Below are 57,671 nucleotides of genomic sequence, written 5' to 3' on the forward strand. Positions count from 1 at the left end.
ACGACCGTCCACACTTTCAGTCTCAAGTCAGACAGAAAGAAGCTACTCCCTAATACTCATTCAGTCTACTGGAATTTCTTTCCTTTCACAAGAGGCGATGATTCATTAATCAATCTCTTAACGTGGATTTAACTTTCAACGATGGCATTAGGCTTTGCAGCACCAGAATCCAGATAAAAAGTTCCAATATACTGGGGAAATGTTTCAGTTTATGATAAAATAAAAGAAAATTCTCACATTTCAGCAAAAGGCAGGTGCAATGAATGAAACTGGAAGGTAAAGTGGTGGTCGCTCAAGGAGGCGGACCTACCGCAGTCATCAATGAATCCCTTGTGGGGGTTGTTCTGGAGTCCAGAAAATTTCCACAGATCACAAAAGTCTATGGCGCTGTCAATGGTGTTCGAGGAATCATCAACGAGGATTTTCTTGATCTTACCCAGGAAACCACCAACAATCTGGAACGGGTGGCCGTGACTCCCTCTTCCGCCCTTTTCTCCACAAGAGACAAGCCGGACAAAGCGTACTGTCAAGAGATTTTTAAAGTATTCAAAGCCCATGATGTGCGGTATTTTTTCTACATCGGAGGCAATGATTCAGCAGATACCGTCCGCATTGTAAATGAAGAAGCAGAGCGCTCCAATTACGAATTCAGAGCCATCCATATCCCAAAGACCATCGACAACGATCTCATGGTCAACGATCATACACCAGGCTATGGTTCTGCAGCAAAATTTGTTGCTCAAAGCTTCATAGGACTGAATCTCGACAACCGTGCCCTTCCCGGAGTCCACATCGGAGTAGTCATGGGCAGACACTCAGGCTTTCTCACGGCCGCTTCCTCCATCGCCCAGAAGTATCCGGACGATGGACCACACCTCATTTATGTGCCTGAAAAAGCCTTCCGAATGGATCATTTTCTCACGGATGTGAAAAAGATCTACGACCGTCACGGCAGATGCATCGTCGCAGTTTCCGAAGGGGTTGCTGATGAAAACGGAGTTCCGGTTCTAGAGAAACTGGGCAGCCGTGAAAAAGACTCCCATGGAAATGTTTCCCTTTCTGGCACCGGTGCTTTGGGTGACCTCCTTGTAAAAGAAGTGAAAGAGAAGCTCAGCATCGGAAGAGTCCGTTCCGATACCTTCGGTTATCTCCAGCGCTCCTTTATGGGTTGTGTCTCGGATGTGGATCAGCGTGAAGCAAGAGAAGTAGGTGAAAAAGCAGCTCAGTTTGCCATCTGGCAGAATGTGGACGGGTCCATCACCATCCATAGAACCGGATACTACTCCGTAGACTACAAGCTCAGCAGCCTGAAAGAAGTAGCCGCAAAAACAAAACTGATGCCGGAAGAGTTCCTGAACAAGGAAGGAAATAATGTCACCGATGCCTTCAAGTATTATCTGACACCGCTTCTTGGCTCCAACATGCCTTCAGCTTCCATGCTTCGGGCACCTAGGGCTGACAAGATTCTGAACTTAAGAAAATAACAAGAAAAACTCCACTATCCTCGCGCTGCATGGGCGTAAGATAGTGGAGTTCTTTATCTCTTTGGATTTAGGAAAACCACTGGGACACAAAATTAAAAATCTGCGGAAAAATGGAGATGGCTCCGATGAGCCTCGCGATCTGGATCATAGCTACATCTGAACCTGAAACCCCAAGATCTGAGGCGATCAGCGCCATGTCAGAAGCTCCTGCAGGGGAGGAGGATAAGATGGCTTGGGATAGAGGAATCGCGAACTTCACCGAAATATAATGTCCAAGAAGATAACAGGCAAGAAGATTGAATCCAACCAGAATCAGAGCGGGAATCAGTAGAAACTTCAGCTCGAGAAAATCCTGATATCCGAAATGACTGCCAATGTAGGCCCCAGAAAAAAGCTGTGCCAGCCGTTTAAACCAAATGGGAAACGTCACTTCGACATGAAGCATTTTTAGAAGGAGAATGGAGATCATGGCAAATAGAAGGGTGCCTGCAGGAATGCCCAGGTTTTTCCCGAGCAGTCCGCCCAAGAGCGCAACTGCCAAGGAGATCCAAAGCTTTGGTGTCCCAAAGGGCGGCTCTTTTTTCTCAATAAGCTCTTGCTGCCCGGACGGCTGGGAAGCTCCTCTGCCCTTTTCTCTTTTTACAAGAAGAGGAATCATACCAATACCTGAAATCAGCCTCACGAACTGAAGCACGGTGACCTTTGTGGCATCGGCCCCTAAATCTGCAGCAATCAGCGGCGTATCGCTGATTCCCCCAGGAATGCCACACAAAAAAGAAGTGAGCAGATCCAAAGGGCTGACCAGATAAATAAGGATTCCCACAAGCACATTGGTGGCGAATAAACCACCAAGAAGCACCAAAATAGGACGCACAAGATCTTTAAGTCTTCCAAAGTTCTCCCTTTTCACCGTCATCCCTATATAGGCGCCCGCAATACACTGGGCAAGAAATCTGAATTCAGGCGGGATATCCACCAAGGACGTGTTGATATTAAGAAGTGCCACTGTCAGCACACTGCCCAGCATCATCCCTCCAGGAACCCTCAGTTTCTGAAGGAGAAATCCTCCTAAGAATGCTGCAGCAATGGTTATTAGCAAATTTTCCATACTATAATCCTCATCTTTTATACATATTTCTATCTTTATTATAGTACTTGCCATGCGGCTTCGAAGACGTTATCAAATAATATACAGTAAAAAAACAGTAAAACCTGCTTTCTGATGGTTCGAACAGAAAGCAGGTTTTTCCTTATAAGTGTTCCGTTTTCATGACTCTCATGGCATTGAGGACCGCGATGACCGTGACACCCACATCCGCGAACACAGCCTCCCACATACTGGCAACACCTAAGGCGCCAAGAAGAAGGAAGATGCCTTTCACACCAAGTGCAAAGACGATGTTCTGCCATACAATGCTGCGGGTTCTTCTAGCAACCTTCAGGGCTGTGACGATCCTCATGGGCTCATCGGTCATCAGAACCACATCTGAAGCTTCTATGGCCGCATCGGAGCCAAGAGACCCCATAGAGATGCCAATATCCGCCTGAGCCAGAACGGGTGCATCATTGATGCCATCTCCCACAAACACAATCTTTCCTGAGGTTTCTTTTTTCAGCTTTTCAAAGACTGATACTTTATCTTGTGGAAGAAGCTCTGTGTAGACTTCATCAAGGCCCAAAGCAGTTCCAATTTCCTCTCCCACCCGCTTCAAATCTCCAGTGAGCATAACAGTTTTCCTGATACCCATTTCTTTCAGCGCTTGGATGGTTTCCATGGCACCCTTCTTGATGGTATCAGAGATCACGAGTGCTCCAATGTACTGGCCACCTTCGGAGAGATACACTAAAGTTCCTCCAAAAGACAGCTGGGGTACGGTGACTCCTTCTTTTTCCATCAACCTTCTGTTACCTGCAAATATGGTTTTCCCATCAAGTGCAGCTTTGATGCCGTGGCCGGCTATCTCCTCATAAGAGGAGATTCTTCCTCTATCCAGTTCTTTTCCATAGGCGCTGACGATGGAGAGAGAAATGGGATGACTGGAGAACGACTCCACATAGGAAGCTTTTTCAAGAAGTGCTGACTCAGATAGGTTTCCTTCAGGCAGAATTCTCGTCACTGTGAACCTACCTTCTGTAAGAGTTCCTGTCTTGTCAAAGACCACAGTCTCCACTTCGTTCAGCGCTTCCAGATAGTTTCCACCTTTCACCAGAACCCCTCTTCTGGACGCGCCTCCGATGCCGCCAAAAAATCCCAAAGGAATGGATACGACCAGTGCACATGGACAGCTGATCACAAGAAACACCAGAGCTCTATACGCCCACATGGAGAAGGAGTCTCCAAGAAGCATAGGTGGAATCACCGCCAGCAGCAGTGCGGAAACTACAACAAACGGTGTGTAGTATCTGGCAAACTTTGAGATGAAACTCTCCGTCGGCGCTTTTTTTCCAGAAGCATTCTCCACAAGCTCCAAAATCTTAGAGACAGCCGAGGCTCCAAACTCTTTTGTCACTTCTACTTTTAGAAGACCATTTTGGTTGATGAATCCACTGAGGATCTCACTTCCCGATTCCACATCCCTTGGCATCGACTCCCCAGTGAGTGCAGAGGTGTTCAGGGAAGAGGCTCCTTCAACGACCACGCCGTCCAGTGGTACCTTCTCTCCTGGCTTCACCAGGATCACATCTCCAGGTTTCACTTCTTCTGGTGATACCTTCACTGCAGCACCCTCTTTGATCAGATTGGCATACTCCGGACGGATATCCATAAGATCTGCAATGGATCTTCTCGATCTTTCCACCGCCATGGACTGAAACAGTTCTCCCACCTGATAAAAGAGCATCACGGCCACGCCTTCTGCATATTCTCCAATGATAAAAGCGCCAATGGTTGCTATAGCCATGAGAAAATTCTCATCAAAAACCTGTCCTCTTACAAGATTTCTGACTGCACGAAGCACAATCTCCCCGCCCACAAGAAGGTAAGACAAGAGGAAAAGAAGCAGCCTTAAGGTGCCACTGACGGGAATCAAAGCACCTGCCAAAAGGAGAAGTCCACTGAGGACAATCATGGACAGGTCTTTTCCATGGACACGGAGGATTCTCTGATACTCTCCTTCTATCTGTTTTTCTTCCGTACCAACCAAGATCAGCTTAGTATCTTTCTCAATGGTTTCTATGATTCCTGACATTCTGTTTTTGTCTTCCATAGAAAGAGCTCCTTCTTTAGGCAGCACTTTTAGCTTTCTTGTGGCAAAATCAATGGAAACAGACTCCACAGCTGGAAGCTTCGAAATCTCCTCTTCCATTTTCATGGCACAGTTTGCACAGCCAAGACCTTCTAGAAGAAAGATTTCCTCTACAGTTTTATTCTTCTTTTTTTCCTTTACCACCACATCCGGTTCATGACGATGCACAATATGTTCGGCCTTCTTCATAAGATCTTCATCTTCATGAGCGCCATAGGTAAGGGTAAGGGTTTTTGTCGCAAAGTTCACCTCTGCTTTTACACCATCCAGAGCATTCATCTCATTCTCTATTTTTAAGGAACAGTTTGCACAGTCCAGACCTTCTAATATCAGTTCTTTTTTCTTCATTTCCACTGCATCACACCCCGCTTCCTTCTGATACATGTTCCATAGCCTGATCAAAAATGGTGCGCACATGCTCGTCCGCCAGGCTGTAATAAACGATTTTCCCTTCTCTTCGATTCTTCACAAGCTTTGCCTGTTTCAGCACACGAAGCTGATGGGAAATCGCAGATTGGGTCATATTGAGGGCATACGCCAGATCACAGGTGCACATTTCATGAGCATCCAGTGCCCACAGAATTCTCACCCTGGTGGAATCCCCAAAGACCTTAAACAGTTCTGCAAGATCGTAAAGACTTTCCTCCGCTGGCATTTTATCAAGTACTATATTTAGAACATCTTCATGGATGACATCACAGTCACATCTCTCCGCTCTCATGAAATCAGCCTCCATTTTATTTCAATTTAACGATTGAATGATTGTTCAATCGTTAAATTGAGTATACGCTGCGGAAGATGCTCTGTCAATATGGAACTGACTCTAGAAAGCTGTAGATCCTATGATATAATGACAGTAAGAATAGAAAATGGAGTGATCACCTTGGAAAAAGAAGGACGAGTTAAGGTACCCAGATATAAGCAAATTGCACTAGATATCGCTTCCAGAATCGCAAACGGGGAGTTTCCGGAAGGCTCCAAGATTTTTGGCCGTTCCTCCATGGCCGGTGAGTACAATGTTTCCCCTGAAACCATCCGACGCGCCATCATTCTTCTGGAAGATATGGATGTGGTTCAGGCAACCTTAGGCAGCGGAGTCCAGATCCGCTCCAAAGAAAATGCCCACCGTTATATGGAGAGCAGTCAGAGCAAAGAGAGCATCTCCTCCTTGAGAGAAGAAGTCATCTCCCTTCTGGAGCAGAAAAAAAATATTGAAAATGAGATTATGGAGATCATCGACAAAATCATTGATTACTCAGAACGTCTGAAGAACACCAACCCTATGAATCCAGTGGAAATGGGACTTCAGGAAGATTCCCATCTCATCGGTAAAACCATCTCAGAAAGCAAGTTCTTTCAGAAAACAGGAGCCACCATCATCGGTATACGACGGGACAAAGAGCTCATTCTCACACCAGGCCCTCAGCTGCAGTTCCATAAAAATGACAAGCTTCTTTTGGTCGGTTCTTCTGAAATCATTGAGATCGCGAAAAAATATCTGAAAAATGAAATATAGCCCATAAAAAACGCAGTTCAGATTTCCTGAACTGCATTTTTTATGGGACTTATTCACTGCTTACTTTTTTATAAAATGAAGCAGCATCCCTGATCGCTTTTTCTGAATCCTTCATCATCCTGCTGTAATGCAGGAATCCATGGAGAACTCCATCATACTCCACATACTCTGCCTGTAGGCCATGCTCTTTCAGTATTTCAAATAAAAGAGAGGAATCATCCGCTAAAGGGTCCAATGTGCAGGAGAGGATGAATGCAGGAGGGAGTCCATAGGTGAGATCACTCAAAAACAGGTTCCTTAATGGATGTTCCCGATCCTTCTCATCACAAAACAGTGTGCTGTAGGAATGAAGAGCGCTCAGCGTCAGACCATCATACTCATTTCCATAAAGCCTCATAGACCTGGAATCCTGTAGACCGTAGCTGCCATAAAAGAGAAGGAGCGACCGTATCGCATCGGTTTCTCCTCTGTCCCGAAGATAAACAGCCGTGGCAAGAGATAGGTACGCTCCTGCAGAGTCTCCGGCAAGCGAAATGTTTCCAGAATCGATCCCATAGCGTGCACCGTGGTCCTTGAGATGCTGAAGCACCGCTGCACATTCATGAATCTGCACTGGAAATTTCACTTCAGGCGCTAAGGAATAATCCATGCTGAGAACCACAGCTTTTGTCAGATGTGCCAGTCTTCTCTGTATACCATCATGGGTCTTCAGACTGCCCACTACAAAACCACCGCCATGAATGAATAAAATAGCCTTGTTATGAGGTCGATTCACGGGATCGTATAATGTGCAGGAAATGCGTCTCCCTTCATAGTCCACAAAAATCTCTTCCACCCTCTCCATGACAGGTCCCCCTTCATTGAAGAAGCTTCTTGAAGCCTCATAGGCTTCCCGGTCTGTGAGATTCTCCTCTCCAGAACGGATTCTGTCTTTTCTTTGTCTCTCCTCGAAGTCCATGACCTTCTTCATCTCAGGAGAAACCCTGCTGAGAATGTTTGCTTTGTTTTTCTCCATGATCGCCCTACTTCAGAAGGCCTTTCTCCACAAGAAACGTCTTGGCTACATCCTTAGGCTCTGCACCTTCCGCATCCACCTGGAAATTCATGGCAATCATTTCCTCGTTGCTGATCTGTCCTTCCAGCATCAGAAGCACCTCTTTCAGATTTGGCGCCGCCTCTTCATACTCTTCAAAAAGACTCTCTCTATGGAAGAAAGCTGCATAGTACTGGGGGAAAAACTTCAGATCATCCGTGAGAATCCTAAGATTCGATTTCTGATTCAGTCCATCTGTAGAATATACCATGGTCACATCAATGTTCTCATTGTCAATGGCCGCATACTTCAGCCCGATGTCCAGTGACACACCATCTTCCCAGCTGATGCCATAGTGTTCATTGAAAGGATTGAATCTCATGGTACCTTCCTCATCAAAAAATTCATGTTCTGCACCAAAAACAAGGTCCTCCGTAAAAGGCTTCAGGTCACTGATGGATTCAATCCCATTCTCCATTGCAAACTCTTCCTTCACGCCAAGGGCATAGGTATTTTCAAACCCGAACTTTGATGTCAGCGTAAGACCTCTATCCTCCACACCCTTTGCAATGGCAAAATCATAAAGATCTTCCCCTTCAGGAACATCACTGGGATCATATCCCAGAAGCGTTGTGAGAAGAGTTCCATCATAGCTCACATAAAGATCCACTTCTTTGCCCACCATGGCATTTCCGGCTGCCACGGTATTCATAGAATCATGAAACTTGACCTCAAGGTCTGTATTCTCTTCAATAAGCATTCCTGCCATTTCGGCGATGATATCAATCTCCGCAAACTGCCCACGTAGAATGGTGATGGATTTTCCATCCTCTTTCTGTCCACAACCCGCTAAAACACCAAGGGTTAAAATCATGGCTGCTGCCACTGCTGTAATTTTCTTTTTCATATCCTTCTCCTTCTTTCTTCAATGATGCGTCAGTTCTATACTATTTCTTTTCCTTGCAAAGTACTGTCTTCTTCCAGAACTGTCTGGGTTCTTCTGGCTTTGAGTCTTTTTTCCACATAACCCATACCAAAGTCAAACACCACAGCCATAACCATCAGTGCCAATGTAGCTTCCAGAAGTGTATCCATATCCTGGATGAGAATGGCTCTGTTGATGACTGAGCCTAGTCCTCCACCGCCAACCACTGCACCGAATACAGCTGTACCAATGGACGTCACGATGGCAATTCTGATTCCTGTGAAAATCATTGGAAATGCCAATTGAAGCTCTACACTGATGATTTTCTGAACCTTTGTCATCCCCATGCCCGTGGCTGCCTCTTTGATGGCAGGGTCCACACTGGTGAGCCCCACATAGGTGTTTCTCACCACTGGCAGAAGGGAATACAGGACAATTCCAATGATGACGGTGGTGCTGGAAGACCCCGCAACAATGCTTAGTACCCCCAAAAGCGCTAACACAGGAATGGTCTGAAGTATATCCACGGTCCATAGGACGAAAGGTCTCACGGGTTTATACAGATAGGTGAGAATCCCAAGCACAAGTCCAAAAATGATGGTAAACCCTGCGGCCATGCCCACCAGATACAGGTGCTGAAGCACTCTTTCCATGGTCATCAGCTCCGACCTCCTTTCAGTCCCCTAGGCGTTACCTTTGCCTGAATGAAGTCAATGAGAAATCCCAATAAAATCGCCAGCACCGCTGCAGGGATTGCTCCTCCGATGATGAGAGTATTGTTGTTCGTATCAATGCCTCTATAGATAAACTCTCCCAATCCACCAAGACCAATCATGGCTGCTAGAACTGCCCAGGACACGGTATAGATGGTGGACATTCTAAGACCGCTGAATATTGACGGCATTGCCAGAGGAAGCTCCAATTTGAATAGGATCTGCCAATTGCTCATACCGCATCCTCTTGCCGCTTCAATGAGCCCTTTGTCCACACTGAGTATTCCCGTATAAGTATTCTTCAGTATGGGAAAAAGAGCATAGATGGAAAGGGCAATGATCACCGTGGCTGGCTGTATGCCAATTCTGATGAACAGCACACCAATAAAAACCAGACCAGGAATGGTCTGAAAAATACTCACCACAGGGATGATGACACTGGAGAGCTTTGGCACCCTGGATAGGAGTATGCCAAGAATCAGGGCCACTACAAGTCCGATACCCACAGACACAAAGACATACTGCAGGTGCACCACAATCGCTTCCAGGAGTTTTTCTCCATAACGTTCTAAAAAATCTGCCATCAGCTCTCCTCACCTCCCCATATGACACTGGCCAGAGCCTTGGTCATACTGGTTCTTGTGATGATTCCGGCAACAGTGGAATCTCTATTCAGCACCACTATGTAGTTGTACTTGGATGCAATGAGCAGCTCGAAGGCTTCCTTTGCGTTGGTGGATGTGCGTACAGAGGGAACCTTCGGATCCACCAGATGTTTTATGCTCTGCCCTGGCTTACCTTCTTTGGCCAGTTTCTCTATGGTCACAACCCCGCGGTACTTATTGTCCTCTTCGCCGATGACCACTGCAGAATCCAGCTCCCTCTGCTTCATGAGTTCCACAGACTCCAGCATCTTCTTCTCTTCGCTGACAGTAAGGACTCTCCTTTTCATGACATCCTTACAAGTGAGATCATCTCCTGAAACGGTGTAGGAAAGTTTACCCATGAAGTTTGCAATCATTGGATCAGCAGGGTTTCGGAGCATTTCTTCAGGACTTGCAGCTTGCAGAATTTTTCCATCTTTCATAAAAACAATTTTATCTGCGAGCTTCACGGCTTCATCCATATCATGAGTGACAAAGATGATGGTCTTTTTCAGTTTCTTCTGAAGCACCTTCAGCTCATCCTGAAGATTCTCACGGGTCATGGGATCCAGAGCCCCAAAAGGCTCATCCATGAGAATGACCGGCGGCTCTGCTGCCAAAGCCCGGAGAACGCCGATTCTCTGCTGCTGGCCTCCACTCAGTTCATTGGGATACTTATTGATGTTCTCCCGGTAAGGCATTCCCACCATCTCAAGAAGCTCTTTAGCTCTCCGGTTTCTTTTCTCTTTGCTCCATTTGAGAAGCTTAGGGACCACCGTAATATTTTCCCCAATGGTCATATTGGGAAAAAGTGCAATCTGCTGAATCACATATCCAATATTTCTTCTCATCTCCACTGCATCCATCTCATTGATGTTCTTACCATCCAGATAAATACTGCCGCTGTTCAATTTAATGAGCCTGTTGATCATTTTGAGAGACGTTGTTTTTCCACATCCCGATGGTCCGATAAAAACCACAAACTCTCCCTCATTGATGGTGAGATTGAGGTTATCCACCACAGTAACATCATTATATTTTTTTGTTACATTCTCGTAAATTATCAAAATGACACCTCCACGCATTATTATTTAATAAATCCATATTCATTATAGTACGATAATCACCATGATGCAACCTCATTAAGTTTTTGGAGTTGTCACTTAGAGAAACCAAAGAAAAAAAGACAGAACTCGCATCCAGAATCTGTCTCTTTTCTTTCCCATTATTCTATGATATTTTATTCTCTTTTTGCTTCCATGGCTTTTTGAAACTTCCTGATTTTACGAAAAGCCAGATCATAGACGCTTCCAGGGAGAAACTCACCATTCTGATACCCGGCAGGGCGGCCCATGAGGATCTCCACCCCTTCATGGATATGTTTTACGGCATAAATGCTGAACAGTCCCTTACTCACCGCTTCTATGACCTCCTCCTTCAGCATCAGATGGCTGATGTTCTGTACCGGAATCAGGACACCTTCCTCACCTGTGAGCCCTCTTTCCCTACAGATGTCAAAAAATCCTTCGATCTTTTCTGTCACACCACCGATGGGCTGAATCTCTCCTTTCTGGTCCACAGATCCTGTCACCGCAATGGATTGGCGGATTGGAACACCAGAAAGACTGGATAAGATGGCATACAGCTCCGTGCTGGAGGCGCTGTCTCCTTCTACGCCACCATAGGACTGTTCAAAAGTCACTTGTGCTGTGAGACTGAGGGGTGTATCCTGAGCAAAAAGCCCACCAAGATACCCGGATAAAGTCAATACGCCTTTGGTATGGATCTTGCCGCTCATTCTGGTCTCCCTTTCAATATTGATGACCCCTGCATCCCCCACATAGGTTCTTGCGGTGATTCTTGATGGCATACCAAAGCTGTATCCACCTGTGCTCAGCACAGATAGGCCATTGATCTGCCCGATCTCTTCCCCTTCTGTTTTTATATGGATCACATCTTTCAGAATCTCTTCTTTCATGCGGTCTTCAAAGAGGTTCTCTCGATGCCTCCTTTCTTTCAGTGCCTCCAGAACATGTTTCTCCTCTACCCTTTCCGTGCCATCTGCTCTCGCTGCGGCTTCCGATTCATAAATCACTTCTGTCACTTTATTGAATCTGGTGGTCAGTTTACTTTGATCTCCAGCAATTCTTGTGCCATACTCCACAATTTTGTCCATGGCTTCCAGACTGAAGGAACTCAGTCCTTCTCTCGTGCAGAGCTCTTCCACAAAGGCTGCGTATTTCAGCACATTCTCTGTTGTTCTTTCCATCTCCAGATCAAAATCCACCCGAACTTTAAACAGCCTTTCCAGGTCCTCATCCATTTGGTACAGATAATGATACAGCTCCGGATCGCAGATGATGATGACCTTCAGCTTCAGTGGAACAGGTTCCGGTCGAAGGGTTCCAGAAGGAATCAGCCTGTACTCTTCACCAATATTCTCCACCACCGCCTGGTCATGCTTCAGCGCTTTTTTCAGTGGCTCCCAGACATTGGGATCTCTTAGAATATCTCTCATCTGAAGTATAAGAAATCCACCATTGGCTCTATGTATAGAACCAGGCCGAAGCATCGTGAAATCTGTCTCCACGGAAAGCATATGGGACGTATACTCCAGTTTTCCGAAAAGATGGTAATAGGTTGGATGGCTTTCGTATACCACAGGTACTCCCTTACACTCTTCATTATTGACAAAAACATGCACCTGATATTTGAGAAGCGGATTCTTTTCCGGAGCTGAAAACATTCTCTGGGGCTTCTCTTCTTCTTTCTGCCGTGGTCCCCTGAAGGGAGCATAATTCTTCCCAAGATCCTCTGTGAGGTCAAGGAGATGGTTTTCTATCTTCTCATATCCGCGGTATCTTTCCTGAAGCCTGGCAATCCTCGGGCGGACGGCTTCCAGCACATAGGTTTCCTCGATTTTTCTCAGATATTCTCTGGCCTCATCTTCCAGACGCTGACTTTCCTTCAACGTATCATCCAGTGCTTTGGTCAGTTTTCTGCCTTTCTCATCGAGATTCTTTCTCTCCTCTGGACTGAGCTTTTCAAAACTGTCTGGTGCCATCTGCTTCCCGTCTTTCAGTGGAATAAATACAAATCTTGGTGGTACAGGCTTCATGAGAAACCCTTCCTTTTCAGCATCTCTTTTCATCCCGTCATACAGTGCATCCAGTTTCTCCTGAAGCTTCAGAACAATCTCATCTCTTCTCTTCTCATAAGCCCCATCTTCAAAAACCTTAGGAATGATGCTTTTCAAATCTTCTATGAACTCCTCCATCTCTCTTTGGAACTTCTTTCCTTCGCCCATGGGAAGCTCTACAATGATGGGTCTGTCTTCCGCTCTGAAGTTGTGAATGTAGCAGTAGTCCAGAGGTTTCTCCTTCTTTTTCTTGGAAAACTCTTTGACAATGGCTTCTGTATAGGAGGTTCTACCGGTTCCCGGTGGACCCACCACAAAAATATGATACCCTTTCGCTTCCATGTGAAGCCCAAACTCCATGGCTCTGGTGGCTCGTTCCTGCCCGATGACGCCCTTGGTCATTGGCAGCGTCTTCCTGTTTGACATGAGCTGAAGTTCCTCCAAGGAGCAGCGCCTTGTGAGTTTTTCCACTGGTACTTTGTACTGATCCATCTTCTTCTCTCCTCTCATAATGAAAGCAATTGAAAACACCCTAAAAGAATCTCTCCTTTAGGGTGCACCATTGTTGTTTCTCTTTCTTCTGTCTCCCAAAAGAGATGTTCGCAAGAAAGTATCGATTGAATATTATAACCAGTTTCTTTTTCTGAAGAACTCTTCTCTTGTCATGGAGTAGCAGACATCATCCACCACTTCACCGGCAGGAAGCACAGAGCACTTTCTTATGGTGCCTTCATAAACCAGTCCCGCTTTTTTCAGCACCTTTCCGGATTTCTCATTAAAGGGATAATGATAGGCAGACACAAGATCCATCCCCAGTGTGAGGAAAATATAGTCAAGAAGACCTTCCACCGCCTCAGACATGAGACCATTTCCCCAGTATGGACTGGAGAGCACATACCCAATCATCACGCCGCCCTTATACTCTCTCTTTCTGTCTACATGGCATCCTAAGGATCCGATGACTTTTCCGCTGCTTTTCAGTGCCATAGCAAAAATATCCTCGCTGCTGACAAAGCTCTTTAGGATCTCCAGTGACTCTTCTTTGGATTCATGGGGCTTCCATCCTGCAGGAGGTCCCACCAGGGGATCCTTTGCATATTCATGAAAGTCTTCCAGATCTTCCAGCGTAAACCTTCTTAAACACAATCTCTCCGTCTCAATCATTCTGTATCACTTCCCGCTTCTGTCTTGATTTCATCATATCACATAGAGACACAAAATAAACAGCCGATTATGATACCGGATGGATTTTCAGGCATATGCGTCCACCTCTCACTTTAGATAAACTGCCCCAAGGCAAGACAACAAAGTACACACATCTTTTTCTTCGCTAAAACCCGTCTTCTCCAACCAAAGATACAAAACGAACCCATTCTACGGCTTCCACATGAAGATATCCTTCCTTATCTTTCTCCACCAGAAAGAGCCTCTGAAGACCTTCTTCCCCCACCGGGATCACCATTTTACCTCCAGGTGCCAGCTGACTTGCCAGAGCTTTCGGCAGTCTTACCGCTGCTGCAGTCACCATGATCCGGTCAAAGGGTGCTTTTTCCTCCCAGCCATAGGTGCCATCTCCGATCTTATAGTGTATGTTTTTGAATCCAAGTCCATCCAGTCTCTTTTTCGCTTTGTGAGAAAGTTCCTCAATCCGTTCCACTGTATACACTTCTTTGGCGAACTGTGCAAGGATGGCTGTCTGATATCCGGAGCCAGTACCAATTTCAAGGACTTTATGACTTTTCTCAAGATCCAGAAGCTCTGTCATTTTCAGTACCAGGGTCGGTTGTGAGATGGTCTGTCCAAATCCGATGGGAAGGGGATGATCAAACGCTGCCTCCTGATGCTGAGACTCATCCAGAAAATATGCGCGGTCCAAAGAGAGAAAATACTTCTTTAGGGCTTCCTTATCCATAATTAACACCTTCCTATTACCCCGAAGATACTACAATAACAGTGAAACAGCAACAAAAAAAGAAGATACCGCTGTATCTTCCTCTCCTGTTCATGATCACTTATGTCTAGCGGCACCCGCCCTGACCATGACAGCCATGTTCTTCAGTGCCATGATCATGAGAATGATCATGATGTCCTTTACAGGCTTCTCCCCGGGACTGAAGGTTTCCAAGAAGATATTCGTTTACCGCAACAGCCGGTGGGCCTTCAGCTCCCCGTACTACTTCGATGCCCCCAGCTTCAAGCTTTTGCATCGCTCCTTCTCCAAGTCCACCCGTGATGAGGACCCCCACTTCCTCCTGGATGAGAAGCTGAGGCAGTGAACCTTTTCCATGACCTGGACTGTGAATGATCTTTGTCTCTTGGAAGGAATCCTTTGTTCCTTCAAACACCCTAAACACTTCGCTGTGTCCAAAGTGCATCGAAACTTCCTCTCCCATACAAGCAACCGCAATTTTCATAAAAGGACCTCCTGAAAAATTATTTTTTCGGACAGTCACAAGGAGGCTGATCTTCTCTCTGGCAGCAGGCTCTTCGCTTCCCCATTCTGGTGCTGCATCTTCTTTGATCCTCTTCAGAAATCTTCACTTCTCCTCCCTCAATCCGAAGCCTGACTCCAAAAACAAGAAGTTCTGAAAGCTTCTTTCTGGCACTGCTGTATATGCTTTGTACTGTAGTTCTGGCGACGCCCATGATTTTTGCACATTCTTCCTGAGTCATCCCTTCATAATCCATAAGTCTGATGGTTTCATATTCATCCAGTGTCATAATGACCACATCTTCCACCGTCCCCTCCTCCTGGATGGGACCGAACTCTTTCAGGTCAGGCACACAGCACACGTTTCTCCATTTCATTGGTCTTGGCATTGACTTTCTCCTCTCCCTGGACCTCACGAGTCCATTTTACTCCATTTATGACATATGTCAATAATAATTTTATTCTTAAATCAGCATCTGGTTACGGTCATTATAAAGGGTTCTGTATCCGAAATAAAGCGCTGAAAACACCGTCAGGCACACCACCGTCGTGATGGCAATCATGATGGCAATCTGATAAAGAATCGCCGTCATAGGCAGTGTTCCCGAAAGAATCTGCCCCGTCATCATCCCTGGAAGCGAAATGATACCCATGCCCAGCATAGAGTTCAGTGTAGGCAAAAGCGCAGTTTCCAGCGCACTGTTCACAAAGGGCAAAAGGATTTTCCTCGGGGTTACCCCTACATAGAGGAGAGATTCTATCCGGTTTCTCTGGGCAGAAAGATTCTCATTGAAGGATTTCAGTGCCAGGGTCAGACCTGTCATGGCATTGCCAAAAATCATGCCACTGAGAGGAATGGTGTATTGAGGATTGAAAAAATCCATTCTCACCACAGCCACCACAAAGAAGAACACCACTGCTGTACCTGCCCCGGATAAAGACAAGGCAATGGCAGTTTTAAACCTTTTATTGAGATGCCTGTTCTTTCCAAGAACACGTAAGGTGGCAAAGGTCGTCATGGCCAGGATATAAGCCACCGTGAACAGCGGATGCGGATTCTTCAGAATATACGTAAGAACAAGCCCCGCAAGAACCAGCTGAACTGTCATTCGCACACTGGCCCAAATAAGCAGTTTTGTTTTCTGGATTTTTGCTTTCTTCATGATGGCAAGAACCACAAGTAAAAGCACATATATCAGGGCAAACTGCCCTAAGGTCATTTCTACTATGCCCATATCTACGCCTCCTCTCTCGTGATGCTGACAAGATGATCTGAGAATTCTTCAGCCAAGGCATCATCATGGCTTACTACAATCATCGTCATCTCTTTTTCTGCAGCGAATTCTTTCAGGTTCTTTAACAGCATCCTGGCCGTCTTAAGATCCAGTGCTGACGTAGGCTCATCCAGAAGAAGCACCTTTGGAAGGAAAGAAAGACAGATGGCGATATAGACCCTTTGACGCTCTCCTCCGGACAGAGATACACAGGATTTGAGAAGGCCAAAATCCGCTTCACATAATCTTAAGTAACGGAGCATGGTTTCTTCATCCGGTGCTGGAAGATCCCGATAACTGTAATAAAGCCTGAAATTCTCTTCAATGGACTCATCAAAGAGATACACACTCTGTCCTATGAGAATCACTTCTTTTCTCAGCTCCACCGTATCAAAGCTCTCCAGCTCTTTTCCCTCATAATAGATGGAGCCGCTGCTTGGACTGGCACTGGCGTTAAGAAGCTTTAAAAGGCTGCTCTTGCCTGCACCGCTGGGTCCTTTGATAAAAGTCATGCCTGTTCTTGGGATGGCAATGTCTTTATAGGACAGCATATTTAAAAAACGAAGATTTTCTGTTTTGAAGATTTCTTTCATCATACTCTCCTTTGTATACTTCTTGTTGGATAGTCTCATTATACCAAAAGAATCAGGCCGTGTGCTCCTTGAGGGAGCTGCCCGATTCTTTTAAAACCTATATGTAGTTCTGTTTGGTTCTTTGTATCTGTCCCCAGGAAGTTCTTTTTCTCTTATAGCCTATGAACGCCGTAGCTCTGACAAAAGAAAGCACATAGCGGTAAAGCGCCGTTTCCAGCGTAACCATGAAGAGTGCCTTGATGATATCAGAGAAGTGAAGCTTTATCCCTTGGCTGTATACTCTTTGGAAAAAAGCTGTAATGGACAGTATTACATTATAAACCGTATAAATGATGAAAAGCCTGATCATAAAGGGCACAAAGAGGAGATTCAGCTGCCAGGCTAGGACAATATTGATGAGGCCAATGATCTCGATAAACGGTGAAAGAAGTTCAAACAGAACATAATAAAGATAAGAAAACATCCTGGGAAATCCCGCTTTAAAGGGATTGATCATGGCTCTGTACTGCCACAGAGACTGGAAAAGACCGAGATACCACCTCTTTCTCTGCTTGATGATATCTTTCAGCGAAGAAGGGGACTGACTCCAGCAGATGGCTCTTGGTTCATAGGCGAGCCTGCATTTCTTCTGGTTGTTGATACAGAAATTATTGATTTTCATCACAAGCTCCATATCCTCTCCCAAGGTATCTGTGCTGTAGCCCCCCACAGCAATGAGCACTTCTTTTTTAAACAGCCCGAAGGCACCGGATATGATGAGGTTCGCATTGAACTGATCCAGGAAAATCCTGGAAGCAAGGAATGAGCGGTCATACTCCACCACCTGCATCCCCACAATGGGATTCCAGGGCACATGGTAATCGATGACTTTTCCTTTATCCATGAGGACAGTTTGCGCAATTCTGATCATTCCGCCCACGGCAACAATTCGTTCATCTCTTAGGATCGGCTGGATGATTTTCTCCAGTGAATCCCTTTGCAAAAGAGAATCCGCATCAATAGAGACCACATAGGGATACCGGGAAAGATTCGCAGCAGCATTGAGCGCGTCTCCCTTTCCCCCATTCTCTTTGATGACAAGGGTGATCTGGATATTGTTATAGGTTGTTTCATAGACCTCCAGCACCTTCTTGCACGGAATGCGCATCTGGATGGGACGCCTGGTTCTCTTCATCTGAAAAGCTTGGATGAGCGTCTCTGACGTTTTATCTTTAGATCCATCATCCACAATGACCAGTTCATAAAGCTTATACTCAAGATTCAAAAGACTGCTGACACTGTCCACGATGGTGATTTCCTCATTGTAGGCTGGAACCAGCAGGGAGATGGGAACGTAGTAGCCGTGTTTCAGTTCATTTCTATACCGGACCATCCGGTCTTGAGTATACAGCTGAACTGCACCGAATAAAACCGTGACGATGAGATACGTCGTATAAATCAGCATATAGACGAGAAAAAAATACCCAATGGTCTGTACCAGATTTTCAAGAAAAAGCACTTATTTCCCCCTCCTTTCACTGATCCGATAAAGCAGTATGTCTTTTGCGTACCGGTCTTCATCTAAAAAGATATCCTTCAAATCCACAAGATTCACCTTCAGTTCAATGAGAGACTCACTTACATTAAATCTCACATACCAGTTGGGATCATGGAGAGCTTCTTTCAGTACTTCCACGGTTTCTTTTGCCTTATAGCTGCCCAGAGTTCTTGCCGAAACCACGCGAAGCTGATAAAGATTTTCTCTGTTCAGCAGGTAGTTATACAGAAACGGTCTGGCCTTTTCATAGGGATACTTTTTTAGATACCGTAGTGCAGCAAGACGGATCTCGAGATTTTTCGACTCATCCACTGCGCACTGGAGCATTTCTTCCTGATACCATTCGCTGGTGAGAGATATAAACTGAATGATTCCCTGCTGAATAAAATCACTGTAAGTATCTCTTTTCTCGCATAAGGCCTTTGCGAGATTTTCCCTGTCTCCTGTAAAAAGAACCAGACCATCCCCAAGAAGCTTTGGATGGTGGAACCAGTTTTCTTCCGTGAGAATAGAGAAAAAGCGAAGTACCCACTCCTCATGTCCGCAGCTGTAGATCGCCTTCAGCACACTTTCTCTGACATAAACCGTAGATGGCTTCAGATACTCTAAAAATACATAGAGTAGTTTTTCTTGTGACCACTGTCCCTTGTTGAAGGCAGAGAAGAACTGACAAAAATACGACTTTTCCATGACACCTTTGGTTCCATAATGCATCGCAAGTTTTACGATAGAATCCTCAATATCATGAAGAAACATCCTGAAAGGCTCCTCCTTGCTATTGAAGCTTTCCAGTGCCAGATGAAAATTCATGAGATTGCCCGGCTTTTTCAGGTCTCTTTCCATCCGTTTTCTGAAACTACTATCCGTTGTACCTGTTTTACTCTGCCTCTGAATCTGCTGTGAAACGAAAACTTTCCACTTATTCTCCAATCTTCGATTTACAAACTTACGATAATAATTGTAAAAAATATAAAACACGGTATAGGAGAGTATGAGCATACAGATGAAAAAATAACTATAAAGAATCACATTGACGATCATCTGCTCCCCTCCCAATAAGACTTCAGAATGCCATAGGACTCTTTCAGCCTGAAATTGACCTCTGCACTTCTCTGAAGAGGTGAGAGCTGGATTGTATCCATCTGAATCTCCTCATTTAAAGAGCCAATACCGATATTGAACTTTCTTATTTTTAGTGGCTCAACACCGAAATTGTCATAATAGTCCTCATGGATCATTCCGTCCAGAGGATTGTAAAAATTAAGAAGTCCATAGGGAATGCGGATCTCCACGCTCTCTTCTCCAAAGTAGAAATCTGAGGTGGACACGTAATCCTTTGCATCTGGGTCCCCCTGACCATAGGTGAATGCGCCAACTGTGAAGCTTGTGTAGTAACTCAGCGGACGTTCGTTAAGAAGATCAATCTCCTCTTCGGTATATCTTCGGACCATCTGGATGGGCACCATTTTACTGCTGTCCTTACGGGGCTTCAGCACATAAGGGTTGACAGATTTCAGCCTTTCCAGAAACTGAGGACGTATGCTGCTGTAGCGCTCCTGAACAAGGAGTTCTGTATTCTCCTTACCATCCATAACCAGAAGAAAATCAGCACCCTGATCAAAGGTCATACCATATCCTGCAGGGCTCTTCGTGCCCACATCTTCGAGGAAATCAAACCCGATGACCATCTTCTCCTTCTCAAAGGATTTTCCTTCCATGAACAGGTACAGGTAATTATGGTCTCGGGTCACTGCGTAGCGGAACCCCTCCTTTTCAATGAAATCAATGTCTTCGAAGTCTTCTTTCTTGCCATCCACCCTCATAAGGGTTTCTCCGCGGTAGGGTTCAAAAACAGCAAGCCCATAGTGCTCTGTTTCTGTTAGACTGTTCTGCCAGAGACTTTCCATCTGAGCATCCAAGCCATAAGCCGTATTCCAGGTTCTTAGATACCAGGTGTCCTGCCAGGAGTGGAGCACAGCATGGTCTATCCCAGATGCTTCAAATCTTTCAAGAAGAGAAACAATCTCTTCCCCTTGGAGTCTTTCCGTGACTCCTTCAGGATGATCCACGGTATTTCTGGCGCTGGATACATTAAAGTTTACAATCATCAGGGGTTTTTCATGATGATTCTTCAGAAGACTCAAATAGCTCTTTACATCTCCGCTTTGAAGAAGAGTGCGGTTCATCTCGTTATTTGCCAAGTGCTGCAGTCTTGTATCGGAGACTCCATCATACTGGTAGGCTGCAAAGAGTCCTGCTTCATTCCGGGACGTGGCATTAAGATGCTCTATATTCAGTCTGTTATATTTTCCAATGAGCTCTGCAAAGGATTCCTCGTAGACAAAAGGGTCATAGATCGAGGAACTCACAAAGCTTATGGGCCTTTGATTCCCATATTTTCTGGTTTCATAGCCCATCATATCGTCCATGATTTTCGCCAGCAGTGCCTCAAAGGCATTGGCTCCATCTGTTTTGATATAAGCACCTGTAAACTCATCTGGATTGCCTTCATTTTCATTGGTGTAGGCCATAAGATCAAGATTCCATTCATCTCCCACCAAAAACCCGAGCACCCAAGGAGAAACATCTTTCATAAAAAGACCATTTCCTGTTCGCGTGTCATTTAGGGCAATCTTTCTTCCATGAATGACATCTACAGCTTTTCTTCCATCCCGTTTCAGGCGATCCAGAAATTCTGGATGATATCCGTCTTTATCCCAAAGTGCATCACTTTCTGAAGGTCTGATTCCCTGCAGAAGATAAAGGGGTGATTCGCTGTTTATATTGAACTCATAGAGCGCATCATAAAAAGCCTGGTGATACACTGTATTGATTTTTATTGTATTGGCTCCAAGTCTTTGAATGTCCTGAAACCATCTAAGAAACGTCTCTTTTTCCGTGGAGAAGTCCAGTGCATTGTGGAAGGCTTCAGCCTGCCCCACATGAATTCCTTTTACATGGATCGGTTCATAAACACCATGATTCTCCACATAATATAGACCATTCTCCGCCTTAAAGGATACAGAAACCTTTTCCCCTTCATTCATTGGAATAAAAAGCCCCTGCATAAAGTACAGAAACAGAAAACCAGCTGTCACAAGTAAAACAGCAAGCACTGAAAATAAAAACTTCTTCAACCGGTTCCCTCCTAACGTATCATTTCAAAAGCATTTCGCGATGGATGACTGTATTGTTTCAAAGTCACCATATGTTCATCCAGCCATCTGCCGCGCTCCAGAAGATATTCTTTCATTTGCGCCACAGCTTCCTCGTGACTTGTGACATTTCTTTCCAATCGCTCCAGATATTCATAGACATTATAGTTTGACAGATCATAGATACTGCCCCATCTTTCATCATTTCTCTCCACTGCTGTGCCAAGATAATCCACTGTTTCATCGATGAGATTCACCAGTCTTTCTTCCTTCAGCACCGTTTCTCTTAAGTACTCATATCGATTGAGGAGCCCTTCCACAAAATCTTCATCTTTTAATAGGGTCTCAAAAAACACGGCCCCCGTTAAAGAGAAGCCATGGACAGGATGGGAGATCTCCTGATAATTATCCAGTGAGTTGTTGAAATCCCATACAACTGGTGTTAAAAGTCCTCTGACATCTTTATAGAGAAATGTGGAGTAGAATCCGGCATCGACATTTCTGAACAGTTCATTGATGATAAAATAATCCTGGAATGCCTGAATGTCAAAAACCTTGGCTATCTCCTCTGTGGAATCCTCTAAAGGCCGTTCATAGAGGAACTTACTGATATTTGAAAAGTCCTGCTCCACATATCGGATCCGGTCCTCTGTAAACTGATTGGCCCCTGGATAGACCACTTCAAAGCCCTTTCCTTGTGTACGGAAAGTATAGGTCAAAAAGTCATAAAGTGTAAACTCAGGTTTCATTTTGAGCGGCCTGTCCATCTCCAGAATATAGCTCGTCAGTCTGCTGTTCCTGGACGGTGTGGATATCTCCACACGTCCCTCTCCCTTGGTGATGGTTTCCATAAGAAGATATACTCCCTCATAGGAGCCATCCACAAAGAGCTCCACATAACGGACATCTGGCGCGAAAGACATGATTTCCCCTGATAAATTCATAGCCAAGTAGTTTCTCAAAAGGCTTCTGTCCAAATAGGGTCCATGAAGAACCCACTCGTCATGTTTCTCCATCCCCAGAAGCGGTTCCTTTCTTTCTTCATCTTTCTCATTGACAAGACGCACAGCATAGGATTTTTTCGAAAAATATCTGGACGAGTTTCCTCTGTAGCGGACTCTTACAAGAAGGTCCAAAGGATCGCTCTCCTCTGCTGTATAAATCTTCATTTCCGTTACGATGGAGTTTTCTCCATTGGGCGCCAGCTCATAGACATTCTCCTGGTTCTCCACTGGCGTCCCTGGAATTTTCTGGTCCTCTGTATGGATTGAAACAACGGGAAGGTGCGTGGTGATCCCTTCTGCTGTATGGCTTATCTCACTTTCACTAAACTCATGCTGATAGCTTCTTGCATGAAAGGCGTATTCTTCCACTGTAAACACCCCAAGCGCCATCAGCGCTACGGCAATGATCATCAGAACATAAATAACTCTATATCTCATAAGTCATCAGCTGATTTCATCATTCTGAGTGATGATGTTCACATAGTCCACTTCACCAATCTCATAAATCCGTTCCGAAATGGTTTTGTTGTTCTTTGTGGAAGTCTGATACACTTTTCTGCTCAGTTCATAAATCAGCTCTATACTGTCTTGGGTGGTGTTTTTGACTCTTAAAAAGGCTTTGTGCTGGAAATAGGTGTATACTGCACTTTCAATCTCTAATTCCTTTACCCGATTGCCCCGGATGATGAGAAGAATTCGATTCTCATTTTTCACTCTGCCAAGGAAGAGAAGCACCACAAAAACCACTGCGCTGCCAAAGCTTGCCACCAGATAATCCCCTGCACCCGTACTGATACCAATGATGATGGCCCAGAAAATATAGGTGGTATCCCTGGAATCTTTAATTGCAGTTCTGAATCTGACAATAGAAAGAGCACCGACCATACCCAGAGACAGGGCGATATTATTGCCGATGACGGTCATAACCGTTGAAGTAAGGATGGTCAGTGTCACGAGAGACACATTGAATTTTTTACTGTAGGCTGTCCCCACATGGGTATACCAATAGGAAACATAAACGGCTAAAGATAGGAACGTGGCAAAAGAAATGTTTGTCATGATGTCTCTCACCGTCAGAGAACCAGACTGCTCAATCATTTGTAGTAGAATTTCCCTCAAAATGTGCACCTCACTTAAAATAAATAATGTTTACTGACAACACGGCTTAAACTGTATTTCCCTATGGAAAGTTCCTGTTTTTCAACTCCATCGAGAAAATCCTTGATATATCCGAGAAGAAATCCGTTGTATTTTACTTCCAGAATCACCAGATACGGATCCAGAATGGGATTTTCATTGAAGTGTTCGGAAAAAATATCATAATTGCTTTCTGTCCCCCGGATGTGGTGATCGAAGGTGATTCGGATTTTATTCTCTTTCGCCATAAAGGCTTTCCGTTCATAGGTCACCACAGATTTCGGTCTGTATGCATGCATACTCATGATGCTGTAGCAATCCAGGGCAAAAGGAGTCTGATACTTCAAAAGAACACCAAAGTCCCCTGAAATGAGTTTCCTGCAGTCCTCTACCGGTAATCTCATAGAAGACTTCTTCTGTCTTTCTCCTTGCTTCTTTTTCATTTCCAGAAGACCAAAGTCTGGGGATGTCTGATAAGTTCTTAACCTTATTTTTCTTCTCACTTCAATCCCATCTTCTTTTTCATGGAAATCCCGGTCGTCGATGGAGTCAAAATAAAGAGACCGTATGGTATAGCCTTCCCCCTCACTGTTTTGATCCCGAATCATCATCTTATCCAGGTAGTGGGAGAGCTCATAGTATTGCCTCTGCTCAATGAGGTATTTCTTCTCCACCCGATACACTTCATTCACCCGAAAGCACCTCCTTCAATGCGTTATATTCGTGATAAGCCATGGACACAGTCTGATCTCCATAATGTGCCTGAAGCTTTAAAAAATTCTGTTCTACCTTCGCAAGTCCAAGGCCATGATAGGTGTTCCTTTCCGTAAGGCCATATGTCCCAGGGGCTTGCAGCTCATAAATCGTCATGATCTCTTTCTGATATTTACGGGCCAGCTCAGCTTCAAAAGACATGTGCTCGATTTCTTTATCCCGGTAATAGTTCATCACAAGCATAAAATCAGAAGCTTTTGCTATCCTGTCCAGTTCATCCTGAAGATCCCAGTGATCATAAAAATATGGAATACAAACACCAAACCGCAGGTTCTGCTCCTTCGCCTTCCCGTAAGCCGCCTCAAGTCCCAGGATAAAGGATTCCATGATCTCCGTTTCATTGCCTTTAAATTCATCCAGAAGATACGGCTCCACATCCATAATGACGCCTTGAACTCTATCGCTCTCTGCTGCTTTCTCATTCAAGGCTAAGATCCGGTCGACCCTTTCTACCATGCTGCTTCCATTTTTATCCAAAGCCCACTCCGGACTTCCTGTAAGTGCATAGACAGTAAACTTTTCTGCAGCGGCTTCTTCTAGAAATGCAATGCTATTCTTATCATTATCGGCTGAAAAGCTTTGAAATAAAGTATTGAGATCTGCTTTTTTCATGGTCTCCAAGAGAGTTTTGTCTTCTACAGCCGATGAGGACCAGGAAAATAAAGCCCTGGTACTATGAACTTCAGGGACTGCTTTCTTATCCTCAGAAAACCATACTGCAGCTGCAATGCAAGCTATAGTTGCAAGAGCCAGTAAAACAGCAGCCAAGATTATTTTCTTCATTCTTACCGCCCCACTTTCTGCATAAAGATAGCCAGTAAACCATCCGGAAACCAAAACTGTTTACTGGCTTAATTATATTCTAAAGGAAAACTCTCACAATTACACTAGTATATGAAATACATTTAACGAATACTGAGTTTATTCTTCTTCAGGTAGAATTCCCTTCAGAGTGTCTTCGATCTCTTCATCCATTTCAGCATCATAGGCTTCCACTTTGGGCATCCTTCTCTTATCTCTATAGATCACTGGCGATGTCGCAAAAAACACCTCTTCCTCAAAAGCGGTCCTTTCCATGAGCAGAAGCTCTTTGGCGATGGTTGTGACATTACGCCTGAAATCAGGTGAATTGATTCCCTCCACTTCCTGACCTTTGGTTTTTCTATAGTACGAGTAGTTTTTCCAAAGGCTGTGGGTGATTTTCTTTACAGTGGATGGCTTCCGGAGGGTCTCAAGAATCTCCTTCCGGATGGACTTCATGGTATCCTCCTCTATATTTTTCGGAAGATCTGCAAGCTTTCTGCCAAGATCCCGCGCAAAGGTGTCATCAATCTCCTGACATAAGAATTTCAGCACATACCAGGCCTTATAGAGATCATCTTTGCTCTCTAAAGGAAGAGATCTGAACCAATGGAACGCCAAGAGTCTTCTTCTCCAGTCCCACCACTTGATAGGGCTCTGCACATCCGTTGCTGGAATGAGAAACATTTCCTCATTAAGAAGCATCGCACCAAAAATCCCTGGAGGATTTCCCCGCTTCTGCTTTTTTAGTGAGGTTCTGTATACACCACAAGTAGGACTTCCATCCATGTAGATATATGCTGTGGCATTGGCTCTCTTTAATGTCTCCATACAGGATCCGCATCCCAAAAGAACTTCTTCTGTCACATCCCTGCCTCTACGGTTTTTGACTCTGGCTTCTCCACTGAGCACCATGAGTCCGTCTCCTCCAGAAAGGTGTATGGGATCTCTTGGCACCCCTAATCCAGACATGGTTTCTGGACAGACCGGACACCACATGAAATCCTGCTTCTCCCTCCCCAGGGTCGCCAGCATATCCCACCCCTTGTTGTTGTAGCGTACAGGTGACCCCATACAGCAGGCACTGATCCCGATGGTAATTTTGTCATGAATGACCACATTCTTTTTTTCCATGATTACATCCCCCTTTTCCATTTAATATAATCTATATTCAAGCAAAATGGCAGATAGATATTTCTATATTTCAGATGGTGATATTTTTTATTGTATTATGCAAATTTTATTGGTTTACCCGTCTATTTTCAAGTCTCAGGCGTATGCCTTGTATTTCATTTTGAAAATAAAACTGATCCTCTTTTTCCCAGTGTAGACTCACCAGAACTTTTTCAGTGTAAACCAGAAAATTCTCTAAATCCGGCTGATTTCCTGCCGAGATGTTTTCAGTGATGTGTCCCAAGGCTTTCATAAGAGACATCATCACGAAAAAGTCGCCCTTCCCATAATAGATGATCTGATGAAAGACATCCCGAAGGAGTGTTCCAAAATCCAATCCTTCCCTGTACACTTCTCCACCTGCATCTTCCATCTTGCGGAAACCTGGCTCCAGGACGGCCAGTTCTCTCATAAGCAGACCCAAGTCCTGAATGCACAGGATCGCGGTATTGGGATCGTTGATTCCTGGTGATAGAGCTTTAAGCGAAACCTCTACCAGCTTCTTCAATGCAAAACCCAGATCATCCTCTTCATTTCTTCTCTCTCCGATGACAATACAAGAAGAGATGTCCTTCAGCGTATTCTGATCCATATCACTGTCCCCGCTATAACAGATGTGCAGTACTATATCCTCTTCTGTGACGAACTGCCCATGTACTTTTTCCGCTACAATCTGAATGTTCTTGTCCTTTGATATTTTCAGAAGTCCCAGATAGTCCATATTCAGCAAATATCCATTTTTGGGTGCTTTGATCTGAAGTTTACTTTCTACCTTCTCTACCTCCTCTTTCAGAGCAAGGGAATACTGTTCCATTACTTTGCAGTACTTCAGAATGCTCTGTGAAGCCTGATGAAATAGACGGTCTATGAGATTGGATGCCTGAGTGTATGTGCCAACGTTATGAATGAAGATAATAAAGTTAAATATGCCAATCACGATATAAACCACACCGATGGTTCCTGCGATGATCCGGTAATCTGATAGAATATCCCGGATGAACAGGAGGGATATGATGGCATAGAGGAACCCTGAAACGAAAATCCCAAAGGCTTTCATCGTCCTTTTTTCCTCAAGAAAGTTCTCAACAACCCTCGGTGAAAACTGAGATGTATACATGGTCAGCACCACCATGGTGGTTGAAAAAGTAAAGGTCATGATGGTGATAAATGCACTGGCAATGATCCCTAACACATTTTTCGCAAGTTCGGTGCTGGTGAGAAAAACTGATGGGATATACCCAGATGCATCAAAGAACACTCTCGCATCAATAAGGATCACACAAAATGCCAGTACCACTGCAAAGATGCTGTATAATGCGGGATACAGCCAGATACTTCTTCTGATTCTCTTGAAAAATCTCTTCAGTTTCAACATGGAAGCTTCTCCTTTTCAGAAATGGTTCATAACCGGTACGTGAACAGATACTTCATGTTTTCGCTCTCTTCTTGGGGAGAACTTTCAAGCACCAAAAACTCGCCTTTCAAGTCATGTGCTATGGCTCCCAGATGGAAATGACAAGCAGCGATGCCTAGGTCCAGTCTCTGGATGTCATAAGGAAAAGCATCGCTGTATTTAGGCGTTTTTTTCTCATAGAAATGAACGCCTTGGTTCTTCACAAGAAGTCTCCAGGGCTGTTTGTTGGAAGCTGAAGGACCAAGACGGACCATTTCCAGAAGGTCTGAGAGAAGGTCATTGTCCTCTTTGGGATACGAGGTCTCAAAACTATCCTGAAAAAACAGCTCCTCAAAAGGCTTTCTCTGATTTCCTTTGGCAATGAATCTCACCAAACGATCTGTCAGGCTTTTCTCTTCTTTTTCGTACCCTACTGGGGTTATGGCTGGGAAAAGATATCCCTCCGGAACCACCATGGCTTCTTTGAAATCTTCTCTCTTGAAGGTTCCACCCAGCCAGCAGGTGCCGATATTTTTAGACACCAGAAACAGCATCAGTCTCTCCATCTCATAGCCCAGTGCTTCTAGTGCCAAAGGACCGTCCTTCACCATAGCTCCAAGATAACTGGTGGCTCCTTTAATCACTCCGTAAGTGCCTAGATTCGTGGTATTTTCAAGGGATTCCAGAAACCGGAACTCCACTTTCACACGAAATGGGTTCTCTGAAGATTTCAAAAAGTCTCTGATTTCTTTGCGGTCTTCCTCGGAGAGAGGACGCTGCTCATAGGTTCGTACGGATTTTCTTTGTTCAATCAGTTTCATGATCTCTTTATCTAACCACTTTTCAGTCATTTTATACCTCTTTTTCTGCAATATTTTTAGCCATAATGATATCCGGTTTGTTCCATCCATTGGCATTGGGTATGACACCCACAATCTGATATCCTAATTTTTCATAGAATTCATAGGGATGCTCCTTATAGTTTCTTACCTTTGCCATCTTCTCATACAAATTTTCAAAAAGATCCCCTTCAGAAAGGCTTGTGGCAAAACGCTCATCGTCGGTCCCCAAAAATATAGTCAGTACTCCTTTTTCTGAGAGTACCTTTTCCAGGGCTTCCACAAGCTTTTGGCCAATGCCCATCTTTCTTGCGTTATCAGCAACAACCAGTGGATGAAGTTCCCATCCATAGGGTTTATAAGCTTCCAGTGCAGAAACAAATCCTATAAACTCACCGTCTTTTGTGGCCTTGAACGCAACTCGGTCTTCAGAAAGACACTCCATGACCTCATCTATTCCACGCCCTTTATAGCTATCAGGAAAAGCACTTTCTAGAAGAAGGGCAGCTTTTTTCACATACTCTTTTTCATAAATAGAAAACGGGCTGATCTCCAACTCATTTTTCATTCTGACTGTCCTCCAAATACTTGCTGAAATCATTCAGAAGTTCTATTGTCACTGTTCTTTCACCATACCTTACTTCCTGATAAATCTTTCGGATTTCCACATGTTCCTTAGAAGAGACCTCTTCAGCCCTCTGTGCAATCTCCTCTGAGGTGTCATAGAGATGGATTTCCATTTCTTTCCTAAGCTTCAAAAGATAGTTTCGGTATCGGTATCTGAGCTTCTCATAAAGCCCATCAGGTTCCTTCTCCCGAACTGCTTTTCTTCTCTGCACTTTATGTTCTCTTAAAGATTCCCTCTGCTCCGTATATTCCAGTCCTTCCACAGGCTTTTCCCCTCTCTTTCTGAGAAAGCGGTACAAAAGATAGAGGAAGGATAGAATCAAAAGAAGGGACAACAAGGTCCTCAAGGCAGGGTACTCCCTTGCATTTTCCACAAAAGAGCTGAACTCTTCCTGAAAACCTTCACCAAGCTCTGCACCTTGTGAATCATCAAACTGAGGTGGCCTGAAGTATCCTTTGAGTCTCGAAAAAAGAGCATAAAAGACAAAGGCGAAAGGATATACGATATAAGAAAGTAAAGATAACAATACAAAACCAACTTGCTGCAACAAAGTATAAAGTAAGTCTCTGGCCTCCTCTGTGCCCAGTACTGCGGAAAAAAGAATGCTCACCAGAAGATACAGGAGGATTCTGTTTCTGCTCTTTTTCGGAGCAATCCCCGCCTCCTGATGCCTTAATGCAACACTCAAAAGGATGGTGGAAAAAAAGTACAAAAGCAAAAAGGGCAGGTTTATTAGAAGAATCCACCGGACTCCCTCAGTCATAGAGGCCGTCACACCCAAAAAGAGAAGAAGCCCATAGCTTATTTTAAACCGTTGTGAAAGATCTTTCGGATCCAGAATACCAAGCCTCACATCAAAGTACACATACAGCACGCCAGTATAGAGGATGGCAAAATATACTCTTTCCGCTGTTGAGGCAAGGAGCAGAGGAAGCAGCAAAAATAGTGGGACCAGCAATAGATTCCAAGGCCTTTTTCTCCATTTTCTCCACAGAAATAAAGAAGAAATCCCTAAAGAATAGAAGAGGATAAGAAATCCCTCCCAGGGATCAACCTCAAAGGGAATCATCAGAATGGACATGGTAAGGGAGAATACTCTTAGGAGTTCCAGTAAAAGCAGTGCCATCTAAAATCCCCCTTTATATACTTCCATTTCTTTTGGCAGCCGGTTCAGATTCTCTTCTCTTGCAGACAGTACAACACTTCTGCCAAAGGTTTTCGAAAATGATCTGAGCGGGCTAAGATACTCTTCCAGCACCCCGGGCGTCACCAGGACAAAGGTTTGGTAGGCGTGTCTATTCCTGGTGAACCCTTTTAAGGATTCCTCCAAGGGCATGGCGATGACTTTCCCCATTTTCCCAAGAATCTCGTTGTACTTCCTTAGGCTTTCTTTTGACAGTCCCGGTGGAAAGTAATAGCCTCTTTGCGATTCATGATCATTGTATGCATTGGATGCAAAACTGAAGGGAATGTTTTTACTCGTAAGCTCCTCCATGACAGCCCGCATGATGACAATGGCGTTTTCCATGGCCTCCAGATCCGGATTTTTCCAAAAGGGTTTTGCCGTTTCCAGATTTAGAAATAGAAGTACACTTTTTTCAGCCGTGAAGTCAAACTGCTTCACCATCAGCTGATCATATTTCAACGTAGAAGGCCAGTGAATGTATCTTTGAGACTCTGCACCAGTATACTCTCTGATGCCCCGAATCATCAGCGGATCGTCCATGATCCATCTTTTGACCGTGACCTCTCCTTGGAAACTGCGATAAGGGATCACGATCTTCTGAAGTTTCTTTTTTTCCGGCAGAATCACCACTGGAACCTTCAGCGGAATCTCCTGATAGGTTTCATAAAACCCCAAAAAATCTCCCAGTTTTAATGAGGCTGCCTCCACATGGTACAGCCCTCGTTTGGCAGCCTTCAGCTCATAGGTTCTTCTGACTCTCTGATATGGCATGAGGACGAGACTGTAGCTGTTCACTTCCACAGAAAACGAAGGATCATAATATTCATCCACCCGAAGAAAGGGCAGTGTCAATGGTTTTCTGTTCTCAATGACAGGCAGGACTTTAATGGTCTCCCCGATCTCATATACTTTTTTGTCTGTACTCGTTCTATATGTGAGAAATCTTCCACTGTACAGGAAAAGCACTCTGTTTATAAGAAGAATCACCAAAAGGAGCATTACAAAAAGTCCGGTCATATGTCCTCTCCAGCTTCTTCCAGCGGCACTGAAACTTTAGTCAGAAGATCTTCAATCTTACGCATTGCTGAAGCGACGCCATAGGCATCTTCACAAACGATTCTATGATTCAGCACATAGGGTGCCATCCTCTTCACATCTTCCGGCATCATAAAATCTCTTCCGTCAAAAGCAGCAGACACCTGGGAAGCTCTAAAAAGTGCAATACTTCCTCTGGGACTTACGCCCATGGTGATCTCCTCATCTTCTCTCGTGGCCCGTACCACCTGGAGCAGATAAGAGAGCACCTCATCTGTGCATTTCACTTCTTTTACTTCATCAATAAGAAGCTTCAGTTCTTCCTCACTTACCACTGAAGAGAGGGTTTCCAGGAGATTACCCAAGGTTTGGCGCAGGATCACCTTTTCTTCCTCCAGACTCGGATACCCCATGCTGATTCTCATGAGAAACCGGTCCATCTGAGCTTCCGGCAGCGGAAAAGTGCCGTAGGTCTCTACTGGGTTCTGCGTGGCGAGAACCATGAATGGCTCAGAAAGCTTTCTTGTCACTCCATCCACGGTAATCTGTCTTTCTTCCATGGCTTCCAATAGAGCTGCCTGAGTCCTGGGAGTCGCCCGGTTGATCTCATCTGCCAGGATCACATTGGCAAACAGAGGCCCTTTACGGAACTCAAACTCCTTTTCTTTCTGATTGTAGAAACTGATCCCGGTGATGTCTCCAGGAAGAAGGTCTGGGGTAAACTGTATTCTTTTGAACGGAAGATCCAGGGTCTTTGAAAAAGAACGTACCATCACGGTTTTCCCCATGCCAGGAAGATCCTCCAATAGGATGTGGCCCTGGGCAAGAAAAGCAGTAAGGAGAAGCTCAATCTCATCATTTTTTCCCACAATCACTTTAGATACATTTTCCAGAACCTTTTCTTTGAACTGTTTGATTTTTTCCATATGTCCTCACTTTCATACTGCTACTTTTTAGTTCTATCTTATCTTGGCCATGCGTAAGCCAGCGCGATGACAAAAGACATGGATGCCGCATAATAATACATCCAGTTACTTCTCTTCATTCTGAACATACCTAGGGTTAGGAGAAAAAAGAGCACCACAATGCTAAGGGCTAAAAACGGCGTTTCATAATACTTCAGAATCACCACAACCAATGCCATGGTAAAGGGCGAGATAAAAAGCAGAGATTTCAGCAGATCATTTTTCAGAAACCTGCTTACTAAAATATAAGCAATAAAAATACCTGCCATGGTATAGAATCTTGCTCTGTCCATTGGAAAAAGCTGTGGATTTCCACCTGAAATAAACCGTTCCCCAAGAAGCACTACTCCGTAATATGCCATAAAAGTCAGCCCCAGCAGCAGAACTCCACCCACTGTAAGAATCAGTACCGGCAACACTTTGTGTTTCAGATCCGGTTTCATCTTTTTCGCTTCCTTCCCCTCATTATTTCGCTGTGATTTTTATAGTCATCTGTACAGTATAATTATATCAGAATTGATGGAATCTTAGTAATATTCTCGAACTATACCTCAGGTAATTTGTCGAGATGCGAGTATCATTACAGCTCACAAAAAACCACCGAAAATGAATAGAAGCTTACCCATAATCTGGATAAGCTTCTGTATTCAGAGGATTTTTGGTTTGATTCCTTCTATTTGGGGTGTTTAGAAGTCGTAGTCGTCAATGTTGTCTATGGTAAATACAACTCTTTCTGGAAGATAGATGATACCACTGTCTTCTGCTTCGTAGTCATATCCCTGTGTCTTATTGGATTCTACAGTTACCTTTCCAACACCAGGCACATCCAGAGTATCTCCAACTTTCAGTTCGTTGCCTGCGCCCAGCCAGTATCCTACATAAGCACTGATTGCTCCCTGGATCTTCACATCCCAGAGACCATGAGCCTTTACAGTACCGTCTTTCACGAAATCTCTCATAGAGTTCGGGCTTGCAAAACCAGTAATGATAACTTCTCCGTCCTTGCCAAGATTCTTTGCTGCCTGAGCCATTGCTGGAAGAGCAGTGGAGTCTGGGCATAGGATGGCATCGATGTCTCCATAGGTCTGAAGAATAGACTGTCCAACCTGAAGAGACTTCTGAGCATCCTGCTCACCATATTGTGTTGTGACGAGTTCCCAACCTGGATACTTGTCAGCGATGTACGCTTTCGCAGCTTCCACCCATGCATTCTGGTCAGTAACAGTAGGGCTGGAGTAGAAGAATGCAAACTTTGCACTTTCTTTCTGTGCATCTGTCATCTGATCCGCAGCCATATCCACGAGCATATGTCCAAGATCTTCTGCAGTTCCCTGGTTTACGAAAATAGATCTGTGTGTTGGATCTACGTCTGAATCCCATGTGACAATCTTAATGCCCTTGTCTCTTGCGTTTTGAAGAGCCTGGTTCAGACCATCTGGTGAAAGAGAAGACACAACAATGGCATCTGCTCCCTGATTCACTGCACTGTTGATGATCTGTACCTGATTGGCAACTGCCGCTTCAGGGGAACCGTCATACTTTACATTGAATCCCACTTCTTTACCGATTTCCTGTGCGCCCATGTTCCCAGATTCAAAGAACATGTTTCCGGTCAGCTTAGGGATAAACACAACATTCACATCTTTAGGGTCTTTGATTTCACCTTCTCCAGCTGGTTCTTCCGCTCCAGGCGCAGGAGTTTCAGGTGTCTCTTCTGCTGGTGTAGTACATCCAGCAAGAATACCAAGTGTAAGTGACAATCCGAGAATTAAGGACAAAACTTTAGACTTTTTCATAATTACCCTCCATGAATTATATTGTTTATTAAATGACTTACGCCAATTCAACCAAAATTAGTTTTTTATGATATTTCTTTGTGGCAGCAGATGGTTCATCGCATTCCGAAGGTCTACCCCTCTCAAGGCCACAGCCGTGATCAGCAGGATTCCTTCTCCGATACTGATGTGCTGACTTGAAATACCAGCCATCTGAGAACCAAAACGGAAGAATCCTACGATGAGTGCAGCCAGCGCTGTACCAAACACACTTCCTCCTCCACCGGTGATCAGCGTTCCCCCAAGAACTACTGCGGTGATGATGGGCATCGTTAAGGTGGCCCCATGATCTGGTCTTGAACTTCCAAGATAGGAAGTCATAATGACACCTGCAATGGATGCAGCGACTCCAGAAAGCATATAGACACTCATAATGACAGGTTTCAGTTTGATTCCTGAATATTTTGCCGCATTGGGATTGATACCGATGAGGAAAATGTAACGCCCATATTTTGTTTTATGCAGCAACACATAAGATACAATAAACAAAGCAATGAGAATGAGCAGCGGGATTGGCAGATAAAGGATGCTTCCATTGGAAAGATTGATAAACGATCTTGGGAAGTTTCCAATCCCCTCATAGGTACTGGCCCCAGAAAGTCCCATGATAACCAGAGACAGTCCCGAGAAAAACAGGCTGGTACCAAGAGTTGTGACCATGGGCTGAACCCCTACATAGGACACGAGATACCCGTTCAGTGAACCCGCCAGAAGTCCTACCATCAAAGCAAAGGGCACGGTGAGCCAAATGTTGATGCCAAGAAGTTTCCACAGGAGCCCCATACTGATGGAAGTCAGCCCAATGATCGAGCCCGATGAAATGTCCATGCCACCGGTGATGATGACAAAAGTGACAAATAAAGACACAATCCCGATGGCGACAAAGTCATTGATGCTGTATAGCAGTGTCCGCAAGTTCAGAAACTTGGGATTTATGGCACCGAAGATCAGAATTTCAGCAAGAAGCAGTACAATCAGCATGGTTTCCCATCTCATAAATTTTCTGTATTTTTTCATGACAGTACCTCCTCCTCACTAAAAACTTCTTCAGTTTGAATTTTCTTTTTCAGCAGTTTTTCCTGCTTGGCTTTATTCTTCAAGTATCGGTTGATCAGTGCATCCGCTGTTACAATAAGGACCAGAAGAAGTCCTGAAATGGTGTTGTTCCAGAAAGCTGGAATCTTCAAAAACACCAGCGCACTGTTGATTGATGTCATAAGGAGAGCCCCTAAGGATGCGCCAAACACAGACCCGATTCCACCATTAAGACTCACACCACCAAGCACTGCTGCAGCGATGGTGATCATTTCCAAACCGTTTCCAGCCACATTGGCCACGAACCCAACCTGACTTGTATAAACAAGACCTGCCAAAGATGCGAAAACTCCAGAGAGCACAAAAGCGAAGATCTTATATCCATTTACAGGAATACCGATGAGGTTAGCACCATCTTTGTTGTCCCCAATCGCTGCGAAGTACTTTCCTTTTTTTGCATACTTCAGATATAAAGAGATCAGAAGCATAATAACCAGGACCACCAGCAAAAAAGTGCTTGTTCCCAGAATCTTATGCTGGGATGCTCTCTTGAAATAATCAGGCAGATTCTCTACCCATGCACCTTTTGTATACACGATCATCAAGCCTCTAACCAGGCCATTCATGCCCAAGGTCATAACAATAGAGGGGATTCTCAGTTTTACCACACCAAATCCATTGATGAGACCAATGAGGGCACCTACTGTTATTCCTGCAAGGATAACCAAAGGTAATGCTGTGCCTTCTCTTAGAAGTGTTGCACTCACCGCTGCACTCATCCCTAACGTAGAGCCAATGGACACATCGATTTCTTTACTGATTAAGACAAAATAGATACCGATGGCTAGGAGTATATACATGACACTGTTCTGAAGCGTCAGTGAAATGTTGCCTGGAGATACAAAGCTTGGATTAACTGTTCCAACAAAAGCAAAGAGCACTGCAATGAAGATGATGACGGTAACTTCTCTTGCTTTCATCAGTTTAATCATAATATTTTTCATCTGCCTACCTCCTTTGTGAGCACATTAAAGGATGCAGCCATGATGCTGTCAAGATTCATCTCTTCTCTGCACATCTCAGCATTGATGCTGCCGCTGTACATGGTAAGGGTTCTGTCACAAAGACTTACTATTTCTTCTAAGTCTGATGAAATCATGAGTACAGCCAAACCTTCCTCTTTCAGCTTAGAGACAATTTTATAGACATCTGCACGGGCAGCTGCATCGATCCCTCGGGTGGGCTCATCAAGAATAATCACCTTCGGATTAGAAGCAAGAACCTTAGCTATCACGCATTTCTGCTGATTTCCACCTGAGAGGGATCCTAGGATTTGTTCTTCATCTGTCACTTTTATTCTGAAATCATCAATGTATTTTTGTGCCACATCCACTTCTTTCTTTCTCTTCGTAAAGAACTTTGAAACATAAGACATGGATGCTGCAGTAATGTTTTCCACGACGCTGGTAATCTTAAAGATTCCATTTGCGTGTCTGTCCTCTGGTACATAGTTGAGACCAAGATCCACCACTTCTTTGGTTGAAAGCCCTGTGATGTCTTTTCCATCCAAATAGACCTTGCCTGATATCACTGGTTCTATTCCGAAGATTGCTTCTGCAAGCTCTGTTCTTCCTGCACCCACAACTCCTGCAATCCCAAGAACCTCACCCTCATGCAGCTGAAGTGAGATGTCTGTGAATCCGTATCCTGTCAGATTGCTTACTTCAAGGACGACTTTCCCCTGCTGCACTTCAGCAGGCTCCGCTTCTTTCATCTCAATCTCTCCACTGGAGTCCACCTCAACATTTTGTGGCAGAAGGTTTCTAATGAGATCCTTTTTAGTATACTCACTTACTTTTCCTTCACTGGTGATTCTGCCATCCTTCAATATGACAACATCTGTTGCAAGTTCAAACACTTCATCCAGTCTATGGGTAATATAGATGATTCCAATCCCCTGATTCTTCAACCTCTCTACCATCGAAAATAGTGTTTTGATTTCTTTAAATGTAAGAGAAGAGGTCGGTTCATCCAAAATCAGCACTTTTGCTTCCCTTAATAGACCTCTCAGGATTTCAATCAGCTGCTGGTCGGCAATAGATAAAAGTTCAGCATTTCTGCCTAGTGCAATCTTCCATCCAAGATCTGTAATGATCTGCTCCAGTTTCTTCTTATTCGCCTTTCTATCCCCGGGCAGTCCGATGAGGATATTTTCTTCTGCCGTCATATTGGGAAACAGCATCGGCTCCTGCGGTACAAGATACACTCCAAGATCCAGTGCATTGGATGGCTTGAATGTTTTGATTTCCTCATTCCCAATATATACGCTTCCTTTATCCGGAAAGTAAATGCCCATGATAATCTTCATGAGTGTACTTTTACCTGCACCGTTTCCACCAATCATGGCAGTGATCTGCCCTTGATGGAGACTTAATGTAACACCTTTCAGTACCCGGTTATCAGAAAACGATTTCTCTATGGAGTCCAAATATAAAAGTCTTTGACTTTCTTTTAAATTGTGATCCAAAATGTACCCTCCTTGAAATCGATTTGATTGATTAAATCCATAGTAATTTATAACATTTGTTTTGTCAACAATATTTTGTTTAAAATTATTTTGTTTTGATATCACGTCTGCAGCACCTGCTCGCATCATTCGGTAAAAATCTATGGTTTACAACGATTAACACAATTCATCAATCGTTTTCATTCTTTAGGGTTGACAGAAAGCGTTCCCTATCCATATAATGAATTAAGTAACAAAAATTTATTTATAAAACATTTGTTGTGATTATGATGATTAATCGGGGGTGTCCAATGGTCAAAGAAGATATGATCTTTAAAGTAGCCTGGTATTACTATATGGAAGGTATGACTCAGCAGCAGATATCCGAGCTTCTGGATATTTCTAGAATGAAAGTCGTTTCTTTTCTGGAGCAGGCTCGACAGGAAGGTATGGTTCAGTTCAAAGTAAGAAGCGAGCAAGGAAACCGTATAAAACTTGAAAAAATGATCATTGAAAAATACGGTCTGGAAGACGCATACATCGTGCCTACTTCTCCAGACAATATCAATAAATCCATTGCAAAGGCTGCAGCACAATACATCAACGAAAAGCTGAAGGAAGATGATTTCATTAACATCGGTTATGGAGAGACGATTTCCTACACCTTACATTATCTTCTTTCTTATCTGGAGAAAAAGGTTTCCTTTATTTCTTTGGCTGGTGGCGTGTCCGTGTATGCCAATGCATTAATTGGTTCCTCCCAGCAGAGGAACAGCTTTAACCCAGCCGACATCTATCTCATTCCGTCCCCTCTGATCCTTTCTACACCAGAGCTTGCAGAAACCTTCTGTAAAGAGAAATCAGTGAAGAACATCATGGACATGACTCAGTCCTCCGATTACACAATCATCGGTATAGGAGCGCTCAATAGAGATGCTACCATCTATAAAGAAGGACACATCTCCGATTCTGATTTGAGAGTCTTGGAGAGAAAAGGTGCCATTGGGGACATATTGAGCCAGTTTTATGATAAAGACGGCAACATTCTGGATGTGGAGCTTCATAAGCGTCTGATCTCCGTGAAACTGGATACATTGAAAGAAAAGAAGAACGTCATTGGTATTGCAGGCGGTCCAGGAAAGCTGCCATCTATGCATGCTGCACTGATATCCGGCATCGTGGACATCCTGATCACAGATGAAGAATCTGCTCAGGCACTGCTTGACCAGTACTAGGAGGTGTATGACTTGAATAAAAAATATTTGATGGCAATTGATGGCGGAACCGGAAGCATCCGCGCTGTGGTCTTTGATACAGAAGGCAATCAGCTGAGTTCTCATCAGCGAGAATGGTTCCATCATGAAGACCCTGCCTATCCTGGTTCCATGAATTTTGACTGGGAAACCAACTGGGCACTGGCAAAGGAGTGTATTGATGAAAGCATCAAAAAGGCAGAGATAAACTCTGAAGACATCTTGGGCATCAGTACAACCAGCATGCGAGAAGGGATCGTTCTTTATGATGATAATCTGAAGGAACTATGGGCATGTGCAAATGTGGACTCACGTTCCTCAAAAGAAGCATCTGATATGATCGTCCACCATCCTTCTATTGAAAAAGATATCTACATGCTTTCAGGACAGACTTCTGCTCTGGATGCCATCCCCCGTCTGCTTTGGGTCAAAGAAAACCTGCCAGATATCTACGAAAAAACTCGTTATATCAATATGTTTAATGACTGGCTGATCTATAAACTTACTGGGATTATGACTTCTGAGCCTTCCAATGCGTGTACTACTGGTATCTTCAACATTGCAACACGGGCATGGGCTCCAGAGATTCTTTCAACCTGCGGTTTGAAAGAAGACATCCTGCCCCCAATTGCAGAGAGTGGTACTGCCATTGGGAAAGTCTCTTCCCAATGCTCTCTGGAAACTCTCCTTTCCACTGAGACAGTTGTAGTTTCAGGCGGTGGAGATGCTCAATTAGGCGGAGTAGGCACCGCAGTTGTAAAAGACGGCCAAATTGGCATCTTTGGCGGGTCTTTCTGGCAGCTGGAATACAACACCAGTAAAGTTCAGGTGCAGGAAGATATGAAGCTCCGAGTGAACTGTCATGCTGTCCCTGGCATGTGGCAGTATGAAGCAATCGCATTTAATCCAGGACTTGTTCTGAGATGGTTCCGAGATGCCTTCCTGGATTTAGACAAAGTAAAAGCAGAAGAACAAGGAAAAGACGTTTACGATCTTATGAATGCAGAAGCCGAGAAAATCCCTGTAGGCAGTTATGGTCTTTATGGTGTATTCTCCAATATTATGGACTACAAGGCATGGAGACATGCCGCACCAACTTTCACAAACTTCGGACTGGATCCATTTAAATGGAATAAGTACACATTCTACCGGAGTATTTTAGAGAATGCAGCATTTGTCACCCGAGGACATTTAGACCTGGTGAAAGAAGCCACCGGAGACAACCCTTCTGAAGTGATCTTCTCCAACGGTGCTTCCAAAAGCCCCCTATGGTGCCAGATTCTCGCAGACGTCCTTGGCGTTAGGGTGAAAGTACCTATGGTAAAAGAAGCCACTGCATTAGGCGCTGCCATTTGCGCAGCCGTTGGTGCTGGACTCTATAAAGACATACAGTCCGCTGCACAAGCCTTTGTTCAATGGGACAAAGAGTATACACCCAATGATGAAAATCATAAAACCTATACGGCTCTATTTGAGACCTGGAAGAAGATCAACAACCACCAGCTTCAACAAGCTGATGAGGGACTGACCACACACATGTGGAAAGCCCCAGGAATATAAGGAGGAACACGATGTATCATCTCAACGAAAATGACCGGGAGTACCGTTTTGGGGATAGTGGCCCAAAATATCTCATGAAAGGTCCACGCTCTAACTTTGCTCTGGTGCAGTTTATGCCCGGACAGGATTTCCCAAACCACTATCACAATATTATGGAAGAGAACTTCTATATGATTGAAGGAGAATTGGAATTCATTATAAATGGTGAACTGATTGTTGCAAAACAAGGTGACTTTATCCATGTGGAACCAAAGGAACATCACTATGTACGTAATGCATCCAAACATCCTGCAAAAATGACTTCTTCCCTGGCACCATACCAGGAGATTGATAAAGTCGAAGCACCACTAGAAGAAAACCTGAAAATGAAGGAGGCAAAATAATGGCAGATTTAATCGGAAACAAGAGTGCAAAGGAATACTTTGAGAATATTCCCCAAAGAAGATCCCAGTTTGATTTGAAAGGGCTTGATAATGTGGATTGGGGTATGAAGGACCGTATGTCCAAGATATTCAATCCGAAGGACAACAGAAGTCTTATGCTCGCCTTTGACCATGGATACTTCATGGGCTCCACACAAGGACTGGAACGTATTGATATTCAGATTCAGGATATCGCAAAGCATGTAGATGCGCTTATGGGAACAAGAGGTGCTTTCAGAACAAGCATTTCCCCTACCAACAACAAAGCTGTGGCTTTAAGAGTATCCTCAGGATCCACCATGGCATCAGAAGACATCACAAAAGAAATCATTTCAGTTGATATTGAAGATGCGATCAGAATGAACGCAGCCTGTATGGCGGTTCAGACCTTCATCGGTACAGATCAGGAAACAAACTCTCTGAAAAACCTCTCTGATGTGATCAACGCTGGAAACAGATACAGCATCCCTACCATGGGCGTAGTTGCTGTAGGTAAGACCATGGAAAGAACATCAAGATTCTTCCTGCTTGCCACAAGAGTTATTGCTGAGCTGGGTGCCCAAATCATCAAAACCTACTACTGTGACGACTTTGAAAAAGTTGTTGCTGCTTGTCCTGTGCCAATCGTTGTAGCTGGCGGTAAGAAGCTTCCAGAGAAAGAAGCACTGGAGCTTGCATATAAATCCATAAACTCAGGTGCTGCAGGAGTTGATATGGGAAGAAATATCTTCCAGTCTGAATCTCCAGAAGCTATGGTACAAGCCGTCGCCAAGGTTGTTCATGAGAATTTCTCTGTAGATCAGGCCTTTGAACTCTATAACGATCTGAAGAATGAGCTTACTAAAAAGTAACCCCTTAGGATCACCACAAACGATACCCCTATCCCCCAAATAACAAAACGAGCGGATTCCGCTCGTTTTTCTGCAAAGGAGATGTTTTTATGCTCGTTAATATGAATGATGTGCTAAAAAAGGCTCAGAAAGAGCACTATGCCGTCCCTGCATTTGACACCGATGTCAGCCTCCTTCTAAAAGCAACCATAGATGCCGCAAAGGACATGAGATCCCCCGTCATCCTTCAGTTCCATGAACAGGACCTGGAAAATGAGAACATATATTATGTCACCTCACTGGTCGAAGGAATCTCGAAACACTATGAGATCCCTGTTGTCCTTCATCTGGACCATGGAGAACATCCAGAAAAAATCAAGCGAGCCATAGACCATGGATTCACTTCTGTCATGTATGATGGTTCTCATCTTTCATTAGAAGAAAATATCCGGAACACAAAAGAAATTGTAGACTATGCACATGCCCATCACGTATCCGTCGAAGGTGAGCTGGGTCACGTCGGTGGAAGTGATCTGGACTTCAACGATACGGGCGAGTCCCTTTTGACAAACCCGCAGGATGTCGTAAAGTTCGTCACCGAAACTGGAGTAGATGCCTTGGCAGTTTCCATTGGCACTTCCCATGGTGTCTATAAATCAGAGCCAACTCTGAACCTTGATGTTTTAAGAGAAATCAGAAAAGCAACCGATGTTCCTCTTGTCATACACGGCGGCTCTGGAACGCCATCAGATCAGCTGAAAGCTGCAATTCAGGAAGGCATTGTTAAAGTCAACATTTTTGCCGATTTAAGGCTTGCATTCAAGAAAGGACTGGACAAAGCCTGCACACAGATCAGCAGGCCAGATCCACTGCCCTTTGAGCTCTATCAGCCCATCCAAGAACAGCTGAAAGAAGCAGTGAAAGCAAAAATACAATTGTTGGGTTCGGAAAATAAAGCATAGAAAAAGAAGCGGTTCATATTTTTTGAATCGCTTCTTTTCTTTCCTGTTTTTCTTCAAGATGCCCCTGTCCCCTAAGCCACTTCATTTTTTGTACTTTTCGCCTAGTGGTTTTTTTCTACATAGCTTATAAGATCACCGTTTTCTTTTCTTTGTATCTGTCCATATTGAAACTGCTGTAGCTCTTCTTCCCATTTTTCTTGACTTCATACATGGCAAAGTCTGCATACTCAATAAGATCATAAATATCTTGTGTGTCCCGTCCATAGATAGACATGCCAGCACTGCAGGAAACTGGAAACTCTTTCTCTTCTATGAGAATGGGTTTTGCCAGTACAATCTCAGATATGGATTTCCAGAGGTGATCTTGATGCGTTTTCTCCACTTTGTCGTACCCATGAAGATATAAACCAAACTCATCGCCAGAAATCCTCATACAGATGAGCTGGTCAAAAGGAAGCAGCATGAGCCTTCCAGCGAAGGCTTTCAAAAATTCATCTCCTGCACGGTGGCCGAAAGTGTCATTGATGCTTTTAAAATCATCCAAATCAATAAAGACAAAGATCCCCTCTTTCTCAGGACTTTTCCGGATCATCCCTAAGATCTCATCTCTATATTGGTATCTGCTCACAAGTCCTGTCAGAGCATCTTTCACAAGACGGTTACTAAGCTCTTCATTGACTTCATTGAGCTTTGCATTGGCTTTCAGAAGCTCCCTTTTCATGTTGAGAAGATCGTTATTTAGCTTCTGCACTTCTTCAAAGGCTTGACGAATGAGAAGTTCATCCTTCGTATTGATTTCACCATAGGAATCTCTCACTACCCCCATAAAACGGTGAATGATACTGCTGAGCTCCTCTTTCTCCTTTGAATTTGCGAAAACATCCCGCCTGAGCCCATGGATGAGCATCCGGTCTTCCATCTGCATCATGCACAAGGAGACCTCTTCCCCAATCAGGGTTTTAAAGCTTCCTGCGCAGGAGACTGGTTTATTTGTACTTCTGGCTTCTGCAAACATTTCCTTCATTCTCAGTTCTTCTTCAGGAAGAAAAATCTCCTGAACCTTCTTCTGATAGGGAGAAATGAGATACACCGGTTCATACCAGAACGTATGGATGATATTCATTTCCTTATCACACTGAACCAAAAAAGATACTGCACTACTCAACATCTGTTGCTCCTTCTCTCTTCTCATGATTTACAAGGGTACTCTGCCCACCTGAGAAGATCAATGGCTTTCTTCCCGCAATAGTCTGCACCCCAGTCTCTCCATAGGGTACTGGAACATTCAAATCCCTGTCCGCCCACCGCGACAAGTAGTTCAGGATAAGCTTCTTTTATTCCTCTCACCATTTCCTCACAGTGAGGCAGATAAGGCGGCATAGTCACAGATAAGGCAACCAGCTGGGGTTTATGCAGTCGTATGGACTCCATGACTTTTTCTAAACTTATTCCTGCTCCCAGATAATGGGTATCCCAGCCCTCATGTTCAAAAATATCGGAAAGCATTCTGATGCCCATCTCATGAAGTTCACTGCCCACTGCAAGTGAAACCAGAACCTTATTTTTTCTAGGTCTTGAAAAGATTTCCTCAAAATAATGGGACATCACCGTCTGGGTTACAGAAGTGGCATAATGCTCCTTATCCACAGAAATGATATTACGATGCCACAGTACACCAATCTCATGCATGGTTTTCGCAAGAATATGCTCATAAATATCAAGCAAGGTGATTCCGCCATTTTTAGCTTGTTCAATGATCTCTTCCGCTTTTTCCGTTTCCCCTTCCAAAAGTGCTTGAAGATAAGCCTGTCTGATTTCAAGATGGTCTCCTTGGAGAAATCCGCTTTCAGAAAAGTCTTCATTTCTCCGATCTAATGTTGCTTTTACAGCACTCTCCAGATAGCCGGATGCCGTGCGGATCTCCTGCTGTGAGAGAATAGAGCTGCCTTCTTTTTCTATCACAGTTTTCATAACCTCATAATGGTCTACAATGATGGCGGTTACCCTCTCTCTTGTAAAATCCTTCATGAGGCTGATCAAGAGTTCATGAAGCCATTTGGCATACTCTATGAAAATATTCTCTTCCTGAAAACGCACTGCTGTGAATAAAAAACTGATGTTATATGTAATGTCCGCATACATGAGCCTTTTTCTTCGGTCATCAAACTCCTGGGAAAGAAGCGGATCTTTTTCGAACTGCATTCTGTATATCATTTGGGCAAGAGTTGTGAACTTTGGATCATTAAATGGCACAAACAGACTCATCGTATCACGTTCCTTTCCATATCTTACTCTTTCATCTTCTATAGGATCACTCTTTATGATTCTAGCTAAGTTATCATAAGCTTACTGCTTCATTTTACTTCATTCCCAGTGGTTCTCACTGCCCTTAGCCTCTATTTTATCACGCTCTTGGCATTACAACACAGCTCTTCTACATTTATTTTTATTATCAAAACATTTTAAACTAAATTCATTGACCAGAAAAATCATCTTCTATAGTATACAACAAATAAACGAATGTACATATTATATTTTTACACCTATTTTCGTATCTCCATTCATATCCGTAAATCTTATTATATCCCTAAAGATGATGCATTCGAAGCATACACCTTTCCAACATGATGTCCTACATCTGGACTCTGACCATAATGATTGAAAAGCTCTTTTATTCTCAATTTACATCTTGACGCGATGTATCGAGATGTGATACATTAAGCTATATCAAGGTGCGATATAGCAGAGGAGAAAAATCAAATGGACGAACTTCATAAATATTTGCCAATGACAGAGACCGCGTATTACATTCTTCTTTGTCTGAAGAATCCTGAACATGGATATGGCATCATGCAGCGTGTAGAGAACTTGACGGGAGGCCGTATCAAGATTGGACCGGGAACTATGTACGGAACCCTCTCCAAACTGGAAGCCCAACAGCTGATTTCTCAAGTGGAAGAAGTGGACAGAAAAAAAATATATAAGATTACAGACAAAGGTTTATCGCTTCTTAAGTTTGAACTAAAAAGATTGAAAGAACTCATTGAAAACGGAGATAGCATTATGGAGGTGAAAAGATCATGAAAGAAACACAGAAGAAACTCATTTGGTGGTGGGGATGGAATCCAGACCCGTTGGAGTCCGAACTGGAAGAACAGGCGAAAAAAGGCTGGGTCATCGATCAGGTGGACCCTCTTTGCATATGGATCCGATTCAAAAAAGGAACAGCACAGCAGCGAAGATTCGCCACCGACTATCAGCCTGAGGCTTCCAAAGATTATCTGGAGATTTTCCAGGCAGACGGGTGGCAGCTGGAATGGACTGGTGCAAATGGCTGGTATCTTTTTTCCAAAGCTTACACGGACGTGAGACCTGAAATTTTCACCGACAATGCCTCTCTTATTGAAAAAAACAACCGGATTCTAAAAGTACTACTACCGCTGTTTATCATGCTGATTGTGCTTTTTATCACCATAGTCCTGCCGGTACTGAAAGAACCCTTTTATGTGGGGCTGTATGTGTTCGCATTGGGGCTTTACACCTATATCTTTACTCAGGTTTGGCGTCATAATAGAAAACTCAAAATTGACATCTGATAGTAAGAAACTGTGCTTCCACGAGGGATCGCACAGTTTCTTTTCATTACAATAATTTCTTCTTCATCAAGTAGTCCGTTTGAGCATCCTCTCCCAAAAGAAAAACATGCTCCGAAAATTTAACGAAACCTAGTTTCTCATAAAAGGAAATGGCTGCAGTATTTTTTTCCCATACCCCTAGCCACAGGTAAGGCGCATGATGATCCATAGCGAAGGAAAGAGCACTCTCCATCATAAATTTGCCGATGCCTCTCCCTTTGAACTCCTTGTATACATAGATCCTCTGGAGCTCCACTGCATTTTCATGGCCTTTTTCTGTTTGTGCAGACTGCTCATTGAGTTTCATATATCCAGTGATTTTTCCTTCTACAAGGGAAAAAAAGAAATGGGAATGTGGATGCATCAGCTCTTCTTGAAGCTGCTTTTCTCCTAGATCTTCCTCCAAGTACTTTCTTAGATTCTCTTCCGTATTCTCTTTCCTGAACGTTTCAGTAAATGTTTCCCTGCTGATTTTCTGAAGTGCTTTCAGATCTTCGGGCAGGATCTTGCATAGTTTCATCACGATTCTTTCTCCTTCTCTTCTTCTTTCTAGTCCTTCTGTGTTTCACCCAATCTCATTTCAAGGAATCTCTTCAACACAGGCACATGGCTTTTTTCAAGATCCTTCACAGAAGAGAGCAGTATCAGATCCTTCTCCTTCAGAAGACCTCTCCACTTTTCCATAAGGTCTTCCTGCAGCGGTATCCTCTTCAGCTCCTCCCAATAGGATGACTGGAACTCTTCATAGGAAAGCACTTCTTCATGGTATGCTTTCCGAAGTTCAGTTGAAGGCGTCAGCTCTTTCGGCCAAAAATCCAGTGCTGCATTTTCTTTGGAAATGCCCCTGGGCCATAATCGGTCCACAAGGATCCGGACTCCATCCACAGTTTTCTCCTCATATATCCTTTTCATCCTGATCGGCATCTTCAGCACTCCTCGTTTTTCCTCATTATACTACGGGCTAAGCAGGAATACTCTTTTTCACCGGCAAGGACTTCTCTTTTCCTATAAAATAAAGAGAACATCCGATGACGAGCACTTCCGTGGCTAAAAAGGACATCCATACCCCATCCATCTTAAACAGCTCAGCCAGTATCATCACCATGGGTACCATCACAAATACTCCTCGCAGAAGCGAGAGAAGGAATCCTTGCGCAGCTCTTTCCACTGCACTAAGATAGGTGCTGATGATGATATTAACACCAGCAATGAGAAGCCCTGAGAAGTAGAGCACAAGGCCTCTTTCTGCAAGAACTGCAATCTTTTCATTGTCTTCGCCATTGAAAAGCGCCACCATCGGTACGGAGAACAAAAGAGCTGTGATGTATAAGATTCCACCAATGAGCGCTGCTGAGTATAGACCATATTTCAGAACTTCCTTCAGCTGCTTTTCTTTTTTCTGCCCATAATACTTACTCACAAGAGGCTGCATCCCTTGAGAAAGACCTGTGAAAATCGCAAGGCAGACCAGAGCAAGGTTCGCCACAATCCCATAGGCTGCCACACCGAGATTCCCCTCAAGCTTTAAAATCACCAGATTGAAAATCATAAGAACCAGCCCGGAGGATACTTCCACCACGAAAGAAGATGCGCCTAACGTAAAGTGGTCCATCATCATTTTCCACGAGAATCTGCTTGTGAATCCTTCAAACAGCTCTTTTCTCCTACGGAAATGGGGCACAAGAAACAGCATGCTGATCACTGGCGCTAGTGACGTCGCAAAGACCGCCCCAAATATCCCCATTCCGAGAGGAAACATGAAGATATAATCCAGGATGATATTGGAAAGGCTGCCGGCGATCATGGCGGTCATGGCCCCCTTGGGATTGTGATCGTTCCGCACAAAAGCCAGGAGAATGTTGTTGAAAAGAAAAAAAGGAGAAAATAGAAGAATGGTGCCCAGGTAGGTTTTTGTCATGGCAAAGGTTTCACTGTCTGCCCCAAGAAGCACGGCAATCTGATCTGTAAAAAGAATCCCTGCCACCATAAAAAAGAAACTGAACATCAGCCCTATTTTCAGACCATGCTGGAAAATATCCCTGCTTTCTTTCATCTTCCCTGCGGACTTCAGTATGGCAAAGCGCGTGGCTCCTCCAATCCCCACCATAAGCCCCACACCATGGAGGATACTGTAGATGGAGATAGAGAAATTAAGCGCTGTGAGCCCCAAAGGACCAAGGCTTTTGGCGATGAAGAAAGTATCCGCGAGAATATAGATGGAGATGGCCATCATCCCCATGATATTAAGGCTCACATATCTAAAAAATGTTTGAAAGACTGATTTATTCATAGGATGCTCCTTTTTCACAGAAAAACAAGGTGCTCATAGCATTCCTTCTTAGACCTAACGGAATGCTGTGAACACCTTGCAGCTTTTACCCGGTGGCAAAAGCGAAGTTTTTCCCTAATGTATTTACTTGTATGATTCTAATGGATATGTCATTTCTTGTCAAGAAATGAGCTGAAGAAGAAGATTCCCACCGATGCCAATAAACGCGCCGATGACAATAAGCACAATGAGATCAAACCGTTTGGAAAGCTTCAGGAAAAATCCGATGACAAAAGCTGCCACAGCTACAATGCTGATGTTTGATAGTGAAACTGCCCCCTCAAAAAGAGAACTTTCCATCATACTGATGGCAGCGATGGCGATGAGCCCTACAATACCAGGTTTCAGTCCTTTCAGCATTTTGTCCAGGAATCCGATCTTCTTGTCCCGAAAGATAAAATAAGCCAGAATCATCATGAGGATAAATTGTGGCGTCACATTTCCTAGGGTTGCCACAATGGCACCAGGAACACCTGCCACTTTCGTTCCCACAAAGGTCGCTGAGTTGATGGCGATGGGACCTGGGGTCATCTGTGATAGAGACACAAGATCCGTCATTTCTTTGATGCTCATCCATCCACGTTCTTCCACCACAAATCTCTGAATGAGGGGAAGCACTGCATAGCCTCCACCGAAGGCAAAGGCTCCGATCTGAAGAAATACGAGATAAAGTTCCAGTAATACCATGCTACTTCACCTTCCCTTCATCCACCAGGGTAAAGGTGGCAAACCCAAGAAGCGCCAAAGTCAGAATGATGATGATGGTGTGGACCTGAAAAAAGAAACTGGCCACAAAAGCACCGACCATCAGTATCAGACTGAAGATTTTATGTTTCTTCAGCGCGGCTTTTCCCATGTCATAGACCGTCAGCACCAGAACTGCGCTGATGACGCCTCCCATGCCAAGAAGCGCGGACTTCACCCAAAAATTATTGGAAAAAGCATCATAAAAGTAAAACAGAACAGAGATGATAATAAGACAAGGCAAAACGGAGGCCAAAAGAGCAGTTAGGGCTCCCTTCCAGCCTCTCAGCCTGTACCCTGTAAGCAGAGACGTGCTGATGGCCATGGCGCCAGGCCCAGACTGGGCAAGGGCAACAAGGCTCAGCATTTCCTCTTCATCAATGAGTCCTCTTTTTTTCATAAATTCGTCCCGGATCACCGGTACTATGGTATAGCCTCCACCGAAGGTCACGGCATTGATCTTAAAAAAGGTGCCGAAAATCTCCATGAGAGAGATACTTTCTTTCATTTCTCATTCTCCTTTTAGTATACTGCAGGATTGCTGTCGGTTCGTGATTCTGTCCCCACTGCATAGGCGCCGGAGTCCAGTTTGATGATGATCTGTCCTCGGCCAAAGTGAGATCTGTCCTCTTCCACCTGCACGTCATGCCCCTTGCTTTTAAGATCTTCCATGACATTTTCATCAAAAGCCTTCTCCACCATGAAGGACTTTTCCTTCACCCACTGCCATCTGGGCGCATCCAGTGCCATTTGTGGATTCATCTGGAAGTCAATAAGGTTGGAGACCACCTGGAAATGACCCTGGGGCTGCATGTAGCCGCCCATGACCCCAAATACAGCCTTACATTTGCCTTCTTTCATGAGCATTCCCGGAATGATGGTGTGATAGGTCTTCTTCCCAGGCCCCAGGACATTCACATGATTTTCCTGAAGACTGAAATCAGCTCCCCGATTCTGAAGAGAGATTCCGGTGCCTTCCACCACAATACCGCTGCCAAATCCCATATAATTGGACTGGATCATGGAGACCATATTGCCATCCTTATCTGCTGCATTGAGATATACGGTGCCGCTGGTATACGGATCATCATAGGTGTGGATCACCGCTTCCTCTGTGATGGACTGATATCTTTTCCTTCCATACTCTTCTGTGAGAAGCGCTTTGGGATCCATCCTCATGACCTTTGGGTCTGTAATGTAGTGCATGCCATCTGCAAAGGCCATCTTCATGGACTCAAACATTCCATGATAGTAGGCAGCATCCCTTCCTTCAATCTCCTGGTTCTTAAAAATGTTCAGCGCCATCAGCGCCACCATGCCCTGACCGCTGGGTGGAAGCTCCACCACATCGTAGCCCTTATAGTGTACAGAAAGAGGTTCCACAAAAGAAGACTCGAACACTTCCAGATCGCTCTTTCTGAGATATCCTCCATGCTTTATGGCATCTTTTTCTATCTGCTCTGCAAGCTCCCCTTGATAGAATGCTTTTGCACCTGATTCAGCAATGAGTCTTAAGGTCTTCCCATGATTCGGAAGCTTCACCATCTGGAAAGGTTCAGGTGCTTTTCCATCAAACGTAAAGGTTCGGAACCACTCCTCATATTGTGGATCATCTTTGTAAATGACCTGATATTGGTTGAAGGCTCTTTGCCACATGAGCGCAGTATGTGCCGCCACAGGAAATCCATTTTCCGCATAGTCTATGGCAGGAGCCAGACACTCGGAAAGGGATAGATTTCCAAATCTTTCGGAAAGACTGGCCCATCCTTTGGGTGCGCCAGGAACCGTCACAGGAGTCCAGCCATGAACTGGCATCTTCTCATGTTTTTCTCTGATTTCATCTAGCGAAATGCCCATGGGAGATGGTCCATTGGAGTTCATTCCGTAAAGTTTATCCTTCATCCACACCAAAGCAAAATTATCACTGCCGATGCCATTGGCTGTGGGTTCCACAACGGTCAGGCAAGCTGCCGCCGCAATGGCTGCATCCACGGCATTTCCACCTTTTTTCAGCATATCAAGACCAGCCTGTGCAGCCAACGGATTTCCCGTTGCCACTACGCCTCTTGCAGCACCTAGGGTCAGTCTCTCTGACGCATAAGGCTGAATATTTGGATCAAATTTCATTAAAAATCGCTCCTCACACACATACTATAGTGCCGGTACTATTTCCTTTATTCCTGCTTCTCTTAGGATTTTAGTCCCTTTCAGCATAGAGATCCCCGGCCACATCCCTCATTATACCTGAAAAAAACTTTTCCGGAAGAGATCCGGAAGGAAAGTGTTCCGCTTCACAAAAAACTGATAGGAAGATGTTCTCACTGGATCATCTTCCTATCTTCATATCCTATTCTCTTTCTGATAGGGTCACTTGAACGGTGTCTCCAGGTTCTTTTCCAATCTTTTTCCGGATGGCTTTCTGAATACCAATGATATAACAGATGCTTCCATCCTCGTTCTTCAGCCCCATGTTGACGATACTCCCTTCATAAGGTTCACCATCGAAGGCCGCATGGACCTTTACTCTTCCCTTTTGAAACTCTTCCCGAAGATCAAAGGGAAAAACCACATAAGCGCCATCTTTGTCAGGCACCTTTTCAATCACTGCTTCGTAGGTATAGACTTTTTTCTTGCCATTTGCGTTGGACTCATCACTTTTCTTCCTGCTTTTTTTGGAAGATTCCGCTTCCCATAGAATTTTCTCATAGGATTCCACATAGGATTCCGGTGTCCATTTTTTAAAAAGCTTTGCCAGAAGACCGTAAGGAATATGCTCTGGATTCTTCAGGCGGATACAGCTTTTTCCCATATCGAGCTTCGTTGGCACCTCTTTCTTGTATTCTTCCTCAAACCAAAGAGTAGCCTCTTTGTCTCCGTATAGCCCCATATGATAGAGGGCAATATGACCTTTCTGGACTGCCAATGAGATAAAAGGAAGAGGCTCTCCTTTTTTCACATGATACCCCTTCTCATATAAAGAAAGTGGCACCACATAAGAAATCATACCTTCCCCATACCTCATTTCAAAACCTGTGGGAAGATTCTCTTCTGCCGTTTTTAAGATTTTTTCTAAAGCGTCTCTTGTCTCTCTTGGAAGATCCTTATAAAATTCTTGTTCATCCTTAGTTCTATTCATTATTCACCCCTACTCTTCATGATTGAACTGCCAGCTGACACCAAACTGATCGATGGCAGCGCCATAGCACTTGCTCCAGAAGGTCTCCTGCAGATCCATCTCAACCCGCCCGCCTTCTTTGATCTTATGGAACTGGGCTTTCAGCTCCTCCATATCCTTGGACGTCACCATAATACTGACATTTTCTCCCACAGTCACAGGACTGCCTGGAAAAGCATCTGAAAACATGATGAGGTCTCCCGAAATCCTCATACTGGTATGCATAATGAGTTTTTTCTCTTCTTCACTCAAGGGATAGTCACTGCTTGGGTGATCTCCAAAGGTCATGATTTCATCTGAAACAGTCCCAAACACTTCACTATAGAACTCCACAGCTTCTCTGCAGTTGCCGTTAAAAATCAGATAAATACCTACAGCCATTTTTCTTCCTCCTTCCTTTTATATCATTCATTACGTTCTCATGAGCGCCACATGGTAAGGAAAAAGCTCCGCGCCCATGATGCCTGTGTAAACACCAGGATCCTCTTCCATCCGCTTTCTTGCTTCCATTTCATTTTCAGCTTCCAGAACGACAATACCAAAGGTCTTCTCATCCATTCCTTTGGTTTTGCCCGCAAGGATCAGAATACCCAGCTCTTTCAGTTTTTCCAGATAGGCAAAGTGCTGGTCCACCGCTCCATTCTCCTTCTCAGTCCAGTTTTCTTCAAGAAGCAGATCTTCTCTCGGTTTCAACACATAGATAAACTCCTGTTTAAGGTTCATGCCATGACTCTCCTTCGTTTATACTTCTCTAGTGATTATGTCTTATTTTCTCTGTTCCAGCAGTATTTCTTATTTTTCTGGAGAGTTTCCAGCTCACAAAAGAGGCATAATCCATTGTGAGCACACCTGAGCTCTCCACAGTTTGGGCAAATCCATTTCAGGTTCTGATTTTTTAAAAACGCCTCCATCCCCTCTACCCGGATCTCTTCCAGGTTTTCAAGCATACTCATATGATACTTTTCACGGTATCTCTTATCGAGAGCTCTCAAGTCTTTACAGGGATACTTCTCACATTGAAAACAAAACCTCACGAGGCCTTCCCCCAAAAGCCTGCATTTGTATCCCATATGAGTACAGTTTTTTCCTCTGGGAACACATCCGGGGCAGTAGGTTTTATGAAATCCTTCTTTATTCAGGTCTCCCTTGTAGAACTGATAATTGACACATAGACTGCAGTTCATGCCGCATGGAGCGATAAGCTCCTCTTTCATTTTTCTCCACCCCTTCAAGAAAGTAGATCACTGTAAGTCACCTGCCTCTTTATCGTCTGTTATAACAATCCTCTAGTGATGGTTTCCAGTCTCATGGCACCACCGGGTCATATCATAGATCAGCTTTTTATCAAGGGGCCTGTCATAGGGAAACTGAACCGCACCTTTACTGTAGGTCAGCCCTTCAAACCTTTCTTTAAAGTGTTCTATGGCCACAGGTCCCGGATACAGTCCCCAGTGGTTCTTAAAAGCGGCAAAATGGATGATGTCATGGGTTTTATAGAATGTTGGCATCTTCCAGGAAATTTTCTCATAAGCGCCTGGCACCGCAGATAAAATTGTTTCTCTGATTTCTCGAAGAAGAGGCTGAATCTCTTCCCTCTGAGAGAGAATGTAACTTTCTACTTCCTTTTTTTCCACTTCACAGACATGTCCTTTTTCCTTCTCATAGGCTGTTCCACATTTCTTACAAGTTTTCATACACTGCACATCCTTTTATCTAGTCAGGTCACTTGAGCATCTGTACTCTTTCAGCACACTTCTTATGCTCAATATACTGGAATCTGAAGGGACATTCAATGAAGCTTTCAACATACTAGAAGATGTTCTCAGAAAATTCAAATTCCGTCCAAGTAATGAGAATAAATGATATAATTCTAGTAATGTTCACGATATAGGAGGAGATCTGTATAATGAGAAAAATACTAGACACTGCCCACCAAAGGCGTATACGACTTTTGGAAATTCTCCTGTCAAAGAATGAGTACGTCACCATGGGTACTCTTGCCAAGGAAGTGGAAGCCAGCGAACGGACCGTGGCGGAAGACCTCACCCAGCTGAAAGTAAAGTACAGTGATGAGCTTCATATGGAGATCTCCAGGAAAAATGGAGTTAGGCTCATCCACCCGAATATTGCCAGCGTTAGTCTTATATTCCGTGACACCTTCCAGGAGTCTGTAGCCCTCATGTGGCTGAAAGAGCTGCTCCTTCATCCCTATCAGTCTATGGAATACTATGAAGAAAAACTCTTTGCCAGTAAATCCACACTGCTGAGGATGATGCCTAGAATCAACCATTTTCTTGATGACTATGATATGAGATTTGAAGTCAAAGGTGGCCTCTACCGTATCCTTGCCAAGGATGAAGGATTTCTTCGGGACTTCTACGCCAGTTTTCTCCTCGAACTCTATGGGTTGAATCTCAAAGAGTATGACATTTCTTTAGATCTTTCTGTTCTTTCAAAAATCACCTTGGCCAATCTAAAAAACGCAGTCCCAAAAGAGCATCTTGCCTGGATAGCCCAAGATGACCTTTCCCTCGTTTATCGGATGATGTTTTACCTGGTCTCTCTCATACGCGAAGAGCATGGTTTTTCCATGAAGTCCGAGTATCCTCTGGAATTGGAGCTCGATTCGGAAGATTTTGCTGCCCTTAAACAGCACTTCCCAAGAGTGACCAGGGAAAATCTCCGTGGTATCCATGAGTATCTTTATCTTCAGCAAAACGGCTTCCATAGTGAGCAAGAGAAGCAGCAGGTAACAACAGAAGTTTTAAGATTCATTGACAGGTTCACCCAAAGATTGAACTACCCCACCTCATCGGAACAAAAAGACCGGTTCCTCTTTGTTGTTCTCAGCATCTATTTTAAAGTAAAGCAAAGAACAAAAGACACTTCCCTTCTCTTTGACAGAGTCTACTATTTTTCTGAAAGCTTGAGCAGGGAAAATCCTTTCCTCTATACTGTGGTAAAAGAGGAGCTGGGTACCCTATCCCACAATCTGGAGTTTGACCTAACAGAAAATCTGCACAACATCCTCTTCTGGCTGCTTCTTGTAGAGCCTTCTCTGGCAGGAGTTTCCAGAAGAAAAACTGCTCTTCTCCTTTCTGATTTTGGTACCCCTCACAAGCTTTTTCTCAAGAACAGATTGGAGCATTTCTTCAGCCGCAGCACCCTTGAACTCTTGGTGGATCTTCCCATGGATTTTTCACTTCCGGATGCGTCTGCTTTGAAAAAATACGATATCATTCTCACTACATTGCCAGATACTACTCTTCCTCATCCCTTCGTACAAGTCATTGGAGACCTCTGCTCCATGGAGGATTGTTTTGAAATTTACGAAAAACTGAAAGATAGCTGAAAAGAAGGGGCATTTGTCTCCTTCTTTTCTATTGTCTCATATTTCATCATGGTCCCAGGACCTTCATTTCTTTGATTTCCATCCACTCCACTGCTTCATCCTCCAAAAGGACAAGAAGATCCTCCACCGTTCCTTCAAGAAGCACCCCATAGGAGTGTACACCATATTCTTCTACGTAAGCTGCAGATGCTTCCAGGACTTCAGACTCTTTCAGCCTTTCGAAAAGAACTGAAATCTCACTTTTCCGATCCAGTGCAAAGTACAGCAGAGCTTTATAATGCTTTTCATAACCTTCCGCTTCCAGTGAAGCCCCATCTTGGCTTCTTTCTCCTGGCTGAACCAGCCATTCCAGAAGATGAAGCCCAGGGTATTCTTTCAGCAAGGTCTCATCTGCGAAAAGATGAGCGCTTCTTCTGCTTCCCAGAGGAGAAAATCCTGTGATGAGGGAGGGTGTCTGGACTCCCTGTCCGTTTTCAACCGCCACCCACTGCAGGCAGATATCCTCATACTTTGTCTGGAACTCCCTCAGCTCTTCCATGGAGAGACTATTCTTAAAAAGAACTGAAACACTGCCATAGTTTGTGCTGGCGAGACCAGATAGCAGTTCATGGATATCTTCTCTTTGCTTTCTGGACTCCTTCTCTTCTCTCATGATCTCAAGCGGTGTGATAAATAACGGCTCTCTGTCATAAAGAGAATTCAGTGTTTCTACCACACTGCCCCGCACTACTTTATTCTCTGTAACAAGAGAGTTCTGATGAAACAGATCTGTTATGCTGTATCTCATCTGATAACTGCCAAATCCTTTGGATTCCACATAGACTGAACTGGATGCATATTCCGGCATGGTCAGTTCAGAAAGAACCGCAAGATCTAGAGACACATCTCTCTCCACAGAGCTTAGGCTTTCATTCATGGGGTTATAATAGAGGGTAGATACCAGAGGTGACAGCCCATAGAAAATCAGTCCCAGTAGAAGCAGTGAAAGCAGTGCCCCTTTCAGCATGACCTCCCGTAATCTCTTTTTTACAAGTTTCTCCACAGCTAGCGCCTCTTTTTTTACCGGTTCACCCGTCTCCTCTTCCGCATCCGTATCACGAAACTCGTCTTCCAAATACTGGGAAAGTGCCTCAAAGCGTTCCAGCTCCTCTTCCACCTGCTGCCTTTCCTCAACTGTGGCAGCTCCCTCTTTATACTTAGTGAACAACTCTTTATAGCTTTTCTTCATTTTCAAGACTCCCTTTCAGTTTATTCCGTGCCCGCATAAGCTTCATCTTCACTCCGGGTTCTGTAGCTCCTTTCATTCGAGCAATCTCTCTTACAGAGAAATTGGAGAAGTAGTATAGAACAAGCAGTTCACTATACTCTTCTGGAAGGAGAAGAATTTTCTCATAAAGAACCATTCGTTG

The 57,671-nt window shown here is 44.2% G+C and carries 59 protein-coding genes and 1 pseudogene (1 of these 60 running past the window's edge); 10 read left to right on the forward strand and 50 right to left on the reverse strand.

The genetic code is table 11. The features are described 5' to 3' along the window. Nucleotides 1-263: 263 nt before the first annotated feature. Nucleotides 264-1,484 carry a 6-phosphofructokinase gene (locus tag DEF30_RS09420; RefSeq protein WP_074912220.1) on the forward strand — a complete coding sequence of 407 codons (1,221 nt, stop codon included), beginning with the start codon at nt 264-266 and terminating at the stop codon, nt 1,482-1,484. A 67-nt stretch (nt 1,485-1,551) separates the two neighbouring features. Here the strand turns inward: DEF30_RS09420 and DEF30_RS09425 are convergent, their stop codons facing one another. The 3 genes from DEF30_RS09425 to DEF30_RS09435 form a co-directional block, all read right to left on the reverse strand. Next, the gene (locus tag DEF30_RS09425; RefSeq protein ID WP_294098637.1) at nt 1,552-2,592 is read right to left on the reverse strand and encodes an AbrB family transcriptional regulator; all 1,041 of its coding nucleotides are present in this window, start codon (nt 2,590-2,592) and stop codon (nt 1,552-1,554) included. Nucleotides 2,593-2,734: 142 nt separating this feature from the next. After that, nucleotides 2,735-5,077, reverse strand: coding sequence for a heavy metal translocating P-type ATPase (locus DEF30_RS09430; protein ID WP_294098785.1), 2,343 nt, complete (start codon nt 5,075-5,077; stop codon nt 2,735-2,737). A 10-nt stretch (nt 5,078-5,087) separates the two neighbouring features. Continuing rightward, nucleotides 5,088-5,465 (reverse strand): metalloregulator ArsR/SmtB family transcription factor, encoded by a 378-nt coding sequence (locus DEF30_RS09435; RefSeq protein WP_294098639.1) that lies wholly within the window; start codon nt 5,463-5,465, stop codon nt 5,088-5,090. A 114-nt stretch (nt 5,466-5,579) separates the two neighbouring features. Here DEF30_RS09435 and DEF30_RS09440 point away from each other — a divergent pair, with 114 nt between their 5' ends. Next, nucleotides 5,580-6,245, forward strand: coding sequence for a TrkA C-terminal domain-containing protein (locus DEF30_RS09440; RefSeq protein ID WP_074912281.1), 666 nt, complete (start codon nt 5,580-5,582; stop codon nt 6,243-6,245). A 49-nt stretch (nt 6,246-6,294) separates the two neighbouring features. Here the strand turns inward: DEF30_RS09440 and DEF30_RS09445 are convergent, their stop codons facing one another. From DEF30_RS09445 to DEF30_RS09595, 31 genes are all read right to left on the reverse strand, one after another. Beyond that, a complete protein-coding gene (locus tag DEF30_RS09445; RefSeq protein WP_294098643.1) occupies nt 6,295-7,260 on the reverse strand; it encodes an alpha/beta hydrolase fold domain-containing protein in 966 nt (321 codons plus the stop codon). 7 nt (nt 7,261-7,267) lie between these two features. After that, on the reverse strand, nt 7,268-8,185 hold the full coding sequence (locus DEF30_RS09450; RefSeq protein WP_294098644.1) for a glycine betaine ABC transporter substrate-binding protein: 918 nt from the start codon (nt 8,183-8,185) through the stop codon (nt 7,268-7,270). A gap of 35 nt (nt 8,186-8,220) precedes the next feature. Beyond that, a complete protein-coding gene (locus DEF30_RS09455) occupies nt 8,221-8,862 on the reverse strand; it encodes an ABC transporter permease (protein ID WP_294098645.1) in 642 nt (213 codons plus the stop codon). Further along, nucleotides 8,862-9,500 carry an ABC transporter permease gene (locus DEF30_RS09460; protein WP_294098648.1) on the reverse strand — a complete coding sequence of 213 codons (639 nt, stop codon included), beginning with the start codon at nt 9,498-9,500 and terminating at the stop codon, nt 8,862-8,864. Before DEF30_RS09460 ends, DEF30_RS09455 begins: the two co-directional genes overlap by 1 nt. After that, nucleotides 9,500-10,627 (reverse strand): ABC transporter ATP-binding protein, encoded by a 1,128-nt coding sequence (locus DEF30_RS09465; RefSeq protein ID WP_294098651.1) that lies wholly within the window; start codon nt 10,625-10,627, stop codon nt 9,500-9,502. The genes DEF30_RS09460 and DEF30_RS09465 overlap by 1 nt, the downstream gene beginning before the upstream one ends. A gap of 173 nt (nt 10,628-10,800) precedes the next feature. After that, complete coding sequence (locus tag DEF30_RS09470; RefSeq protein ID WP_294098653.1) at nt 10,801-13,191, reverse strand: AAA family ATPase; 2,391 nt, start codon at nt 13,189-13,191, stop codon at nt 10,801-10,803. Nucleotides 13,192-13,323: 132 nt separating this feature from the next. Then, nucleotides 13,324-13,863: a GNAT family protein gene (locus DEF30_RS09475; protein WP_294098655.1), complete on the reverse strand. Its 540-nt coding sequence runs from the start codon at nt 13,861-13,863 to the stop codon at nt 13,324-13,326. 166 nt (nt 13,864-14,029) lie between these two features. Next, nucleotides 14,030-14,611: a protein-L-isoaspartate(D-aspartate) O-methyltransferase gene (locus tag DEF30_RS09480; RefSeq protein WP_294098657.1), complete on the reverse strand. Its 582-nt coding sequence runs from the start codon at nt 14,609-14,611 to the stop codon at nt 14,030-14,032. A gap of 106 nt (nt 14,612-14,717) precedes the next feature. Continuing rightward, complete coding sequence (locus tag DEF30_RS09485) at nt 14,718-15,113, reverse strand: NifB/NifX family molybdenum-iron cluster-binding protein (protein ID WP_294098659.1); 396 nt, start codon at nt 15,111-15,113, stop codon at nt 14,718-14,720. Between the two features lie 19 nt (nt 15,114-15,132). Then, nucleotides 15,133-15,519: a DUF134 domain-containing protein gene (locus tag DEF30_RS09490; RefSeq protein ID WP_294098661.1), complete on the reverse strand. Its 387-nt coding sequence runs from the start codon at nt 15,517-15,519 to the stop codon at nt 15,133-15,135. A gap of 75 nt (nt 15,520-15,594) precedes the next feature. Further along, nucleotides 15,595-16,365: an ABC transporter permease gene (locus DEF30_RS09495; protein ID WP_294098663.1), complete on the reverse strand. Its 771-nt coding sequence runs from the start codon at nt 16,363-16,365 to the stop codon at nt 15,595-15,597. Nucleotides 16,366-16,367: 2 nt separating this feature from the next. Further along, a complete protein-coding gene (locus tag DEF30_RS09500) occupies nt 16,368-17,000 on the reverse strand; it encodes an ABC transporter ATP-binding protein (RefSeq protein ID WP_294098665.1) in 633 nt (210 codons plus the stop codon). 94 nt (nt 17,001-17,094) lie between these two features. After that, a complete protein-coding gene (locus DEF30_RS09505) occupies nt 17,095-18,495 on the reverse strand; it encodes a glycosyltransferase (protein ID WP_294098667.1) in 1,401 nt (466 codons plus the stop codon). Continuing rightward, a complete protein-coding gene (locus DEF30_RS09510) occupies nt 18,496-19,575 on the reverse strand; it encodes a HEAT repeat domain-containing protein (RefSeq protein ID WP_294098669.1) in 1,080 nt (359 codons plus the stop codon). Continuing rightward, the gene (locus DEF30_RS09515) at nt 19,572-21,671 is read right to left on the reverse strand and encodes a hypothetical protein (protein ID WP_294098671.1); all 2,100 of its coding nucleotides are present in this window, start codon (nt 21,669-21,671) and stop codon (nt 19,572-19,574) included. Before DEF30_RS09515 ends, DEF30_RS09510 begins: the two co-directional genes overlap by 4 nt. 11 nt (nt 21,672-21,682) lie before the next feature. Continuing rightward, a complete protein-coding gene (locus DEF30_RS09520) occupies nt 21,683-23,131 on the reverse strand; it encodes a CotH kinase family protein (protein ID WP_294098673.1) in 1,449 nt (482 codons plus the stop codon). 6 nt (nt 23,132-23,137) lie between these two features. Beyond that, nucleotides 23,138-23,821, reverse strand: a complete 684-nt coding sequence (locus DEF30_RS09525) for a DUF4956 domain-containing protein (RefSeq protein ID WP_242943541.1) — start codon at nt 23,819-23,821, stop codon at nt 23,138-23,140. A 5-nt stretch (nt 23,822-23,826) separates the two neighbouring features. Continuing rightward, nucleotides 23,827-24,522: a polyphosphate polymerase domain-containing protein gene (locus tag DEF30_RS09530; RefSeq protein WP_294098679.1), complete on the reverse strand. Its 696-nt coding sequence runs from the start codon at nt 24,520-24,522 to the stop codon at nt 23,827-23,829. Continuing rightward, nucleotides 24,515-25,387 (reverse strand): hypothetical protein, encoded by an 873-nt coding sequence (locus DEF30_RS09535; RefSeq protein ID WP_294098681.1) that lies wholly within the window; start codon nt 25,385-25,387, stop codon nt 24,515-24,517. Before DEF30_RS09535 ends, DEF30_RS09530 begins: the two co-directional genes overlap by 8 nt. A 138-nt stretch (nt 25,388-25,525) precedes the next feature. Next, on the reverse strand, nt 25,526-26,539 hold the full coding sequence (locus DEF30_RS09540; protein WP_294098683.1) for a DUF523 domain-containing protein: 1,014 nt from the start codon (nt 26,537-26,539) through the stop codon (nt 25,526-25,528). A gap of 106 nt (nt 26,540-26,645) precedes the next feature. Continuing rightward, nucleotides 26,646-27,953, reverse strand: a complete 1,308-nt coding sequence (locus DEF30_RS09545) for a DUF2254 domain-containing protein (RefSeq protein ID WP_294098684.1) — start codon at nt 27,951-27,953, stop codon at nt 26,646-26,648. Nucleotides 27,954-27,979: 26 nt separating this feature from the next. Beyond that, nucleotides 27,980-28,792 carry a nitroreductase family protein gene (locus tag DEF30_RS09550; RefSeq protein WP_294098686.1) on the reverse strand — a complete coding sequence of 271 codons (813 nt, stop codon included), beginning with the start codon at nt 28,790-28,792 and terminating at the stop codon, nt 27,980-27,982. Nucleotides 28,793-28,823: 31 nt separating this feature from the next. Continuing rightward, nucleotides 28,824-29,378, reverse strand: coding sequence for a GNAT family N-acetyltransferase (locus DEF30_RS09555; RefSeq protein ID WP_294098688.1), 555 nt, complete (start codon nt 29,376-29,378; stop codon nt 28,824-28,826). Further along, entirely contained in the window at nt 29,368-30,564 is a 1,197-nt protein-coding gene (locus DEF30_RS09560) for a hypothetical protein (RefSeq protein WP_294098690.1), read from the reverse strand. The genes DEF30_RS09555 and DEF30_RS09560 overlap by 11 nt, the downstream gene beginning before the upstream one ends. Then, nucleotides 30,565-31,641, reverse strand: a complete 1,077-nt coding sequence (locus tag DEF30_RS09565) for a DUF58 domain-containing protein (protein ID WP_294098693.1) — start codon at nt 31,639-31,641, stop codon at nt 30,565-30,567. After that, complete coding sequence (locus DEF30_RS09570; RefSeq protein WP_294098694.1) at nt 31,638-32,585, reverse strand: MoxR family ATPase; 948 nt, start codon at nt 32,583-32,585, stop codon at nt 31,638-31,640. Before DEF30_RS09570 ends, DEF30_RS09565 begins: the two co-directional genes overlap by 4 nt. A 38-nt stretch (nt 32,586-32,623) precedes the next feature. Then, complete coding sequence (locus tag DEF30_RS09575; protein ID WP_294098696.1) at nt 32,624-33,067, reverse strand: hypothetical protein; 444 nt, start codon at nt 33,065-33,067, stop codon at nt 32,624-32,626. 243 nt (nt 33,068-33,310) lie between these two features. Continuing rightward, nucleotides 33,311-34,420, reverse strand: a complete 1,110-nt coding sequence (gene lsrB / locus DEF30_RS09580; protein ID WP_074912245.1) for an autoinducer 2 ABC transporter substrate-binding protein LsrB — start codon at nt 34,418-34,420, stop codon at nt 33,311-33,313. Nucleotides 34,421-34,477: 57 nt separating this feature from the next. Further along, entirely contained in the window at nt 34,478-35,476 is a 999-nt protein-coding gene (locus DEF30_RS09585; RefSeq protein ID WP_294098703.1) for an autoinducer 2 import system permease LsrD, read from the reverse strand. Further along, on the reverse strand, nt 35,473-36,498 hold the full coding sequence (locus DEF30_RS09590) for an ABC transporter permease (RefSeq protein WP_294098705.1): 1,026 nt from the start codon (nt 36,496-36,498) through the stop codon (nt 35,473-35,475). Before DEF30_RS09590 ends, DEF30_RS09585 begins: the two co-directional genes overlap by 4 nt. Continuing rightward, a complete protein-coding gene (locus DEF30_RS09595; RefSeq protein ID WP_294098708.1) occupies nt 36,495-38,021 on the reverse strand; it encodes a sugar ABC transporter ATP-binding protein in 1,527 nt (508 codons plus the stop codon). Before DEF30_RS09595 ends, DEF30_RS09590 begins: the two co-directional genes overlap by 4 nt. A gap of 266 nt (nt 38,022-38,287) precedes the next feature. Here DEF30_RS09595 and DEF30_RS09600 point away from each other — a divergent pair, with 266 nt between their 5' ends. From DEF30_RS09600 to DEF30_RS09620, 5 genes are all read left to right on the forward strand, one after another. Then, nucleotides 38,288-39,235 (forward strand): sugar-binding transcriptional regulator, encoded by a 948-nt coding sequence (locus DEF30_RS09600; protein WP_083422745.1) that lies wholly within the window; start codon nt 38,288-38,290, stop codon nt 39,233-39,235. Nucleotides 39,236-39,238: 3 nt separating this feature from the next. Then, complete coding sequence (gene lsrK, locus DEF30_RS09605) at nt 39,239-40,813, forward strand: autoinducer-2 kinase (RefSeq protein WP_294098713.1); 1,575 nt, start codon at nt 39,239-39,241, stop codon at nt 40,811-40,813. 11 nt (nt 40,814-40,824) lie between these two features. Beyond that, complete coding sequence (locus DEF30_RS09610) at nt 40,825-41,196, forward strand: cupin domain-containing protein (RefSeq protein ID WP_294098714.1); 372 nt, start codon at nt 40,825-40,827, stop codon at nt 41,194-41,196. Then, nucleotides 41,196-42,086 (forward strand): 3-hydroxy-5-phosphonooxypentane-2,4-dione thiolase, encoded by an 891-nt coding sequence (lsrF, locus tag DEF30_RS09615; protein WP_074912251.1) that lies wholly within the window; start codon nt 41,196-41,198, stop codon nt 42,084-42,086. The genes DEF30_RS09610 and lsrF overlap by 1 nt, the downstream gene beginning before the upstream one ends. A gap of 89 nt (nt 42,087-42,175) precedes the next feature. Continuing rightward, a complete protein-coding gene (locus DEF30_RS09620; protein WP_294098716.1) occupies nt 42,176-43,027 on the forward strand; it encodes a class II fructose-bisphosphate aldolase in 852 nt (283 codons plus the stop codon). Between the two features lie 124 nt (nt 43,028-43,151). Here the strand turns inward: DEF30_RS09620 and DEF30_RS09625 are convergent, their stop codons facing one another. Together DEF30_RS09625 and DEF30_RS09630 are read right to left on the reverse strand one after the other, a co-directional pair. Beyond that, the gene (locus DEF30_RS09625; RefSeq protein WP_294098718.1) at nt 43,152-44,195 is read right to left on the reverse strand and encodes a GGDEF domain-containing protein; all 1,044 of its coding nucleotides are present in this window, start codon (nt 44,193-44,195) and stop codon (nt 43,152-43,154) included. 20 nt (nt 44,196-44,215) lie between these two features. Beyond that, on the reverse strand, nt 44,216-45,292 hold the full coding sequence (locus DEF30_RS09630; protein ID WP_294098720.1) for a cobalamin-dependent protein: 1,077 nt from the start codon (nt 45,290-45,292) through the stop codon (nt 44,216-44,218). Between the two features lie 495 nt (nt 45,293-45,787). On the opposite strand from DEF30_RS09630, the gene DEF30_RS09635 reads away from it, so the two are divergent. Then, nucleotides 45,788-46,111, forward strand: coding sequence for a PadR family transcriptional regulator (locus tag DEF30_RS09635; RefSeq protein ID WP_294098721.1), 324 nt, complete (start codon nt 45,788-45,790; stop codon nt 46,109-46,111). Beyond that, nucleotides 46,108-46,623 (forward strand): DUF2812 domain-containing protein, encoded by a 516-nt coding sequence (locus tag DEF30_RS09640; protein WP_294098723.1) that lies wholly within the window; start codon nt 46,108-46,110, stop codon nt 46,621-46,623. Before DEF30_RS09635 ends, DEF30_RS09640 begins: the two co-directional genes overlap by 4 nt. Nucleotides 46,624-46,669: 46 nt before the next feature. On the opposite strand, the gene DEF30_RS09645 is transcribed toward DEF30_RS09640, so the two are convergent. The 12 genes and pseudogenes from DEF30_RS09645 to DEF30_RS09700 form a co-directional block, all read right to left on the reverse strand. Continuing rightward, nucleotides 46,670-47,182: an N-acetyltransferase gene (locus DEF30_RS09645; RefSeq protein ID WP_294098787.1), complete on the reverse strand. Its 513-nt coding sequence runs from the start codon at nt 47,180-47,182 to the stop codon at nt 46,670-46,672. A 29-nt stretch (nt 47,183-47,211) separates the two neighbouring features. Then, nucleotides 47,212-47,574 (reverse strand): DUF488 family protein, encoded by a 363-nt coding sequence (locus DEF30_RS09650; RefSeq protein ID WP_294098725.1) that lies wholly within the window; start codon nt 47,572-47,574, stop codon nt 47,212-47,214. 49 nt (nt 47,575-47,623) lie between these two features. Continuing rightward, nucleotides 47,624-48,952 carry an MATE family efflux transporter gene (locus tag DEF30_RS09655; protein ID WP_294098726.1) on the reverse strand — a complete coding sequence of 443 codons (1,329 nt, stop codon included), beginning with the start codon at nt 48,950-48,952 and terminating at the stop codon, nt 47,624-47,626. A 159-nt stretch (nt 48,953-49,111) separates the two neighbouring features. Beyond that, the gene (locus tag DEF30_RS09660; protein ID WP_294098728.1) at nt 49,112-49,678 is read right to left on the reverse strand and encodes a chromate transporter; all 567 of its coding nucleotides are present in this window, start codon (nt 49,676-49,678) and stop codon (nt 49,112-49,114) included. A gap of 1 nt (nt 49,679) precedes the next feature. Further along, nucleotides 49,680-50,243, reverse strand: coding sequence for a chromate transporter (locus DEF30_RS09665; protein WP_074912259.1), 564 nt, complete (start codon nt 50,241-50,243; stop codon nt 49,680-49,682). A 14-nt stretch (nt 50,244-50,257) separates the two neighbouring features. Next, complete coding sequence (locus tag DEF30_RS09670; protein ID WP_294098736.1) at nt 50,258-51,862, reverse strand: gamma-glutamyltransferase family protein; 1,605 nt, start codon at nt 51,860-51,862, stop codon at nt 50,258-50,260. Between the two features lie 220 nt (nt 51,863-52,082). Further along, on the reverse strand, nt 52,083-52,340 hold the full coding sequence (locus DEF30_RS09675) for a DUF1905 domain-containing protein (RefSeq protein WP_074912289.1): 258 nt from the start codon (nt 52,338-52,340) through the stop codon (nt 52,083-52,085). A 138-nt stretch (nt 52,341-52,478) separates the two neighbouring features. Beyond that, nucleotides 52,479-52,871 (reverse strand): annotated as a pseudogene (locus DEF30_RS09680) (DUF1801 domain-containing protein); the annotation flags it as partial. A gap of 9 nt (nt 52,872-52,880) precedes the next feature. Further along, nucleotides 52,881-53,291 carry a VOC family protein gene (locus DEF30_RS09685; RefSeq protein ID WP_074912261.1) on the reverse strand — a complete coding sequence of 137 codons (411 nt, stop codon included), beginning with the start codon at nt 53,289-53,291 and terminating at the stop codon, nt 52,881-52,883. A 30-nt stretch (nt 53,292-53,321) separates the two neighbouring features. Beyond that, complete coding sequence (locus DEF30_RS09690) at nt 53,322-53,633, reverse strand: YciI family protein (protein ID WP_294098741.1); 312 nt, start codon at nt 53,631-53,633, stop codon at nt 53,322-53,324. A gap of 35 nt (nt 53,634-53,668) precedes the next feature. Beyond that, nucleotides 53,669-54,124, reverse strand: coding sequence for a DUF3795 domain-containing protein (locus tag DEF30_RS09695; protein ID WP_294098744.1), 456 nt, complete (start codon nt 54,122-54,124; stop codon nt 53,669-53,671). A 72-nt stretch (nt 54,125-54,196) separates the two neighbouring features. Continuing rightward, nucleotides 54,197-54,604, reverse strand: a complete 408-nt coding sequence (locus DEF30_RS09700; RefSeq protein WP_294098747.1) for a DUF1801 domain-containing protein — start codon at nt 54,602-54,604, stop codon at nt 54,197-54,199. 212 nt (nt 54,605-54,816) lie between these two features. Between DEF30_RS09700 and DEF30_RS09705 the strand changes: the two genes are divergently transcribed. Further along, nucleotides 54,817-56,262, forward strand: coding sequence for a helix-turn-helix domain-containing protein (locus DEF30_RS09705; protein WP_294098750.1), 1,446 nt, complete (start codon nt 54,817-54,819; stop codon nt 56,260-56,262). 46 nt (nt 56,263-56,308) lie between these two features. Here the strand turns inward: DEF30_RS09705 and DEF30_RS09710 are convergent, their stop codons facing one another. Next, nucleotides 56,309-57,490, reverse strand: coding sequence for an anti sigma factor C-terminal domain-containing protein (locus DEF30_RS09710; protein ID WP_294098751.1), 1,182 nt, complete (start codon nt 57,488-57,490; stop codon nt 56,309-56,311). Further along, a protein-coding gene (locus DEF30_RS09715) for a sigma-70 family RNA polymerase sigma factor (RefSeq protein WP_294098752.1) crosses the window boundary here: on the reverse strand, nt 57,474-57,671 show its 3' portion. 288 nt of this gene lie beyond the right edge of the window; only the last 198 of its 486 coding nucleotides appear in the window; its start codon lies beyond the right edge, outside the window; the stop codon is at nt 57,474-57,476. The genes DEF30_RS09710 and DEF30_RS09715 overlap by 17 nt, the downstream gene beginning before the upstream one ends.

Source organism: Proteiniclasticum sp. (assembly GCF_003514505.1).
Taxonomy (GTDB): Bacteria; Bacillota; Clostridia; order Clostridiales; family Clostridiaceae; genus Proteiniclasticum.

Bases quoted from the DNA above. Each gene is read 5' to 3' on its own strand.
- DEF30_RS09470 (WP_294098653.1), bottom strand. From the start codon at position 13,191: ATGGATCAGTACAAAGTACCAGTGGAAAAACTCACAAGGCGCTGCTCC.
- DEF30_RS09635 (WP_294098721.1), top strand. From the start codon at position 45,788: ATGGACGAACTTCATAAATATTTGCCAATGACAGAGACCGCGTATTAC.
- DEF30_RS09695 (WP_294098744.1), bottom strand. From the start codon at position 54,124: ATGAAAGAGGAGCTTATCGCTCCATGCGGCATGAACTGCAGTCTATGT.
- DEF30_RS09495 (WP_294098663.1), bottom strand. From the start codon at position 16,365: ATGGGCATAGTAGAAATGACCTTAGGGCAGTTTGCCCTGATATATGTG.
- DEF30_RS09430 (WP_294098785.1), bottom strand. From the start codon at position 5,077: ATGAAGAAAAAAGAACTGATATTAGAAGGTCTGGACTGTGCAAACTGT.
- DEF30_RS09555 (WP_294098688.1), bottom strand. From the start codon at position 29,378: ATGAAAAATGAGTTGGAGATCAGCCCGTTTTCTATTTATGAAAAAGAG.
- lsrB (WP_074912245.1), bottom strand. From the start codon at position 34,420: ATGAAAAAGTCTAAAGTTTTGTCCTTAATTCTCGGATTGTCACTTACA.
- DEF30_RS09645 (WP_294098787.1), bottom strand. From the start codon at position 47,182: ATGAAACTATGCAAGATCCTGCCCGAAGATCTGAAAGCACTTCAGAAA.
- DEF30_RS09590 (WP_294098705.1), bottom strand. From the start codon at position 36,498: ATGAAAAATATTATGATTAAACTGATGAAAGCAAGAGAAGTTACCGTC.
- DEF30_RS09585 (WP_294098703.1), bottom strand. From the start codon at position 35,476: ATGAAAAAATACAGAAAATTTATGAGATGGGAAACCATGCTGATTGTA.
- DEF30_RS09705 (WP_294098750.1), top strand. From the start codon at position 54,817: ATGAGAAAAATACTAGACACTGCCCACCAAAGGCGTATACGACTTTTG.
- DEF30_RS09540 (WP_294098683.1), bottom strand. From the start codon at position 26,539: ATGGAAAAAAAGAATGTGGTCATTCATGACAAAATTACCATCGGGATC.
- DEF30_RS09490 (WP_294098661.1), bottom strand. From the start codon at position 15,519: ATGCCAAGACCAATGAAATGGAGAAACGTGTGCTGTGTGCCTGACCTG.
- DEF30_RS09460 (WP_294098648.1), bottom strand. From the start codon at position 9,500: ATGGCAGATTTTTTAGAACGTTATGGAGAAAAACTCCTGGAAGCGATT.
- DEF30_RS09535 (WP_294098681.1), bottom strand. From the start codon at position 25,387: ATGAAGAAAATAATCTTGGCTGCTGTTTTACTGGCTCTTGCAACTATA.
- DEF30_RS09640 (WP_294098723.1), top strand. From the start codon at position 46,108: ATGAAAGAAACACAGAAGAAACTCATTTGGTGGTGGGGATGGAATCCA.
- DEF30_RS09500 (WP_294098665.1), bottom strand. From the start codon at position 17,000: ATGATGAAAGAAATCTTCAAAACAGAAAATCTTCGTTTTTTAAATATG.
- DEF30_RS09665 (WP_074912259.1), bottom strand. From the start codon at position 50,243: ATGAAAGAAAGTATCTCTCTCATGGAGATTTTCGGCACCTTTTTTAAG.
- DEF30_RS09575 (WP_294098696.1), bottom strand. From the start codon at position 33,067: ATGAAACCGGATCTGAAACACAAAGTGTTGCCGGTACTGATTCTTACA.
- DEF30_RS09630 (WP_294098720.1), bottom strand. From the start codon at position 45,292: ATGAGTCTGTTTGTGCCATTTAATGATCCAAAGTTCACAACTCTTGCC.
- DEF30_RS09560 (WP_294098690.1), bottom strand. From the start codon at position 30,564: ATGGCACTGCTTTTACTGGAACTCCTAAGAGTATTCTCCCTTACCATG.
- DEF30_RS09450 (WP_294098644.1), bottom strand. From the start codon at position 8,185: ATGAAAAAGAAAATTACAGCAGTGGCAGCAGCCATGATTTTAACCCTT.
- DEF30_RS09685 (WP_074912261.1), bottom strand. From the start codon at position 53,291: ATGGCTGTAGGTATTTATCTGATTTTTAACGGCAACTGCAGAGAAGCT.
- DEF30_RS09420 (WP_074912220.1), top strand. From the start codon at position 264: ATGAAACTGGAAGGTAAAGTGGTGGTCGCTCAAGGAGGCGGACCTACC.
- DEF30_RS09565 (WP_294098693.1), bottom strand. From the start codon at position 31,641: ATGACCGGACTTTTTGTAATGCTCCTTTTGGTGATTCTTCTTATAAAC.
- DEF30_RS09475 (WP_294098655.1), bottom strand. From the start codon at position 13,863: ATGATTGAGACGGAGAGATTGTGTTTAAGAAGGTTTACGCTGGAAGAT.
- lsrF (WP_074912251.1), top strand. From the start codon at position 41,196: ATGGCAGATTTAATCGGAAACAAGAGTGCAAAGGAATACTTTGAGAAT.
- DEF30_RS09425 (WP_294098637.1), bottom strand. From the start codon at position 2,592: ATGGAAAATTTGCTAATAACCATTGCTGCAGCATTCTTAGGAGGATTT.
- DEF30_RS09710 (WP_294098751.1), bottom strand. From the start codon at position 57,490: ATGAAGAAAAGCTATAAAGAGTTGTTCACTAAGTATAAAGAGGGAGCT.
- DEF30_RS09455 (WP_294098645.1), bottom strand. From the start codon at position 8,862: ATGACCATGGAAAGAGTGCTTCAGCACCTGTATCTGGTGGGCATGGCC.
- DEF30_RS09480 (WP_294098657.1), bottom strand. From the start codon at position 14,611: ATGGATAAGGAAGCCCTAAAGAAGTATTTTCTCTCTTTGGACCGCGCA.
- DEF30_RS09660 (WP_294098728.1), bottom strand. From the start codon at position 49,678: ATGGTATTACTGGAACTTTATCTCGTATTTCTTCAGATCGGAGCCTTT.
- DEF30_RS09520 (WP_294098673.1), bottom strand. From the start codon at position 23,131: ATGAGATATAGAGTTATTTATGTTCTGATGATCATTGCCGTAGCGCTG.
- DEF30_RS09550 (WP_294098686.1), bottom strand. From the start codon at position 28,792: ATGAAACTGATTGAACAAAGAAAATCCGTACGAACCTATGAGCAGCGT.
- DEF30_RS09440 (WP_074912281.1), top strand. From the start codon at position 5,580: ATGACAGTAAGAATAGAAAATGGAGTGATCACCTTGGAAAAAGAAGGA.
- DEF30_RS09510 (WP_294098669.1), bottom strand. From the start codon at position 19,575: ATGATCGTCAATGTGATTCTTTATAGTTATTTTTTCATCTGTATGCTC.
- DEF30_RS09610 (WP_294098714.1), top strand. From the start codon at position 40,825: ATGTATCATCTCAACGAAAATGACCGGGAGTACCGTTTTGGGGATAGT.
- DEF30_RS09690 (WP_294098741.1), bottom strand. From the start codon at position 53,633: ATGAACCTTAAACAGGAGTTTATCTATGTGTTGAAACCGAGAGAAGAT.
- DEF30_RS09650 (WP_294098725.1), bottom strand. From the start codon at position 47,574: ATGAAAAGGATATATGAGGAGAAAACTGTGGATGGAGTCCGGATCCTT.
- DEF30_RS09625 (WP_294098718.1), bottom strand. From the start codon at position 44,195: ATGTTGAGTAGTGCAGTATCTTTTTTGGTTCAGTGTGATAAGGAAATG.
- DEF30_RS09545 (WP_294098684.1), bottom strand. From the start codon at position 27,953: ATGTTGAAACTGAAGAGATTTTTCAAGAGAATCAGAAGAAGTATCTGG.
- DEF30_RS09600 (WP_083422745.1), top strand. From the start codon at position 38,288: ATGATGATTAATCGGGGGTGTCCAATGGTCAAAGAAGATATGATCTTT.
- DEF30_RS09570 (WP_294098694.1), bottom strand. From the start codon at position 32,585: ATGGAAAAAATCAAACAGTTCAAAGAAAAGGTTCTGGAAAATGTATCT.
- DEF30_RS09620 (WP_294098716.1), top strand. From the start codon at position 42,176: ATGCTCGTTAATATGAATGATGTGCTAAAAAAGGCTCAGAAAGAGCAC.
- DEF30_RS09655 (WP_294098726.1), bottom strand. From the start codon at position 48,952: ATGAATAAATCAGTCTTTCAAACATTTTTTAGATATGTGAGCCTTAAT.
- DEF30_RS09700 (WP_294098747.1), bottom strand. From the start codon at position 54,604: ATGAAAACTTGTAAGAAATGTGGAACAGCCTATGAGAAGGAAAAAGGA.
- DEF30_RS09485 (WP_294098659.1), bottom strand. From the start codon at position 15,113: ATGAAAATTGCGGTTGCTTGTATGGGAGAGGAAGTTTCGATGCACTTT.
- DEF30_RS09445 (WP_294098643.1), bottom strand. From the start codon at position 7,260: ATGGAGAAAAACAAAGCAAACATTCTCAGCAGGGTTTCTCCTGAGATG.
- DEF30_RS09670 (WP_294098736.1), bottom strand. From the start codon at position 51,862: ATGAAATTTGATCCAAATATTCAGCCTTATGCGTCAGAGAGACTGACC.
- DEF30_RS09435 (WP_294098639.1), bottom strand. From the start codon at position 5,465: ATGGAGGCTGATTTCATGAGAGCGGAGAGATGTGACTGTGATGTCATC.